The following is a 57,671-nucleotide window of genomic DNA, read 5'->3' as shown; positions in this document are numbered from 1 at the left end:
TCCAGGCGGTCCGCGCGCACGGCACGCGCGGGCTCAACCGGGTGCTCCGCCAGTTCACCGAAGACTCGCCAGAAGCGGTCTTCGCGCCGTACCGAGCGCGCCGCCGGACACGCGCGTAGAGCCGACGCAGAGCGGCGGTCACCCGGCCGACTCCCTTGCTTTCTGAGCGCCAGGCCGGCACGCGATGAGCCCGAGCCCCTCCTGCGCGATCGTCGCGCCAGCCAGCGCCGTGATCTCACCCACGTCGTACGCGGGCGCGACCTCCACGACGTCCATGCCGACGAGCGCGATGCCCTGGAGCCCCCGCAGGATCTCCAGCGCGACCGCGGTGGACATCCCCCCGCAGACCGGCGTGCCGGTGCCGGGCGCGAAGCTCGGGTCGAGGAAATCGATGTCGAACGTCAGGTAAACCTCGTGGTCCCCGACGATGTTGCGAACGTGCTCGATCACCGCCCTCGCGCCATGGCGATGAACCCAGGGCGCGTCGAGCACCTGGAAGCCGAGCGTATCGGCGTTGTAGGTGCGGAGCCCGATCTGCGCCGAGCGGCTGGGCTCCACGAGGCCCTCCCGCGCCGCGTGGAAGAACATGGTGCCGTGATCGACCCGACCCGAACCGACCTCGTCGCTCCACGTGTCGGAGTGAGCGTCGAAATGGATCAGCGAGAGCTTCCCGCGGCGCTTGGACACGGCGCGCAGGATCGGGTAGCTCACGAAGTGATCCCCCCCGATCGAGAGGGGCGTCACCCCGGCGTCGAGGATCCGGCCGATGTGCTCCTCGATGGCGACAGGGCTCTCCTCCGGACGCCCGTAATCCCAGACGCAGTCGCCATAGTCCACCACGGCGAGCCGGTCGAGCGGATCGAACTCGTAGCCGTAAGGGCGGCTCCACGCGAGGTGCGCCGAGGCCTCCCGCACCGCGCGCGGGCCGAAGCGCGTCCCTGGGCGGTTGCTGGTCGCCGTGTCGAGCGGGATGCCGGTGACCGCCACATCGACGCCGGTCAGGTCGCGCGTGTACTTGCGGCGCAGGAAGGAGAGCGCGCCGCTGTAGGTCGGCTCGCGCCGGACGCCATAGAGGCCATCGGCCGTGAACGCGTTGTCTACGACCATGCCTCTCGCGCGAGACGTGGTCTTGGAGCGATGATCTTCCATAGAGGTCCTTACGTTCAGATCGACGCCCTCCACCTCGTCGCGTCGGGCGCCCTGGGCGCGATGCGCTCCGGTGGCAGCGAGCTACGCCGCGCGCCAGCCGGGCTCGTCGCGCGCGCGTCGGGGACGCGCCGGCGAGACGAGCGCCGCGCCAGAATGACAGGTCGGTGGCAACGAAGCATTCGGTCTTGCCAGCGGCTCCACGCAGCGGCCCGGACTCCAGCTCGGGCGCGCGCTCGACACCGGCGCGTCCCGCAGGATCGGCATCGGCGAGATCGGAGGCTGAGCCCCTCGTCGGCGCCATCGCCTCGAGGTCAGTTCGATTTCACGGCCGCCCAGACCTCGTCGTAGAGCTTGGCCGACTCGCCGAGATCACGATGGGCCTCCAGGCGGGTCGCCAGATCGCCCGTCGGGTAGATGAGCTGGTTCGTGCGGTCTTCGGCCGGCAGCTTCGCCTGCGCGGCGCTGTTCGGGGTCGCGTACTTCGTCATCATCGAGAGCTGCGCGCCGCCGTCGGGGGTCAGCATGTAATTGATGAACTTGTGAGCCAGCTCGGGGTGGGGCGACTTGGTCGGCACGGTCATCACGTCGACCCAGATCACGGAGCCCTCCTTCGGAATGACGAGGGCGAGGCGATCCTTGTCCTCCCAGACCACCTTCTGCGCGTCCCCGTTCCAGACGACCGCCATGTCGACGGAGCCGCCCTTCACGTCCTGCGTCGCGCCGATGCCGCCCTTGAAGCCGAGGCACTTCGGGTTGCTCTTGGCCTCCTTGAGGATGCGCCCGGCCTCCCGGATCTCTTCAGGCTTCGACGTGTTGCTGGAAAATCCCTTGTACTTCAGCGCCGCGCCGACCATGTCCCGCATCTCGTCGATCAGCACGAACGTGCCCGGCGTCTTCTGGGCGTCGAAGAGCACGCCCCACGTCGGATCCATGTTGGGGATCTTCTTCTTGTTGTAGATGATCGCGACGGTGCCCCACTGATAAGGGATAGAATACTTGTTGCCCTCGTCGAAGTTCGGGCCCGAGAACCGCGACTCGAGGTTCTTCAGGTTGGGGAGCTGGGCGTGATCCAGGGGGCGGATGAGCCCGCGGCGCGCGAGCCGCCCGCTGGCGTGGGCCGCCATCACGACGACGTCGTACTGCGCGTCGGCGCCCGCATAGGCGAGCTTGCTCTCCATCTCCTCGGTGGAGTCGTAGATCGTGAGCCGCAGACGGGCGTTGTTCTGCGTCTCGAAGTCCTTGATGCTCTTGTCGTCCAGGTAGTTCGGGAAGATGAGGACGCTGAGCTCGGAGGGCTGAGCCGCAGCTGCCTTGGTGCCCGACTCTGCACGTGCTTCAGAAGGAGCCTTATCTTTGCCGCAGGCGGCGACCGATAGGACACCCAACAGAATGGCTAGTACCATCAGGGGTCGACGTTGAGTCTTCATAAGTTGTCCTTTCTCCAGCTGCTCAAGGCGGACAGGCCTGCGGGTGTTCGCTGGCGCGATGCTGGCCTCTGGGATCTCCGGAAGCGAGAACCAGCGGAGCGCGTCTGCGGACCGAGGCCCCCATCGGCCGGTAGGACGCGCGGGATGCCGGGCAGCCCCGGCCGCAACCCTATGGACCGTGGATTGCAAGCGCGCGTCCCCTTGTCAAGGAAAATGTGGTGCGCGGTGAGCAGCACAACTGGCCTTCTCATTCGGAGCGAAACCACGACTGTTCGCAAGCTTAGGCGAATCGTACATTCCGTGGCTCTGAATCCGAAAGGGATCGTCGAAATTGCATTCAAATGTGTGTTCGCCACGCATCCACGCGCATCCGGGATAGCGTCTACACGAGATTGTTCTCCCCCGGGTGAAACGGCGCGCGGCGCGGCAATGCGTGTTTCGACGTTGCCGGAACACAGGACCGCAATGCTCGCGGGCTGCGCTCGTTCGTCGTGCGCGTCGTGCGCGTCGTGCGCGTCGTGCGCGATCGGATCTGCGGGAGCCGGGTGCTCACGCGTGCGGAATTGAAGAGCGGACACGCCGGCTCCCTGGCGCGCGGCGCGCACCGGCGGGATGGGTACTGCCGTCGCACCATGCTGCAAGCGAGTCTCCACGGGAACGCGACGCTCCAGGCCGAGCCGATCGAGTCTAGTTGAACAGCGATTTCACGGGCCCCGTCGAGTGCACGATCCTCCGGGCCAGCAGCGTGACCACGAAGTGATGGAAGGCCGCGGCCAGCTCGGGCGCCTCCTCCGTCATTCGATGCAGCGCCTCCTCCGTGAGCCGGTAGAGCGTGGACTGCCGGCTGGCGGTGACCGTCGCCGACCGCTTCTCGCCCATGTAGAGCCCGGACTCACCGACGACCGACCCCGGCCCCATCGTGCGGAGCCGCTTCACCTTCTTCCCGTCGATCTCGAGCCAGGCCGTGAGCTCTCCGCTCTCGATGAGGTAGAGGTCCTTCGAGACATCTCCGGCCCGGAACAGATCGAACCCATCCGGGAGCTCCACGCGCTCGAGGTAGTCCTTGAAACGTAGCATTCCCTGGCGACCTCCGAATACATCCTGGAGATCGTAGAACAGCATCGGAGGCGGCAGCATGCTGGGCGGCGCATCTGCGATGATCTCCTTCTCACACGCCTCGAGGCCTCGATCCAGATCCGGGTAGATCCGGCAGACCTCGTCGTCATCGCCGACGAAGACCTCGCCCCGCTCGAGGTGATTGCGGATGTCCACGCGCACCTCCGTGAAGATGAGCTTGACGCCGTGCGCCTTGGCGAGCCTGCGGAGCCGGAGGAAGCTCGCGATGGCGGACGAGTCGATGCCGTTCACGTGGCGGAAGTCGAGCAGCAGATAGCGCACCTCACCTTCTTCGCTCTGGATGCGCTGCTGGGCGGTCGAGAGGAGATTGTACGCCGTCCCGAAGAAGATATAGCCTTGGAGCTGGAGCACGTTGAGCTGCTTGGCGCGCTCCGTCAGGGTCATCTCCTCGCCGTCGCTGCGAGCGACGTTGCTGCGCAGGTAGACCCCGGAGATGGCGTTGCGCACCACCTCGATGCGGCTGTAGCTCAGCGCGAAGAGGATGAACGAGACGCCGAGCCCCACGCCGATGCCGACAAGGAAGCCCCGGACGGCGACGACAAGGAGGATCACCACGATGACGAAGTACTCGATGCGCCGCAGCCGGAACCAGCCCTCGTAGAGCGTGTTGATGAGGAAGTGGAATCCGAGATAGGCGATCAGGCCCCCGAGGACGGGGCGCGGGAAGTACAGGATGGCGTCGGCGCCGACGAAGAGCACGACGCAGCTGATCGCCGCCGCGACCAGCCCCGAGATGCGGCTGTTCGAGCCGGCCTTGTAGCTCATCGACGACTCGGCCAGCGACAGGTAGCCGACCATGCCGCCGAAGAGGCCCGTGACGATGTTGGCGACGCCCGTGGCCCGCAGCTCGCGGTCGAGATCGATCTCCTGCTCCGTCGCGAGCTCGACGCCTGACGCGCTGAGCAGCACGGTGATGGCGGCCATGATCGTGACGGCGGCCATGTTGCCCGCGCTGCCGAACAGGACCGACCAGTCCACCTTCCCGAAATCCGAAGCGCCGATCGGCGGCCAGAGCGACGCGGTCGGGAACGGACCGAGGAGCCAGCCGCTGTCGAGCACCTGCTGCACGCTGACGCCGGCGAGGCCCAGCGAGACGTAGAACACCACGATCGAGCCGCCGAGCAGCACGGGGAGGAGCAGGAGCGACGAGAACCGCCGCAGCACCAGGAGGAGCAGGACGCCGAACACGAGGCCCGGGAGGACCCGCTTCAGGAGCTCCGGATCCATCACGACGCTCGGGAAAATGTCGAGCGTCGATGGCTGGCCGGACATCACCGAGATCGAGCCCTGGAGAAGGAGCCAGCCGGCGCCGGCGATGAAGCCGCCGGCGACGGGGTACGGGATGAAGCGGACCAGGATGCCGAGCCGTAAGAGGCCGAGCAGCAGGAAGAAGCCGCCTGCGACCACGGAGGTGATCGCGATGGCGGCCACGACCGTCGGGAACGGGCTCGCCGTCGGGTCCTTCTGCGCGATGCCCGTCGTGATCGCCGCCGCCATCGAGGCGAGAATGACGGCGGCGTCCTCCTGCGGCGCGGCGATCACCGGCTTGTAGGAGCTGAGGAGCGACACGATCACGCCGACGATGACGGAGCTGATCAGGATGATGCCGATCCCTCTCGAGAGGTAACCGGCGAGCCCGTGGTTGAAGATCAGCGCGCCAAGTGAAATATCGAACGAGACGACCAGCGTCCCCGAGACCATTCCGGCGATCACGGCGGGCATGAGCTTGGAAGGCTTCGCCTTCTCAAGGAGCTCCTCGTTCAACAGCGCAGGTGACTCCTTTGTTGCCTGTCGTGTCATGCTCTTGGGAGACCTCGTGATCGATTGTCAGCGGAATTCGCAGGGCGGCGAGGGCCGGGGCGCGCCGGCGCCGCGCGGGCCGGCGGGGCCTCTGCGCCGCGATCTAGGGAACGCGCGACGACGTCGGACGACGGGGTCGCTTTCGCGCGGGCGGAGGGCACGGCAGCCTCCCCCACCGGCTCAAGAGGCCCCCAGCTCACGCTCGATGGCAGCGGCCTGCTCCTGCAGGGCCTCCGCCTCACCGAGGTGGCCGCTCAGCCGGTGCAGCTTCGCGAACTCCCCGAGGAGCCTCGCCTCCTCGCGCCGGTTCCCGATCTGCCGCTCGACCGTGATCGCGCGCGAGTAGAGCGTCCGGGCGGCGTCGTACCGGCCCTGGACGGCGTAGGCCATCCCGAGGCTCGCGAGCGTGAGCCCCTCGGCCGGCAGGTTGCCCGCCTCGCGCGCGGCGCGCAGCCCCTCCTCCCAGTAGGTGCGCGCGTCGTCCGGCTGCTGCATCGCCCAGTGCGTGCGGCCCAGGCCGAGGAAGCCGAGCGACTCGGACCCGCGATCGCCGAGCTTCTGGGCGTCGGTGAGCACGCGGATGTGCTCCTGCCGCGCCTCCTGGTACCGCCCCCTCGCCTCGAGGACGTCGCGGGCGAACTCGTAGCGCACGACGACGCTCTCGGGCGTCGGCTCCGGCGAGAGCTTGAAGTAGACGCGGTAGAGGCGGGTCGCCTCCTCGTGGGCGTAGCGCGCCGCCGCCTTGCGGGCGCCCGCGAGGAAGTAGCGGCGCGCGTGGTCCACCTTGCCCGCGCGGCGCCAGTGGCGGCCGAGCGCGACGAGCTGGTCCTCGAGGTCGTCGCCGTAGAGGCTCTCGATCGCCTCGGCCGCGAGCCGGTGGAGCTCCTGGAGCCGCGCGCGGGACTGCATCTCGTAGGCCGCGTTGCGGAGGAGCGCGTTGCTGAACTGGAAGCGCCGCTCCGTCATCTGCGACCAGATGCACTGCGCCTCGCCGATGCGCACGTGCTCCTCGAGCACGGAGGCGTCGGGGAGCATCAGCGCGAGCACGCGCAGGTCGAACTCGCGCCCGAGGACGGCCGCGGCGACGATCGTCTGCTTCACCTTCGCGTCGAGCCGGTCGAGGCGCGAGATGAGCAGGCTGTTCACGTTCTTCGGCGGCATGAACGTGTTCGAGATCGAGATGGAGCTCGAGCTCGAGCCGTAGCGCCCGTCCTCGAGCCAGTAGGCGAGGATCTCCTGCGCGAAGAACGGGTTGCCGCCGGCCGTCTCGCAGAGGAGCGTCGCGAGCATGTCCGGCATCGGGCCGCCGAAGAACGGGACCGCGAGCGCGAGGAGCTGCTCGCGCGGCAGCGGCTTCAGCTCGATCACGTTCTCCTTGATGCCCGGGTCGAGCGGGATGCGGACGGGGGTGCCGTCGTCCTTGCGCCGCGTCGTACAGATGATCGCGATGGGCAGCCCCCGGCACGCGCGCGCGATCACGCGCACCGCCTCGAGCGAGTCCTCGTCGGCCCAGTGCGCGTCCTCGAGGTGCAGGATCACCGGCTGGAGCGACGCCTCGGCGAGGAAGACGAAGCTCAGCGCCGAGAGCGTGCTCGTGTACCGGAGCTTCGGGTGCAGGCGCTCGTACGGCGAGTCCTCCCACCGGATGCCGATGAGCGCCGCGAACACCGAGCGCGCGCGATCGAGCTCGCGCTTCAGCGCGGCCTGGCTCTCGGGCAGGCGCTCGAGGAGGTACTCGAACGCGTCGTCGAAGTTCGTGAGCTTCTCTTCCTTGCCGAGCGCGGAGGACTCCCAGAAGTACTCCTTCAGCGCGAACTCGAACGCGTTCAGCGAGCTCTGGAGCGTCTGGTCGCAGCGCGCGTCGATCCACAGGAAGGGCCGGTCGCTCTGGTGCTCCTCGCACCGGTGGCGGAAGCGCTGCACGAGGTAGCTCTTCCCGAGCCCCGGCTCGCCGTCGATGTACGTGATCCCGGCCGGCTTGCCCTCGAAGATCGGCCCGACGTAGCGCACGAGCTGCTCGATCTCCGCCTCGCGACCGATGAGGCCGAGGTCGTAGAACTCCTTCTGGACCGAGATGCGGCGGCGCTCCAGCGAGTAGACGAGGATGGGCAGATCGAAGCCCTTGAACCGGAAGATGTTCTCCGTCGTCCACTGGTAGCTCGTCTCGCCGGCGCGGAAGACCTGCTCGTCGGCCCAGATCGCCGACCAGGGGGCCTTCGCGACGAGGCGCGCGGCGAGGTTCGTCGCGCGGCCGATGCACGCGAACTCGTGGCGCTCGGTGCCGCCGTTGAAGCCGGCGTACCGGACGTCGCGCGTGATCCCCGCGCGGAGGCGCATCTGCCGGAGGCCGCGCTTCTTCAGCTCCAGCGCGAAGTCGAGCGCGCGATCGTTGTCGTTCTCGTGGGTGATCGGGGCGCCGAAGTGGATCAGCGCGGCGATGCCGAGATCGCCCGCGTCGATGCCCGTGAAGGTGCCGCCGTAGAGCTCGGAGAGCTCGTGCAGGAGGCGCGTGAGCTCCGCGAAGCTCGGGATCTGCTCGAACGAGAGGAAGACGCTCGTGACGTTGCGGAACTCGCCCTCCGGGGGCATGTCCGCGACGCCCCTCGCCACGAACGCGGTCCCCTCGCCGCGCGGCGGGTTCCTGGGGACCTGCGGCATCCTGGGCGCCGGCACGTCGCCGAGCTTGTAGACGCCCTCGCCGTGGTACTTCGCGCTCGCGGGCGGGATGCGATCGCAGAGCGCGCGGTCGAGGAGGATGTCGCCCTTCAGCGCTTGGCGCTCGATCGCGACGCACGCGGCGAGCGCCTGCCCGTGGAAGTGGTAGTACGCGCGCTCCGGGGAGATGCGGACGATGCCCCACTCGACCGAGCCCCACGCGAGCCCCATCCGGAACGAGAACGGGAAGCTGCCGAAGGGCGTGTCGCGCTCGGGGTGCTCCGCGAACAGGTCGCGCATCGCGAGCGCCGCGCCGAGCACGTACTCGGCGACCTTGCGGTCCGGCGTGTCCTGGAACAGCGCCGTGAACGCATCACCCGCGAAGTTCGTGATGAAGCCCCCGGCGTGGTGGACCGCGGCGATGAGCGGGTCGAAGTAGTACCGGAGCGTGCCGGCGAGCGTCTCCGCGCCCGCGCGGCCGTGCTGCATCAGCTTCTCCGTGAGCTCGGTGAAGCCGGGGATGTCGATCATCAGCACCGCCCCCGTGAAGCTGCCCTCGGTGTTGCCGAGAGCGTCTTGCTGGATGATGAAGTCGGGGACGAGCGGGTTCATTTCCTTGCTCCTCAGCAACGGATCCCGCTTGGAATCGGCCTGGGAAGCGCGTCTGCGGGACGCAGAGCCTGGAGTCTACTGCCGGCGGGAACGGATGAATACCGGGATCTTCGATCGATCGTTCGGGCGGTCTGCACAGGCCGGGTTCGCCGCTGGATTTGACGCTCCTCGCGCTGCGCGGACCGGCGAGCGTGCGCGTGTTCCTGCGCGTGTTCCTGCGCGTGTTCCTGCGCGTGTTCGCGCGCGCGTTCGTGCGCGTACATTTGCCCATGTTCCGGAGAATGCGGCACATCGTCTCCTTCGCCGTCGCCGTGCGCACCGCGCGCGGGGTGCCCGCCGACGGAAAGCCTGGAACAAGGTGCCTCCACGCCGGCGAGGACATCCGCCCAGAGCGGCCGCGCGGTGAAGACAGACGGGGAGACGACGATGTGGTGTGTGGGGCGCTGGAGGGTCATCGTTCGATCTGGATATCCAGCGGCCGGGGAGAAGGAGGCGGGGGCGGCGTGTCGGGGGCGGGCGCGGGCCTGGCGGCCGGCCGGCCGGCGTACGGGCGAGGCGCCGGGGCGGCCGGGGGCGGCGTCGGCGCGGCAGGCGCGCTCGTCGGCGCCGCGGCCTGCTTCGTGAGCGTGGCGACCAGGCGCACGGACTGATCGGAGGGGCCCTGGACGATCGAGTACGGCTCGTACCCCTCGTGGCGCACGGTCAGCCGGCGCGGGTTGGCGCGCACGGAGCTGTTCAACAGCGACAGCTGGAGCGGCGTGTTCCCGAGCGGCTTGCCGTCTTCGAGCACCTCGGCGCCGGACGGCATGGACTCGACCATCAGCACGAACGACCCGACGTCGGCGGGCGGCGGCGCGACCTGCGGCTTCTCCGGTTGCGCGGCGACCGGCGCCGGCGGCGGCTCGCTGGAGCGCATCTGCGACATCGCGACCCCGATGCCCGCGACGGCGAGGACGCCCACCGCGACGAGCACGATGCCCTTGCGGCCCTGCGGCGCGGCGTCGGCCGGGCGCGAGGCGGCGCCGAGCGAGGCGTCGTCCACCTGCGAGGTCGTGCCGCCGGACGTCGACGAGGGCGACGACGAGCTGGCGGGGATCGCCGTCATCACGCGCACGGGCGGCATCGGCGTCGGCATCCTGCCGGTGCCGGTGGAGTCCATGGTCACGAGGCCCGTCGAGCCGAACGCCGGGGACAGGCCCATCGCCTGCGCGCACTCACCGAGCCCGCGGATGAGGGCCTCCATGTTGGCCGGCCGGCCGTCCGGATCCTTCGACAGGCAGCGCAGCACGAACGCCTCGAGCGGCTCGGGCACGTCGGCCTCGGGGTTGCGCTCCTTCATCCGCGGGACGGGCTGCTGCAGGTGGGCGATCAGGATCTGGACCGAGTTCTGCGCCTCGAACGGGACCTTCCCGCAGAGCATCTGGTAGAGGATCACGCCCAGCGAGTACACGTCCGTCCGCAGGTCGACCTTGCCGTGCGAGATCTGCTCCGGCGACATGAAGCGCGGGGAGCCGAGGAACGAGCCCTGCTGCGTGAGCTCCTCCGAGTCGTCCGCGAGCACCTTCACGAGGCCGAAGTCGAGGATCTTGACGAGCTCTCCGGTGTCCTCGCCGGGGACGAGCATGACGTTCGACGGCTTCAGATCGCGGTGCACCACGCCGTGCTTGTGCGCCTCGCGCAGCCCGCGGGCGATCTGTCGGGCGACGCCCATCGAGTCGGGCGCCGAGAGGCGGCCGGCCTTGCGCAGCCGCCGGAAGAGCGTCTCGCCCTCGAGGAACTCCATGGCCATGAAGTACCGCTCGGGCTCCATGTTCTCGACTCGGCCGTAGTCGAAGACCGTGACGATGTTCGGGTGCTGGAGCCTGGCGAGGATGCTCGCCTCGAGGAAGAAGCGCTTATGAAAGTTGGGGTCGATCTGATTCGATGAGTTCGTGGGCGTCAGGACCTTGATGGCGACCTGGCGCTCGAGAGCGATCTGCTCGCCGCGATAGATGACGCCCATGCCGCCCGTCGCGAGGAGGGAGTGGATCTTGAACTTCTGATTCAAGACCTTTCCCAGCAGCGGATCGGACTCACCGCTGGCCGAGGCACCGTCCGAAAGCTTCTCCGCCGTGCTCATGGCCTCTGTCTCTTTCCCCTTCCCATCCCGCTGGCCCCCACTGCTGGCAGTCGGGGAAAGCGTACCCCGAGCCCATCACGCACTGCCCAACGCTCGACTTACGTTCGACTTACATACTGGTTTACGTACTGGCTTACGTGCTGGTCAACGTTCAGGTCGACGTGCCGCCTCACGTTCCTGCTTACGTTTCGTCTTACGTTTCGTCTTACGTTCGGATGCAAATTCTGGTACCCGCCCCGCCGCGGTACCTCTCGCGCTCGTCGGGTTGGCTTTCGGACCGGCTGCGGCACGTTTGAGCTCAGCCTACCGTAAGCCGCGAGCCGATCCAACCCAGCTGCTGAAGATGACATGGGTTGGCTACCCAACCACACGCTGTGGGCGTGCCTCCCCAGCCGGGGCGCTCGCTCCCTGAACGAGCTTGCTGCATGGGCGGATGTACCCGTACTCTGACCGGGTCCCCGATGCCGCCGCAGCACTTCATCCGATGCCAGGCGTGCGGGTTGCCGCACCCGTCGGACACCGAGAGGTGCCCGGTGCACGGCACGGCGCTCACGCCGAGCGTCGCCCCGCCCTCCTCGACGCGGGTACCGCCGACGAGCAGGGGCGAGTCGGGGTGGCCGATGGACGGGCCGCTGCCGCCCGATATCGATCCCGATCAGCCGCGGCCGACCAAGGAAGCGCCGCTCGTCGGCCGCCTGCTGCACGACCGTTACCGCATCCTCGGCGTCATCGCCAAGGGCGGGATGGGGATGGTCTACGACGCGATCCACATCGGCCTGCGGCGCCGGGTCGCGATCAAGACGCTCCGCGGCCAGTACGCTCAGAGCAAGACGGCCATCGCGCGCTTCCACAACGAGGCCGCCGTCGCCGGCCGCTTCGGCCATCCGAACATCGTCGAGGTCTACGATCTGGGCGTGCTCGACGACGGCACGCCCTACCTCGTCATGGAGCGGCTCGAGGGCGAGACCATCACCGAGCGGCTCGCGCGCGAGCGCCCCATGCCCATTCCCGTCGTGCTGGACGTGGCCGTCCAGGTGCTCAGCGCGCTCGTCGTCACGCACACCGAGGGCATCCTCCACCGCGATCTCAAGCCGGACAACATCTGCCTCGTCGGCGGCGACCGCGGCCCGCTCACCGTGAAGGTGCTCGATTTCGGCGTCGCCGAGGCGTTCAACACGGGGACGGCGCCGTCGATCCTCGTCTCGATGGCCGCCGCGGGGAGCCACGCGATCGCCGGCACGCCCGCGTTCATGGCGCCGGAGCAGGCGCAGGGCGTCCGCGATCTCGACGCGCGCGCGGACCTCTACTCGGTGGGCATGCTGCTCTACGTGATGCTCACCGGGCAGCTGCCGTTCAAGGCGCCGACGGCCGCCGCCCTGCTCGCGGAGATCCAGCGCGTGAAGCCGATCCGCCCGCGCATGCTGCGGCCCGAGGTGCCCCACTCGCTCGACGTCGCGACGATGCGCGCGCTCGCGCTCGATCGCGAGGAGCGCTTCCCGAGCGCGGCCTCGATGATGGACGCCCTCGAGCAGGTGCAGATCGAGGCGGCGATCGGCGGCAACGCGCCGGCCGAGCCGGAGAAGGAGCCGGCCGATCCGGACTCCGAGAAGGTGGAATACTTCTACCGGAAGAGCGTGCTCCCGCCGCCCATGGAAGAGTGAACGGGGCGTGAGCGGTACATCGAAGATGCGCGCCGTCGTCATCCGCGAGCCGGGCGGGCCGGAGGTCCTCGAGGTGCGCGAGGTCGATGCGCCCGAGGTGCCCGACGGGCACGTGCGCGTCGCCGTCCGCTTCGCCGGGGTGAACCGCGCCGATCTGCTCCAGCGGCAGGGCTTTTACCCGGCGCCGCCCGGCGCGCCCCAGGACGTGCCGGGGCTCGAGTACGCCGGCGTGGTCGAGGCCACGGGGAAGGGCGCGCGCCGCTTCGCGCCGGGCGATCGCGTCTTCGGCCTCCTCGCGGGCGGCGCCTACGCCGAGCGGGTCGTCGCGCACGAGCGCGAGGTCGCGCCGGTGCCGGACGGGCTCACGGACGAGGAGGCGGCGGCGGTCCCCGAGGCGTTCGTCACCGCCTACGACGCGCTCGTGACGCGCGCCCGGCTCGCGCCCGGCGAGCGGGCGCTGGTGCACGCGGTCGGCAGCGGCGTGGGCACGGCCGGCCTCCAGATCGCCCGCGCGCTCGGCTGCTTCGTCGTCGGGACGTCGCGCACGCAGGACAAGCTGGATCGCTGCCGCGAGCTCGGGCTGCACGCCGGGATCGCGACGTCGGGCGCGGCGTTCGCGGACGAGGTGCTGAAGGCGACCGGAGGCGCGGGGGTCGACGTGGTCCTCGAGCTCGTCGGAGGCGCGTACGTCGGCGAGGACATCAAGGCGTGCGCGCTGAGGGCCCGGATCGCGCTGGTCGGGCTGACGGCCGGCGCGTCCGCGGAGCTCGACCTGCGCGAGGTCCTGCGGAAGCGCGTCGAGCTCTTCGGCACCGTGCTCCGCTCGCGCCCGATCGAGGAGAAGATCGCGGCGGCGCAGGTGCTCGAGCGCAACATCTCTCCCTGGCTCGCGAGCCGCGCGGTGCGGCCGGTCGTGGACCGGGTCTTCCCGATCGGCGATGCAGCCGCGGCGCATATTTACATCGCCAGCAACGCGTCGTTCGGGAAGGTGCTGCTCCAGCTCGGCGGGTGAGCGAGCGCCGCGATCAGGCGCCGCGGCCGGTGAGCCGCGCGAGCGCGCCGGCCTCCGCGTCGTGCGCCTCGGCCTCTTCGGACGGCGTCGGCGTCCACGACATGTCGACCTCGAGGCGGTACGAGCCCTCGAACGCGTGCGGCGGCGAGCCGCCCCACTCCTCCGGCGAGAGCATCGAGAGGTAAGGGACGCCGTCGCCGCGCCGGTACAGGTGGTAGACGTGGCCGGGCCGCTTCTTGAAGTTGCACGCCGCCCGGTGGAGCTCGCCGTCGCGCTGCGCCGCCTCGAGGACCCGCCGCGCCTCCTCCTGGAGCGACCGGATCTGCCGCGCGATCTGCGCGAGCTTGCCGCCGGTGACCGCGCCGAGCAGCGCGTCCGCCTGCTGGATCTCCCGCGCCACGTCGACGAGCTCGTGCGGCGCGGAGAGCCGGCTCAGGGGATACGGAGAGGTGCGGGAGGGCCCCTCGTGGCGGCCGCCGCCGTGCTTCGTGTAGCCGTCGTCGCTCATGCGGTCCACGTCGTCATGGATCGTCCACGGCCCGGCGTCACGGGTCAGGGCACCCGTCTTCATCCGCGACGCCGTCCTCGTCTTCCTTCTGCGTGGGGCAGCGGTCCTCGTCGTCGAAGACGCCGTCTTCGTCGTTGTCCCCTTCGGGGCACCCGTCGTCGTCCTGGAAGCCGTCGCGGTCCTCCGCGAGCTCGCGGCACTGATCGACGTCGTCCGGCACGCCGTCGTCGTCGGCGTCGTGGACGCGCGGGGTCCAGGCCACCGAGAGGACGGCGCGCAGCGGCGTGGTGCCGACGCCGCCGGCCAGCGCCGTCTCGACGCCGGCCAGGAACGAGACGTCGCCCAGCGCGTAGCGCGCGGCGAGGCCGAGCTCGAGCGCGGCCGCCTCCTGGCTCGCGAACGGCGCGATCGGCGAGAGCGGGAGGTGCCCGTGCGCCTCGAGGAAGAACGTGGCGCGCCCTTCCGGGTCGATGCCCAGGATCTGCGGCCGGAACGAGAGGCCGAGGCCGAAGGGGAGCTCGTGGCCGAACACCGTGGGGCACGGGTCGCCGCCCGCGGCGGAGGCCGGGGTCGCCTGGCACCCGAAGCGGGCCTCGCCGGCGCGGAGCTTGACCCCCGCCGCGAGGTGCGCGCCGAACGCGATCAGGCGGTACTCGGCGAGGAGCCTGAGCTCGCTCGTGACGCCCCCCTCGCCCACGAACGACGCCTCGTCGCCCGTGGGCAGCGTGAAGCGCTCGTGCAGCGCGAGCGCGAGCCCGCCGAGATCGCCGCCGGTGGGCTGCACGAGCGTCAGCTTGCCGACGAGGCCGAGATCGCCGAGCGCCTGCGCCGGGAGCCACGTGTCGCCGAGCACCCGCGTGGCGTCGGACATGGGCGCGTCGCCCGTCTGGTGGAGGACCACGGGCAGCGTGAGCCCGACGAGCAAGCGCCGCGCGATGCCCACGCCGGCCGCGAAATCCGCGCTGACCTGGTGGCGGATGACGTCGAAGCGGACCTCGCCCGAGGCGGGATCGCGGAGCACGATGGGGCGGTAGGCGTACGAGGCCCAGAGGCTCGCGCTCCACTCGCCCGTGTCCGGGGTCGCGGCGGGCTCGAGGTAGACGCCGGCCCCGGGGTCGATCGAGGCGCGGAACCCGCGGAGATCGGCCGACGGCTGCGCGGCTGCGAGCGGGGCCACAGACGCGGCGAGCAGCGAGGACAGGGCGATGGCGCTCGGTCGCATGGCCGGTCGAGACTAGACGAGCGCACGGGAAGCGCACGGGAAAGTCGGCCCCGTCGCGATCGCGGCCGGCGCGCCCCGCGCGGCGCGCCGGCGGCGATCGCGACGGCCGGCGCCGAGCGCGGGGCGAAGCACGGCGCGCGGCGCGCGGGCGGGCCCCGAAACATCGCGTTCCGCCGCGGGTTGTGCGATAGCGGGGGCATGGACTCCATCCGGATCCGGGGCGGGAAGCCGCTCTCCGGCAAGATCCGCATCAGCGGCGCGAAGAACGCCGCGCTGCCGATCCTCTGCGCGACGCTGCTCTCCGACGGGGAGAGCTTGCTCCGCAACGTGCCCGCGCTGCGCGACATCGAGACGACCTCGGCGCTGCTCCGGTTCCTCGGGCGCAACGTCGAGACCGCGCCGCCGCTCGTGAAGGTCGGCGCCGGCGGCAACGTGCGGCCCGAGGCGCCTTACGAGCTCGTCAAGCAGATGCGCGCGAGCGTCATGGTCCTCGGCCCGCTGCTGGCGCGCTTCGGCCGCGCCAAGGTGTCGCTCCCCGGCGGCTGCCAGATCGGGACGCGCCCGGTGGATCAGCACCTCAAGGGCCTCGAGGCGCTCGGCGCGACGATCCGGCTGTCGCGCGGCTACATCGTCGCGGAGTGCAAGCGGCTGCGCGGCGCCGAGGTCGTGTTCGATCTGCCGACGGTGACCGGCACCGAGAACCTGATGATGGCCGCGGCGCTCGCGAAGGGGCGGACCACGCTCGTCAACTGCGCGCGCGAGCCCGAGGTCGAGGAGCTCGGCCGGGTGCTCAACAAGATGGGCGCGCGCGTGAGCGGCGCCGGCACGGACGTCATCCACATCGAGGGCGCGGACGAGCTGGAGCCGTTCGACCACGCGATCATCTCCGATCGGATCGAGGCCGGCACGTACATGGTCGCGGCGGCCGCGGCCGGCGGCGACGTGCTGATCGAGAACGCGCCGCTCGAGGACCTCGAGGCGGTCGCGGCCAAGCTCCGCCAGGCGGGCGTCGAGGTGGGCCGCGAGGGCGACTGCGTGCGCGTCCGCCGCGAGGGGCGGCCGCTGCGCGCCGTCGACGTCACGACGGCGCCGCACCCGGGCTTCCCGACCGACATGCAGGCGCAGTTCATGGTCCTGATGTGCCTCGCGCAGGGCACGTCGCGCATCGTCGAGACCATCTTCGAGAACCGCTTCATGCACGTCCCCGAGCTCGCGCGGATGGGGGCGCACATCGACGTGGACGGCCACACGGCGCACGTGCACGGCGGCGCGCCGCTGTCGGGCGCGACCGTGATGGCCACCGATCTGCGCGCGAGCGCGTCGCTCGTCATCGCCGGGCTCGTGGCGACCGAGGGCGAGACCGAGGTGCTGCGCGTCTACCACCTGGATCGCGGCTACGAGTTCATGGAGCGCAAGCTCGCGCAGCTCGGCGCCGACACGGCGCGCGTCGAGGGGCGGGCCGGATGACGAAGCCCCTCACCATCGCCGTCCCCAAGGGGCGGATCCTGAAGGACCTCATCCCGCTCGTGCGGCGCGCGGGCCTCGACAGCACGCCCCTCGAGGAGAACGATCGCCGCCTGGTCCGGCCGACGGCGGACGGCGCGTTCCGGTACGTGTTCCTGAAGCCGGACGACGTCCCGACCTACGTCGAGTACGGCGCCGCCGATCTCGGGGTCTCCGGCCGTGACACGCTCCTCGAGCGCCGCCACGATCTCTACACGCCGCTCGATCTCGGCATCGGCCGCTGCCGCCTCGTCGTGGCCGGGCCGGAGGACACGGAGGTGCCCGATCTGCCGCGCGTCGCCACGAAGTACCCGCGGATCGCCGGGGATCACTTCGCGAGCAAGGGCGTGGTGGCCGAGATCATCCCCGTCCACGGCTCGGTGGAGCTCGCGCCGCTCGTCGGGCTCTCCCACCTGATCGTCGATATCGTCGAGACGGGCTCGACGCTGCGCGAGAACCGCCTCGAGGTGCTCGAGACGGTCACCGAGGTGAGCACCCAGCTCATCGCGAACCGCGCGTCGTACAAGCTGCGGAGCGACGTCATCCGGCCGCTGGTCGAGCGCCTGCGGGCCGCGACGGCCGGCGCGGGGCGGTGATCGCCGCGGGGGCGCTCGTCGCCGCTCACTGATCGAGGACATCCGCCGTCCGGAGACCCAGAGAGAGAGAGGAGGCCCAGCTGCTACCGCACCTCGCCGCGCTCCCGGCCGACATCGACACCTGGGTGGGAGGGGGGACCAGCGTCGTCGTGGGCGTGCACCGCGAGCAGCCCGCGGCCCTCCGCTTCGACGCGCTCGCGCAGGCCGAGGTCGGGCTCCGGCTCGCGAGCGGCTCGCTGTACTTCCGGCTCGATCTCGACGTGCAGGCGACCACGGCGCCGCTCGGCCTGCCGGCGTTCGGGCTGCCTGCGTTCGTCTACCCCGCGTGGTCCTTGCCGACGCCGGGGATCAAGATCGGCCCGCCCGAGTGGGCGATGCTCCAGATTGGCCGCGAGGATCACCACCTCCGGCTGGGCATCATCACGCACCCGATTGGCATCGAGGACTGGGACGGCTGGAGCAACTATTTCCCGACAACCTCGACCATGATCAGCACCGTCCCGGGCCGGATGCTCGGCGTCGAGCCCGGGCTCGTCCTCGGCGAGGGATACGAGATCAACCTCTTCGGCGGCTTCGATCTCGACGTCGACGCGCCGACGTTCGGCGCCGGTCTCACCACGATGCAGCCGCTCTGGTCGACCTGGTCGGGCGTCGCGCTGTATCCGTCGATCGATTTCTACTCGGCGGTCGTCGCCCTGGAGCTCTACCCGGCCGAGGCGCTGTCCGTGTCGATCGACGGCAGCGCCGGGCTGGTCGGCGCGGCGGACGAGGCGGGAGCGATCGCGCTGAATCCCTGGGTGGGAGGCGAGATCATCGCCAATGTCCTCCCGAAGGTGGCAATCCATCCGGTCTTTCGAATCCAGGCTCTCCACGAGCCGGAAGGCGCCCTCTCTGCCTCTCTGTTCGCGCCTCAGCCGAGCGTCTCCGCGAGCGCCGGGCTCACCTGCACGCCGTTCGATGAGCTCAAGATCAGCCTCGAAGGCAAGGTCTCCAGGGTCGAGGACGACCTCCTGCCCGGCCTGTTCGCCCTCGTGGCGCTCCGCCGGCCTGAGCCGCCGCCCTACGCCGCCAAGTGAGGCGACGGAAGCGGCGCTGGGACGCCCCGCGCCGCCCGCGCCAGGGCGCAGCGCCGCGGCCTGAACGCGACGGAGGCCGACGACGTCGTGCACCACCGAGGCAGACGACGTCGAGCGCTGCGCCGCCGCACTTTTCCATGGATGGGTGAACCGGCGCGAAACACTCGAAACGTAACGTGCCGGAGCGTAACCAAACGTAACACGTAACTCACACGTCGCACGCGCCCGCGCCCGCACTGACGTCCGTCGACCCTGTTTTTCGAGTCTCGCGCTGGCGCGGCCTTGTGATAGGGTGGCGGCCCCTCTCATGAAAATCCACGAGTATCAAGGCAAGCAGCTCTTCGCTCGCTACGGAGTGCCGGTACCGAAAGGGGAGCCCGCTTTCCAGGCCAGTGAGGTGGCGCCGATCGCCGATCGGCTGATCGCCCAGACAGGCAACCCGGTCGTCGTCGTGAAGGCGCAGATCCACGCGGGCGGCCGCGGCAAGGGCGGCGGCGTCAAGGTCGCGAAGGGTGGCAGCGCGGAGGCGACCGCCCTCGCCGAGAAGATCCTCGGCATGCAGCTCGTCACCAAGCAGACGGGCCCCGAGGGGCAGAAGGTCCGGCGGCTCTACATCGAGCAGGGCCTCGACATCGCGCGCGAGCTCTACTTCGCGATGCTCGTCGATCGCGAGCGCCGCCGCGTCGCGGTGATCGCCTCGACCGAGGGCGGCATGGACATCGAGGAGGTGGCCCACAGCACGCCGGAGAAGATCTACAAGCTCTTCATCGATCCGGTGCTCGGCCTCGCCCCGTACCAGGGGCGGCAGCTCGCGATCGCGCTCGGGCTCACCGCGAAGGAGACGCAGCGCCAGTTCCTGAAGCTCGTGGCCTCGCTCTACGCGTGCTTCACCGCGGAGGACTGCTCGCTGCTCGAGATCAACCCGCTCGTCGTGACCGGCGCCGGCGACGTCTTCGCGCTCGACGCGAAGGTGAGCTTCGACGACAACGCCGAGTTCCGGCACGCCGAGTGGAACGGGATGCGCGACGTCGACGAGGAGGATCCGGTCGAGCTCCAGGCGAAGCGGGCCGGGCTGTCCTACGTGTCGCTCGACGGCGACATCGGCTGCCTCGTGAACGGCGCCGGGCTCGCGATGGCGACGATGGATATCATCCTCCATTACGGCGGAAAGCCGGCGAACTTCCTGGACGTCGGCGGCGGCGCCTCGCAGGAACAGGTGAAGACCGCGTTCCAGATCATCCTCCGGAGCGAGCGGGTCCGCGGCATCTTCGTGAACATCTTCGGCGGCATCATGCGCTGCGACGTCGTCGCGGCCGGGGTCATCGCCGCGGCGAAGGAGCTCGGGCTCAAGGTGCCTCTCGTGGTGCGCCTCGAGGGGACGAACGTCGAGGCCGGCCGCAAGCTGCTCGACGAGAGCGGCCTGACCATCCAGTCGGCGAGCTCCATGGCCGACGGCGCGCAGAAGATCGTGGCCGCCACGCGCGGCGGCAAGGCCGGCGCCTAGGGCGCCCGCGAGCACCGAGCCTCGAACCCAGTTGAGCAGCGAGCCAGCGGCGGTGGCCGAGCTCCTGTCCACGTTGAAGGTAGAGTAATCAAGCGATGAGCATCCTCGTCAACAAGGACACGCGGGTCGTCTTCCAGGGCATCACGGGCGCCTACGGGTCGCAGCACGCCCGCGCCTGCATCGAGTACGGGACGAAGGTCGTCGCCGGCGTGACGCCGGGCCGCGGCGGCCAGCGATTCGAAGACAAGGTGCCGATCTTCGACACGGTCGAGCAGGCCGTGCGCAACGAGGGCGCCGACGTCTCGTGCATCTTCGTGCCGCCGGTCGGCGCTGCCGACGCGATCACCGAGGCCATCGATGCGGGCTGCAAGCTCGTCATCTGCATCACCGACGGCGTGCCGGTGCTCGACATGATCCGCGTCCGTCGCTTCCTCGAGGGGAAGCCGGCGCGCCTCATCGGGCCGAACTGTCCCGGCGTGATCACCCCGGGAGAGTGCAAGATCGGGATCATGCCGGGCCACATCCACAAGAAGGGCCACATCGGCGTCCTCTCCCGCTCGGGCACGCTGACCTACGAGGCGGTCGGCCAGCTGAGCGCCCTCGGCATCGGGCAGTCGAGCTGCGTGGGCATCGGCGGCGATCCGGTCGGCGGCATGGACTTCATCGACGTGCTGGAGCTCTTCAACCAGGATCCCGACACCCACGGCGTGGTGCTGATCGGCGAGATCGGCGGGACGGCCGAGCAGCGCGCGGCGGCGTGGATCAAGAAGAACATGAAGAAGCCGGTGGCCGCGTTCATCGCCGGCCGCGCGGCGCCTCCGGGCAAGCGCATGGGCCACGCTGGCGCGATCATCGCGGGCGGCGAGGGCACGGCGGCCGAGAAGATCGCGGCGCTCGAGGCGGCGGGGGCCAAGGTGGCCGCCACGCCGGCGGAGATGGGCATCGCGATGCAGGCCGCGATGGCAGCGGCGCGCTGATCTTCTGGCCCGAGAGGGCGACGAGCGTGCGGCGGCCTTGCTGTGCGCGATCTTCCGAATTGCCCGGCCTGGGGCGAGGGGGCTCGTTGGGCGGGGTGGGGGCCCCGCCGAACTCGCCCGAGGCATCTCCCCTCCAGCTTCGCTGGAGGAGAGATGCCTCGGGCTCAGACATCGGCCCATCCCCCACCCCGCCCAACGAGCCCCCTCGCCCCAGGCCTACCGCTGTCCCTTGTTAGCCCACATCGGACATCGGCCCATCCCCCCGCCCGATAAGCACCCTCGGTACGAGGCGACGGAGGTCGCGTGAACATGCGCCCTTCAACGGCTTCTCAATGCAAGCAGCGGTTTTGCTGCGCAGCGTCGATCACGCCCCCAGCGATATCGTCCGCCGCTCGGCGGCGCTCTTCATCGCGGCCTCGATGACGCGGATCACGTCGCGCGCCTCCCCGGCGCGCACCGGCGGCGGGGCGCCGTCGAGGATCGACGCCGCGATGCCCTCGTAATAGGCCTCGTAGGCGCCGGGCAGGCTCTCGATGACGCGGCGCTCGCCGCTCGCCGCGACGAGCGTGCCGAACCAGCGCGGGTCCTCCCGCCCCCACTCCGGTACACCCGGGCGCGCGCCTGCCTTGAGGGCGTCCTCCTGGCCGTCGATCCCGTGCTTGAGGAAGCTCCCGCCATCGCCATGGACCGCGAAGCGCGGCCCCGGCTCGGGCACCAGCGTCGAGGAGCGCACGATCACCCGGCGCTTGCCGTAGTCGAGCGTCACGTGGAAATAGTCCACCGTGCGCGCCCCGGGCCGCTGCGCGAGGACGTCGGCGGTCACCGCGCGCGGCAGGCCGAAGAGCACGAGCGCCTGGTCGATCAGGTGCGCGCCGAGGTCATACAGGATCCCCGATCCCGGCGCCTCCTGCTCTCGCCACCCCTGCTTGATGGCGGGGCGGAAGCGATCGAAGTGCGCCTCGTACGAGGCCACCTCGCCGAGCAGGCCCTGCTCGATGCAGCTGCGCACGGTGCGGAAGTCCGCGTCCCAGCGGCGGTTCTGAAAGACCGAGAGGAGCCGGCCCCGGCGCGCAGCCAGCGCGATGAGCTCGTCCGCCTCGGCGCTCGTGATCGTGAACGGCTTGTCGACGACGACGTGCTTGCCCGCCTCCAGCGCGGCGCGCGCGAGCGGGAAGTGGGTCTCGTTGGGCGAGGCGATGACCACGAGGTCGATCCCCGGCTCGGCGATCAGCACCTCGGGCGTCGGATGCACGGCGACGCCCGAGTGGTCGGCCATGACCGGGCCCTCCCGGCGGGTCGCAATGGCGGCGAGGCGCAGCCGTGGGACAGACCGGATCAGCGGGGCGTGGAAAACGGCACCGGCGAGGCCGTAGCCGACGAGGCCGACATAGACGCGCTGGGACATGGCAGGACCGGCTCGTCGGGGACGCTAGCCCGAAGAAGCGCTGGGGGGAAGGCCTGGTCGCTCAACCTCCCGCGCGAGAGCGTCACCTCGCCGTTCAGAAATTCGTCGTACCACGACTGGCGTTGCTCGAGGATGCCGTCGTCGTCCTGCAAACGCAGCTTCTTCAGCGTGAAGCGAGCACGATCGCGCTGCTCGGCTGGAATGCGCTCCTCCACCATCACGAGCTCGAGCGACGGCAGGAGGATCTCGAACCACCCGTCCTCGATCTCGAAGGGGTCGAGCACGCGGTCGTTCCACGTCCCCTTCCTGCTGTTCATCTCCCCGGACGCGAACCGATAATTGTCCCACTCATACGTCCTCTCGGGGTGCGTGGAGCGGCTCAGGTCGTGATCGACCGTGCCTCGGGGGGTCCACATCGCCGAGTAGCCGCAGCGGTTCTTGAACCCGTCGGCGAGGCGCTGCATCATCGAACGCCAGAGCGCCGGCATGGCCTCCGGCGGCGCGTCCTGGAGCGGCGAGGCTCTTCCCCACGCATGAGCGCGCTCGCATCGTCGATCGCCTGCTCCGCTTCGATCGAGCGCGCGCGATGGAGGTTGAACGCAGGCGACGTGAGCCAGCGGGAAGCATCACCGAAGCGCGCCCAGGGCACCTCTCGGAGCGCGACGGTACGCTCCTCGAGGGAGAACACGAAGAGCTTGTCCTGCTCTGGATCGAAGTGGGGCTCGAGTGAGGCGAGGACCATCGGCGCGTGCGTTGTGAGGTGCGCCTGGACGCGCATCGATGGCGCGAGGGCCTCGAGCACCCCGAGCAGCGCCGGAGCGATACGGCGCTGCCACTCCGGGTGGAGGTGGCTCTCGATCTCGTCCACGAGAAAGACGAGCTCGCTCACGGGCTCCTGCTTCAGCAGACGGCTCGCCTCCACGTGCTCGTGCCACGCCCAGACGATCAGGTACGCGAGGCTGATGATGCGTCGCATCCCAGCGGAGGCGTGGATCACTGGCACCTCTCCGTAGCCGGTATCGATGGTGGGGAATTCGCGCGTGTCGTCCAAGAAGAGGCGGACGGGTTTGCCCGCGAGGATCGTCTCGGCGCCCCCCTGCGGGTTGGGGGAGAGCTGCTCGAGAGCCTCACAAAGATGCCGAAATGCTCGTCCCCCCTGTGTCTCGGGCTTCTTCTCCTGCCAGCTCACCCAGTCGCGGATGAGACCATTGCAGACGGTCTTCCCCTGATGCACTTTACCGTCCAAGATTTCATCAGCATCGAAGAGGTACGCTGGCGGGCGTCGCGTGGTACCTGAGCCAGCGAACAGAGAGGTCTGCTTCGCCCCGCGTGGTCGCTTGTAATCCTCCGGTTCGAGGTTGCGAGCTGGGTCCCACAAGGCGAAGGAGCCATCCGCCCGCGCATACAACACGAGCGCGCCAGCCCGCGTACCGGCTTCGCTCCACCCCTGGGACTTGAACTGGAACCAGGACGCGTTGCCGGTACCGTCATCCATTTCATAGGATATTTTGGGCTCTTTTTCTCCGCCCAGCGGCCATGCAGGGCTCCCTGCCCAGGTCCCCGACAGCGCCCACCAGATCACGTCCAGTACGAAGCTCTTTCCCAGACCGTTGTCCCCCGTCATCACGTTGAGCCGCCGGCCGAGCTCCATGTGCAGTTCGGGGGCTGGTCCGACGTCCACGAGTTCCAGGGTGCGCAGCATGACCGTCCTCCTGTACAAGAAGGTCCGGGCCGCGCCCAACGTGTAGGCGGGAAGCGTACCGGAGCCCGCAGACCCGCGCCCCGCTGCCGTGAGCCGAGTGACGGCGAGCACCGCGGCCATGCGCTTCGCACCCGCAGCAGGGCCTGGCGCGCCGACATCGGCGGCGCACACGACCGGGGCCGCCCCCGAAGACGCGGGACGGCGGCTGGCGGGCCGCCGGAGGCATCCGCAACGCGCGCGATCGGGCCTGGCGAGCCGCCAGGGCCGCCCGCAACGCGCGCGATCGGGCCTGGCGAGCCGCCAGGGCCGCCCGCAACGCTCGCCATCGCGCCTGGCGAGCCGCCAGGGCCGCCCGCAACGCTCGCCATCGCGCCCGGCGAGCCGCCACGGCCGCCCGCGACGCTCGCCATCGCGCCTGACGACCCCTCACGAGCCTTCACAGCCCTCGTCACCGCATCCGGCTCCCGGCGAAAGGCCCGTTCGATTCACACGATATCGCCGCGGAGGCACGTGCGAGCGACGATCACGGGCGAAGTGGTCACCGCGGATCCAATGTCGTCGCTCATGACCCCCTTCGCCGCAACACGAGGCGGTTCGTGCAGACGCGGCGCGGCGGTTGCGATACCCTCCTGCGCTTGGAGGCTTTGATGCAAGCCAAGAGCATCCTTTCCGTGGTGGCCCTGACCACCTTGATCGCCGGCAGCCCCTTCGCGGCAGGGTGCAAGACCACCGCCGAGGCCAGCGTGACCGAGGAGTCGGTCCAGGCGGTCCCCGTGGCCATCGAAGATCCGCTGACCGAGGAGCACGACGGCGGCTCGGTCGGGTGGGATTTCGCGCCCGACGGCACCGTGAGGGCGATCGTGAAGGCGCCTGACGGCAAACCCATCGACAAGGACGTGAGCGGCACGCTCACCTGGAAAGGGCCGAACGGCGACGCGCAGGCCCCGCTCGCGCTCGACGCGAAGACAGGGCTCCTCGTCGCGACCGGGCCCAAGCTCGAGGCCGATCTCACCGAGGTGAAGTACGACATCATCGTCTCCGGGAAGCCGTGGAATGGCACGCTCCACGTGCCCTCAGGGGGCACGAAGGTCATCGTCGAGGGCGCGAGAAAGGCCGAGAAGAGGCCCATCCCCCCCGGCAAGACGGGCCCGAACGGCGGGGTGATCCAGGTGGTCGGCGACGACACGATCGAGGTCGTCGCAGACAAGGCCTCCGGTCAGGTCAGGGTCTACGTCCTCGACGCGGACCTGAAGCCGGTCCCCGTCGGCGACCGCAAGATCAAGCTCGGCTTCGTGGGACAGGGCTCCGAGCTCGTCGTGCTCACCCCCGGCCCGGGCGGCCTCTACTGCGTCGGCAAGGTCGCGGCGAAGGTCAACCCGGTGAAGCTCACGGTCGTCGTGGCGCGCCCGACGCACGCCGACGTGGTGCTCGTCGGCTACCGCCCCGGCGTGCACGTCATCGTCGGCCCGAGCGCGCCGGCCGTGAACGTCGTGGTGGCGACGTCGTGGAACGTGGATGTGAAGGTCAGGACGGCTCCAGGCGTGGTGGTGGTCCACGATGACGACGATGACGACGGCCGGCCGGTCCACATCCACGTTCACGGCAAGCACAAGCACAAGCACAAGCACCACCCCCACCATCACCACGACCACTAGGAGCCCCCTCGCGCGGCGCTGGGCGGCCTACCTCACCGCCGAGGTCGACGCCGCCTCGCTCGCCGTCTTCCGCGCCGGCTATGGCGCCCTGATCGCGTGGGAGGTCGTCCGGTACGCCCTCCACGACCGGATCTACCGCTATTACATCGAGCCAGGCTTCTTCTTCAGCTTCGTCCCCTTCGTCCGCCCGTGGGGCGGGACGGGGATGTACTGGCACTTCGGCGCCCTCTTCGTCCTCGCGCTGCTCTGCGCCGTCGGGCTCTTCTACCGGGTGAGCGCCGCGCTCCTCTGCGCCGCGCTCACCTATGTCTTCCTCCTCGACAAGGCGCAATACCTCAACCACCTCTATCTCCTCTGCCTCCTCGGGCTGCTGCTCGCCGCCGCCCCGGCGCACCGCGCGCTCTCGCTGGATCGCCTCCGCGCGCGGCGCGCCTCGCCCGCCGGGGCGGCCCCCGGCGCGCCGGCGGAGACCGTGCCGCGCTTCTATCTCTTCGCGCTGAAGGCCCAGATCGCCATCGTCTACTTCTACGGCGGCGTCGCGAAGCTGAACGGCGACTGGCTCCGGGGGCAGCCGCTCACCATGTGGCTCGCCGCGCACGGCGACGCGCCGCTCGTCGGGCCGCTCCTTGCCTCACAGGCAGCGGGGCTCGCGCTCTCGTATGCAGGGCTCTTCATCGACCTCTCGATGGGCTTCCTGCTCTTCTCCCGGCGCACCTTCCCCTTCGGCGCGGCGCTCGCCGTGGCGTTCAACCTCGCCAACGCCCTCCTGTTCACTATCGGTATCTTCCCCTACGCGATGATCGCCGCGCTCGCGCTGTTCGGCGATCCCTCGTGGCCGAGGCGGCGCCTGCCCTTCCTGTTCAAGGGCGCGGACTCCCCCAACGATGTCGCCCGCGTCCCCTCGCCCGCCGCGTCGCGCCGGAGCGCGCTGCCGCTCGCGCTGCTCCACGGATATCTCCTGTTCCACCTCGTGGTGCCGCTCCGCCACTGGGTCTATCCGGGCGACGTCGCCTGGAACGAGGCCGGACACCGCTTCTCGTGGCGCATGAAGCTGCGCGACAAGAGCGTGAGCGAGCTCGGGATTCACGTGCTGGATCCGAGGACCGGCGTGCGCGAGCCGCTCGACGTCGAGGCGTGGCTCACGAGCCGCCAGCTCGGGGAGATGTGCGCGCGGCCCGACATGCTCGTCGACTTCGCGCACCACGTGGCCGATCGCTTTCAGGCGAACTTCGGGGTGCGCCCCATCATCACGGCCAAGGTCGTCGCGTCGCTGAACGGAGGGCCCTTCCAAGACCTCGTCGATCCGACGCTCGATCTCGCGTCGCAGCCGAGCGGGCTCCTCGCGGTCGTGCAGCCACCCCAGTACTAGTTCCGCGTGTCAGAAATCCAGCCAGGGATCTGTCGCGCGAACGAAGAGAGATTTTGACGCAAAGACGCCAAAGGCGCAAAGACGCAGAAATACAATTGAATCTGCTCTTTTTTGCGATTTTGCGACTTTGCGTTAAAATCTCTCTCCGGATCCCTGGCCGGACCTCTGACGGGCGGAACTAGCCACCGGCACCGCGTCGCCCGCGTGGAATCACCTCGAGTTTCGGTCAGGCGACCGGAGCGCCTCGCCGCGGGCGACTGGCCGTGAGCTCAACCGGCAATCTGGCGCTGGCGCGCCCTCAGCCAGTCCGTTATCAGCGACAGCACCGCGGGATCCAGCGGGTCGCCGATGCGCTTGTGCGCACCGAACAACGACGGAGGGCCGGGGTCGCTCCGCAAGATGTGCGTCAGGTTGGCGATCACGTGCCGCTCGACCTCGCCGCGCGCGACCTCCGCGATCCGCTCGACGGCGCCCGGGTCACACTGCACGTCCTTCTCGCCGCCGATGAGCAGCATCGGACACGCGACACGAGAGAAGATCTCGCGCGGCTCGATGGCCATCAGCTCGCGCAGCCATTTCGCCGGGAAGCGCTGGAGACCTAAGCGGATCGTCGCCGAGTCCGACGCCTTGATGCGCTGGATCAGCCGCTTCTGCCGCTCGATCGGACTGCCGCCGAGCCCGAACAGGAAGCGCTGGGCCGCGCCCCAGACCCCCCGCACCTCGGCGAGGTCCTGCTCGATCTGCCGGGCCTGTTGCAGCAGGCTAAGCTCGGCATTGTCGATGAAGGGACACAACAGCAAAAGCCCCGCGACCGCCGGTCGCTCGATCGCGAGCAGCGGCGCGAACACGCACCCCTCGCTGTGCGCGAGCAAGAACCTCCGTGATGGATCGCAGAAATCGTACCCCGGCAGCGCGTCGAAGAACGCGCCCGCATCGTGCACGAGCTCGCCGCAACCCGCGAGGTGGTAGTCGCCGGTGCTCTTGCCGCAGCCGCGCTTGTCGTAGCGCACGCTCGCGATGCCGGCAGCCGCGAGGTGACGCGCGATGGCGTTGAACACGTCGAGGCGCTGCCCCGGCATGTTCTCATCGCGGTCGAGCGGCCCGCTGCCGTGGATCATCAGCACCGTGGGGAAACGTCCCGCGCCCGAAGGCACGCAGGCGGTGCCGGCGAGTCGGATCCCGGCGGTCGAAAGCTCCACGTTTCGTTCGCGCACGGTTGCCTCCCTCACGCACCGCCGACCGTAACACCGGCCGCGCGAGCCCTCCAAGAAGGCTGCGCCGCGCCGCGCGCCCGCGCTCCGCGCCACCCACGACGACACCCAACATGACGTGGAAGCGTGACACAGCACACATCGAGCCACCCTCCTTTGCATTCCACGAGTCAACCCGCAGAGGCCATCCTATACTGGTCCTCCCCGGACGTAATCGGCCGCACGCTACGCGCGGGCGAGGCGATCACGAGGTGGAGCGCAAGGACGTATGACCGCCACAGCACCGTTCGATCTGCCAGGACACGTCGTCGAGCAGCTGATCCATGAGGGCGGCAAGACCCACGTTTACCGCGGGCGCCGCGCCGCGGATCAGCGGCCGGTCGTCATCAAGACGCTGAAGGGGGAGCACCCGAGCGTCCGCGATCTCGCCCTGCTGCGGCACGAGTTCAGCCTCCTGCGCGATCTGGATCTCGAGTCCGTGGTGAGGGTGTGCTCGCTCGAGAGGACGCGCGGCGGCCTCGCCCTCGTCACGGAGGCGGTCGAGGGCACGACCCTGAGGGCGATCCTCGACGATCGCCGGCTGGATCTCCGCGCGGCGCTGGCGCTCTCGGCGGCGATCGCCGACGCCATCGGCGCCGTGCACCGCTGTCACGTCACCCACAAGGACATCAATCCCAGCAACATCATCGTCAGCTCGGACCTGCGCCGCGCCACGCTCATCGACTTCGGCGCCTCGTCGCGGCTCAAGCAGGAGTTCCAGCAGTCGACCTCGGCGTCCACCCTGCAAGGCACGCTCGCGTACATGTCGCCCGAGCAGACAGGGCGCATGAACAGGGGCATCGATTACCGCGCCGACCTCTACTCGTTCGGTGTCACGCTGTATGAAATGCTGACCGGAGCCCTGCCGTTCCCGGACGGCGATCCGCTAGACGTCCTCTACAGCCACATCGCGCGGCAGCCCGCCCCGCCGCACGAGCTCCGCGGGGATGTCCCCCGGCCGGTCTCCGAGATCGTCATGAAGCTCCTCGCCAAGGCGCCCGAGGACCGCTACCAGAGCGCGTACGGCGTCAAGGCAGACCTCGCGGAGTGCCTCCGCTCCCTCGAGCAGACAGGCCGGGTCCACCCCTTCCCCGTCGGTCAGCGCGATCGCAGCCACGAGCTGCGCGTCCCGCAGAAGATCTACGGCCGGGACGCGGAGCGGGACCGGCTCCTGGCCGCCTTCGAGCGGGCCCGCGCGGGCGCCGCGGAGCTCGTGCTCGTCTCCGGCTACTCCGGCGTCGGCAAGAGCGCGCTGGTCCACGAGACCTACAAGGCCATCGCCAGGGTCGGCGGCCACTTCGCCCACGGCAAGTTCGATCAGCTGAACCGCGGCGTGCCCTGCGCCTCGGTCGTCCAGGCGTTCAGGGGGCTCGTGCAGCAGCTCCTCTCCGAGCGGACAGACGCGCTGGCCCGCTGGAGAGCGGAGCTCGGCGCGGCGCTCGGCCCGAACGCCGGGCTCCTCGTCGACCTCATCCCCGAGCTCGCGCTCATCGTCGGCGAGGCGCCCGCCGTCGCGGCGCTCGGCCCCTCCGAGTCGCAGAACCGCTTCGACATGGTGTTCCGGAGCTTCCTTGGCGTGTTCGCCGCGCCGTCGCACCCGCTGGTCCTGTTCCTCGACGACCTCCAGTGGGCGGACCCGGCGTCGCTCAGGCTGCTCAGGCTCCTGCTCACCGACGCCGACACACGCCATCTCCTGGTCGTCGGGGCCTACCGCGACAACGAGGTGAGCCCGGCGCACCCGCTCGTCATCACCCTCGACGCCGTCCGCGCCGCGAGCGCGGCCGTGACCGACATCCCCCTCGCTCCGCTCTCGCAGGGCGACGTGACGGCGCTCGCCTCGGACGCCCTCGGCCGCGCGGCGCAGGACGTCGCCCAGCTCTCCGAGCTCATCCACGACAAGACGCTGGGCAACCCGTTCTTCATGGGGCAGTTCCTGCGCATGCTGGGCGACGACGGGCTCCTCCTCTGCGATCCGGAGACCGGCAGATGGACATGGGATCTCGCAGCCATCGAGTCGCGGGCCGTGACGGACAACGTCGTCGACTTCATGATCGCCAAGCTGCAGAGGCTCGCGCCGCCCACCCAGCGCGCCCTGACGCTCGCCGCGTGCATCGGGCACCGGTTCGACCTGCGCACGCTCGCGACGATCTCCGAGCAGCCGGCCGCGCAGGCGGCGCAGGATCTCTGGGCGGCCATGCAGGAAGGGGTCTTGCTCCCCATCGACGCCGACTACCGGCTCGTGCACGCGGAAGACCCCTCCCAGGGCGAGCCCGCGACCGGCGCGTCGCTCGCCGTCTCCTACCAGTTCTTGCACGATCGCGTCCAGCAGGCGGCCTATGCCCTCATCGCGGAAGAGCACAGATGCGCCGCCCACCTGCGCGTCGGCCGTCTGATGCTGGCCAGCCAGCGCGACGAGCCGCAGGAAGAGCAGCTCTTCGACACGGTAAACCATCTTAACTATGGTGCCGCCCTCATCGCCGATCCCGGCGAGCGCGATCTGCTCGCGCGCCTGAACCTGCGCGCCGGGAGGAAGGCCAAGGGCTCGACCGCCTACGGGACCGCGGCGGAGTACTTCAGCGCCGGGCGGAGCGCGCTCGGGGACGACGGCGCCGCGGGGGATCACGCGCTGCGCTGGGCGCTCACGCTCGAGGCGGCCGAGTGCGAGTACCTGTGCGGCCGCTTCACCGAGGCCGAGGCGCTGTTCCAGCGGCTGCTCGAGGTGGCGGCGTCGGACCTCGATCGGGCGCGGGTCCAGAGCCTGCGGATGAAGCTCTATCAGGTCGCCGGCCGCTACGACGAGGGCGTCACCGTCGGACAGGAGGCGCTGCGCCTGTTCGGCGTCGAGATCCCGGGGGCGAGCGAGGAGATCGGCGCCGCCGTCTCCGCCGAGGTCGCGCAGATCCCGGAGAGCATGGCGGGCAGGAGCATCGAGGACATCCTGCACGCGCCGCGGCTCGCCGACGAGCAGATCCGCGCGGTCATCAACCTGCTCGCCGACTGCGCTCCCTGCGCGTACATCGGGCGGCCGGGCGTGTTCCCGCTCATCGCGCTGAAGATGCTGAACCTGTCGCTGCGGCACGGCAACACCGAGGCGTCGTGCTTCGCCTACAGCGTTTACGGGTTCATGCTTGTCGCGGCGTTCGGCGATATCCCGTCGGGATTCCGCTTCTCGGAGATGTCGATCCGGCTGAACGAGAAGCTCGGGGACGTCTCGCTGCGGGGGACGCTGCTGCACCTCCACGGCGATCACATCAACTTCTGGGTCCAGCACATCCGGAACGATCTCCCCATCCTGGAGCGGGCGTTCCTCGCGTGCATCGAGGCCGGGGACCTGGTGTACGCGAGCTACCTGGCCTTCGAGACCGTCTGGCAGGTCTACGAGAAGGGCGATCCGCTGGCGGAGGTCGACCGCGTCGCCGAGCGCTTCGCGTCGTTCGCGCGCAAGACAGGCAATCACGCCGTCCTCGAGACGATCCGGCTGGAGCAGCAGTTCCTGCGCAGCCTGAAGGGGCTCACGGCGGCCGACGCCTCGCTGAACGAGGAGGGCCTTGCCGAATTCTCGGAAGAAGCGTGCCTGGCCGCGCTCACCCGGGCGAGCTTCGGGTGCGGGATCGCCTTTTATCACATCATCCGGCTCATCCTCCTCTATTCCCACGGCCGCCCCGAGGAGGCGCTCGCCGCCGCGGAGGCGGCGCGCCCGGTGCTCGGGGCCGTCATGGCGATGCCGATCGAGGCGACCTACCACCTCTATCTCGCGCTCACGCTGGTCGCGCTCGGCGAGCGCGACGAGCGCGAGCGCGAGCGGCACGCCGCGGCGCTCTCCGCGTCGCTCGAGAAGCTCGAGCTCTGGGCCCGCCATTGCCCCGACAACTTCCGCGTGAAACTCGTCCTGGTCCTGGCCGAGGCGGCGCGCGCCGCCGGCCGCGACGTCGAGGCGATGGGGCACTACGACGACGCCATCGACGCCGCCCGCCAGAGCGAGTTCGTGCAGTACGAGGCGCTCGCGTCGGAGCTGGCCGGCCTGTACTACGCTCGCAAGGGCCGGCGGCGCATCGCCACGCTCTACCTGGACGCCGCGATGCACGCCTACCGGCAGTGGGGGGCAGAGCGAAAGGCCACGGAGCTGATCCGGCAGCACGGGCTCGACCCGCTCCCCATCGCTCGGGGGCCCGCGGCGGAGCACGAGAAGGCCGCCGCGAGGACGAGCTCGATGTCGGTGAGCCACCCGCTCCTCCACAAGCTCGCCGACGTCGCGGCGGTGCTGCAGACGACGCACGCGATCTCCAGCGAGCTCGTGCTCGGCAAGGCGCTCGACCGCGTGATGCGCGCCGTCCTCGCGAGCGCCGGCGGCCAGCGCGGCTTCCTGGTGCTCGCGCGCGAAGAGCGGTTGTTCATCGAGGCGTCCGTCACCATCGATCCGGAGTCGATCGAGGTGGACCTCCGGCGTCCTCTGGAGGAGTCGTCGGCCCTGCCGGTCAGCGTGGTCCACTACGTGGCGCGCACGCGAGAGCTGCTCACCCTGGACGACGCCGCGGCGAGCCCTCGCTTCGCGGCGGATCCCTACCTCGCCGCGCGCCGGCCCAAGTCGGTGATGGGCCTCCCGCTCGTCCACCAGAACCGGCTCACGGGCGTGCTGTACGTGGAGAACACGCTCGCGAGCGGCGCCTTCACCCCGGAGCAGACCGAGCTGCTCCGCCTCCTGGGCGCGCAGGTCGCGGCGGCGCTCGAGAACGCGCAGCTCTACGGCCGGCTGCAGGAGGTGTCCGACAGGCACCGCGACATGAACGATCGGCTCGAGAGCGAGGTGCAGCGGCGCACCGAGGAGCTGTTCTCGGTCAACGAGCGCCTGTCGCAGAAGGCAGACGAGGTGAACCGGGCCAACGAGCTCTTGCTCGAGGAGCTCCGCGAGCGCGAGCGCGCCGAGCAGGCCCGGGCAGCGCTCCAGGAGGAGATCATCGGCGTGCAGCGGCTGCGCCTCTCGGAGATGGCGACGCCCATCATCCCGATCACCGATCGCGTCCTGGTCCTGCCGCTCATCGGGACGATGGACGCGGCGCGCGCCGCGCAGGTGCTGGAGGCGACCCTCGCCGGGGTGGAGCGCCACAACCCGTCCACCGTGATCATCGACATCACGGGCCTGAAGCGCGTCGACGCCGGGGTCGCCGACTCGCTGATCCGCACCGCCTCGGCGCTGCGGCTGCTCGGCGCGCAGGCGATCTTGACCGGGATGCAGCCGGAGGTCGCCCGCGCGCTCACGCAGGGCGGGATCGATCTCCGAGGCCTCGTCACCCGCTCGACGCTCCAGAGCGCCATCGCCCACGCGATCACGCCGGCCCCTGGCGCACGCCCCCGCTGAGCGCGCGGCGCGCTCCGCCGCCGCCCCCGCCCGTCGGTGAGGTCTGCGCGGGCCGCGCGCGCGCGCGGCCACCTTTCGGGCGCTAGGGCGACGCCTGCTTGTTGTCCTCGCAGCGGCCCAGCACGAAGATCCCGCAGACGCGCTCGTTCACCAGGCACTGCTGCCCTTCCGGGCACTGCGACGGATCGAGCACGGCCGGGTCGCACGGCCTCGCGCAGAACGGGGGCGGGCCGCGCGGGGCGTCGTAGACGCCGTTGCCGTCGCGATCCAGGAAGATGGGGTTCGTGACCGCGTAGGGCGCCACCGGGTACCAGTCGGGGACCGGGGGCGACGCCGTGAAGAACCGGGAGAGCGCCTTGACCTGCGTGAACGCGAGGCTCGCGACCCGGGGCAGCTGGAGCTCGCCGAACGACACAGGCAGCGCGACCGGCGTGAGGAGGTTCTCGTCGCGCAGGCCCATCGCCACCACCACGACCCAGCCGTCCGACGGCGGCGCCGGCAACACGAGCCGCTCGTCGACGTCCACGATCGCCGACGGCCCCGAGGGCGGCTCGAGCACCCGGACCAGGCGGCCGCTCACGTAGACCTCGACGCGATCCACGCCGAACCAGCTCGCCGTCTCGATCCGCAGATCGAGCGGCACCGTGTCGCCCTCGACGCGCGCCACGCCGCCGAACGTCGCGCCGCCCACGCTCGCGCGGACGAACGGCCCGTAGGTAGCGAACGCGCTGCCCGCGCGGAGCGACGCCGTCGCCTCGGCGAGATCGAGCGCCGCCGGCTGGTCGGTCCGCGAGCGGAAATAGGTGCGCGGGAAGCCCGGCTCCAGCGAGGCGCCGTGGCTGTCGCTGCTCCCCACCTGCGTCGGCGAGAAGCCGTGGTCGAGGTAGCGGAACAGGTCGTCGACCTGGCCCGCGTGGAAGGTGCACGGCCGATCCGCGTCCTCCGGCGGGACCGCGCCGCCCTCGCCTCCCAGACAGAGCGCCTCCCCGTCGGCCGCGGTCCTGTCGAAGTCCCAGACGGCGTCCTGCTCCTCGGGCGTCCTCGTCAGGATCCGCTTGGTCACGCTCCAGGCGAGCGCCGAGCGGGCGCGCTGCTGGCACGCCGCGTACCGCTCGCCGGGCTTGCACGCCGGCAGGCCGAAAGGAAGCTCGGCGCACGCCGCGCGGAGCGACGCCTCGTCCGTCGCGGCGTCGATCCGGGACAGGCACCGGTTGAAATCGACGACCTCCTGCACGGTGGGGGTCCGGAGCAGATCGAGCCGCTTCCCGTTGAAGACCTCCATCGCGTCGAAATCGCAGCTGCCCGCCTGGAACAGCGGGTTGCTCGCCTCGAGCGTCGGGATCGACCGGCGCAGCGTGAAGGGGTCGACGCCGAGCTGGTCGATGTACCCGATGAACCCGTCGCGCGGGTGAGCGACGATCACGAGCGCGTCCTCGCCCTCCGCCGCCGTGCCGCGCACCCCGTCGATCACGTCCCCGCCCGCGCGGCACACCCAGTCGAAGACGCCGTGATCCGGCACGTCGAGCTCGTCGTAGCGGAGCGGGAAGCCGATGAAGTGCCCGAGCTCGAGCGTCGAGACCTCGGCGCCGACCGCCGTCTTCAGGTGCGGCTCGAGCCCCAGCTGCCTCACCGCGGGCGCGAGATCCGTGTGCACGTCGTGGTCGGTGGTCACCGCGACGTCGAGCCCCTCGACGACCGCCGAGGTCACCCGCTCCTCGAGCGGCAGGCCGCTGTCGAAGCTCGGGCGCTGGTGCAGGTGCATGTCGATCGACATCCAGCCCGTCGAGTCGACCTCGCGCGGAACGACCGCCTCGATCCGCCGGACCTCCCCGGCGCGCACCTCGAGGTCGGGGACCTCGAACCGGCCGAACTCGGGCCCGCGCGTGGCGAGGACGCGGTAGCGCCCGGGCTCGATCTCGACAGCGCCCTCGCCCGTCGCCGATCGCTCGATCTGCCGGACGCCGCTGCCGAGGCGGCCGTGGCCCAGGTAGACCCGCCTCGTCCCGTCGCCCTCGAGCGGCCGCCCCGCGGCGTCGAGCGCGACGAACGTCAGCTTGGCGGGCGCGAGCCGGCCGCCCTCGTCGACCACCCGGTACGCGAGCCGCGCGGGGCTCGGCAGCTCCGCCGCCACCGAGACCGTGGCCCCGGCGCCGAGCGCCACGCGGATCGGCGCCGACACGGCGGTGCCCTCGGGGTTCTCGGCGACGAGCAGGTAGCCGCCGGGCGGGAGCCGCGCGTGGAAGTCGCCGTCCTCCACCGGATCGAGCCCGAGGTCGGCGTCGATGGAGCTGAGCAGCCCCACGTCCCCCGAGCGCGCGAGGTTCGCCTCGACAAGCGCGTCGACGCTCGCGAAGGCGGCGCCCGGGTCGGGGTCGCGGAAGACGTGGACGCGCGCGTTCGGCACGGGCGCGCCCGTCGACCGCCACCGCACGGCGCCCTCGAGCGCTCCTGTCGGCGTGCCCCGGGCGCCGTACACCACCTCGGCGACGCTCGCGACGTCGCCCTCGCCCACGGCGAAGTAGCGCTCGTAGGTGAACGACCGCTTCCGGTCGCACGCCTCGTCGTCGGAGCCCGCCGCGAGGCAGCTCCGGCCGGCGCTCAGGAAGGCCGTCGCCGCGCTCGTGAAGACGGGGACGTTGACCGTGGAGGGCGGGCCGCCCTCCGGCGCCTTCGTGAAATAGCCGTAGCTGACGTCGCCGCCCGCCGCGGCGACGAAGTCGAAGCTGAGCGGCTGCTGGAACGTGTCCCGGCCGGCGAAGAGGGCGTCGAACACCGCCTTCTCCTCGTCGAAGCCCATGCCGGGGCCGAAGATGTCGTTCTGGTTGCCGAAGAAGACGAAATCGCCGGCGACGATCCCGCCCTTCCGCTCGGGAGCTCCGTTCCGCTCGTCGCCAAGGATGCCCCTGAAGATGTCCGAGGGGCCCGCGTAGTTGTCGAGCGAGAGCGGCTCCCCGCAGGCGCACGCGGGGCAGCCGTCGTCGCCCGCCGCGAGGCCGTCCTCGCACTCGAGCGCGCACGAGGCGACGCTCGGGCACCCGAGCACCTCGTCCGGCAGGAGGAGCGTCGTGCGGATCGTGACGAACCGCTCGCCCGGGCGCAGGACGTAGTCGGTGCGGAAGCGCATCGCCGGCTTGAGGCCGTCGAACAGGAGGCCGAGCAGGTCCTCCTGGGTCTCCAGCACGCCGAGCGCGTGGAAGAGGAAGCCGCCGTCGCCCTCGACCCGGACGATCGCCTCCTGCCCATCGGAGCCGTCGTCGACCACGAAGACCTCGGTGGCGCCCGGATCGGGCACGAGCAGGTTGGCGACCGGGAACGACTCGGCGAAGCGGTCGCGGCCCGACGCGCTCGCGAAGCGCGGATCGGGGCGGCGCAGGTCGGCGTCGACCAGCGAGCCGCCGTAGACGCCCGGCCCCGGCGAGTGGCGCGGGCCGAGGATCGCGACCCGGATCTCGTCGTTTTCCAGCAGGAAATCGCCGACATCGGCCATCGCCACCGGGCCGCCGACCAGCTCGAACCGGTTCTCGATCGGCTTGGCGCGCAGGAGGTTCGGATCGTCGCAACCGACCAGGCCGACGAGGCCGACCAGGCCGGCGAGGCCGACGAGGCCGGCGAGGCCGAGGGCGCCGCGCGGCGCGGGCAGGGCGAGGGCGGAGCGGCGTCTTCGCATGGCGGGCCGCTAGAGGTTGAGCTGCAGCTGCAGCGCCACGGCGTCGTTGTCGAGCGGGACGCCGTGGCGCTCCTGCCGGTGGGTGAAGTCGGCCTGCGCCTTGAGCGTGTTGTCGATGAAGTGGTAGCTCGCGCCGGCGGTGAGGGCCCAGCTGTCCGTCTCGTCCAGGAGGTCGAGGTTGGGATCGAGCCACTCGAACCGCGCGCTCACCCCGAGCTTGATGCGCCTCACGAAATAGCCCACCTCGCCGACGAGCCCTATCGACGTGACCGGGGCGAGCTGGCCGAGCGGCTGCGTCGGGGTGCTCTCGGGGTCGCTCTGGTTCCAGAGGAGCTCGGCCAGCGCGTGCGCGCCCGCGGCCTGGACCAGGACGTCGGCGCCGATGCCGTGGATGTCGCGCGTCCCGCCGTCGCTGAAGAAGTAGCTCGCGCCTGCGCCGACGCGGAGGCGCGAGACGGCGAGGTCCTGCACCGAGCGAGGGAGGGGGCCGAGCGGCTCGGTGGCGAGCCGCGCGACGTAGGCGATGTGGTCGAAGCGGTTGCCGAAGCTCGCCGCGTTCTCGACATAGCCGGCGAAGAACTGATCCGAGCGCTGGAAGCCGTTGAACATGCCGGCGAAGTAGCTGAACGCCCTGCCCCGGAAGTGCCCCTCGACGTGGAGCCCGACCTGGCGGGAGGGCGCCATGGCGCGCACGGCGAGGGGCCGCTCGATGAGCGCGCCCTCGCCGGCGCCGGCCATCGCGGAGCGGCTGAACGGCACGTCGTGCGCGCCGAAATAGAGGTTCGCGAACGGGAAGTGGGCGTAGCCGATCCACGCCTCGGAGAGCCGCGCCGAGCCGTCCGCGCCCCCGGCGAGCTCGCCCGAGATCGCGAACGGCACGTACCCGGCGAGCCTCCCCGCGAAGCCGACGCGGGCGCGCCGCAAGCGGAACCCCTGCCCCTCGGCGACGTCCCCCGCCTGGAGGAAGGCGTCCTCGCCCACGTAGGGGACGGCCTGCGCCTGCACGAGCACGAGGGGAGAGAGCGCGAGGCGGCCGATCGCGACCTGGAACGGCGGCTCATCCGCGGACGGCGCGGCGGCCGCCCCGGCAGGTGACGGCGCGGCCGCGATCGCGGCGGGCGGCGCGGCGCTGGACGGCGCGGCGCCTGCCGGCGACGCGCTTTCGGCGGGTGCTCCGGGTGCGGCGACAGCGGACGGCGCGACAGCGGCAGGCGGTGCGTCCGGCGTGGCCGCGGGGGTGCCGGGGGTGACCCCGGCAGGTGGCGTGGCCGGCGCGCCGCTCGGCGGCGCAGTTCCGGCAGGCGGCGTGGCCGGCGCGCCGCCGGGGGGAGCCGCGCCGGGCGGCGGCGCGACCGGGATGGCTGGCGCGACCGGGATGGTCGGCGCCGCGGGCGGGGGAACCGGGAGCGCGTCGGCGGCCGGAGGCTGGGCTGGCAGCCGCTGGGCGGGCTGCGCGCTGGCCTGCGGACACCAGAGCGCCACCGCTGCCAGGAGGATCGGGGCGAACGCAGCGCCGTCCGGCGCCGTTCTGCCCCCGCGGCGCCGCGGCCGGGCACATCGAGGATCCGCACCGCGACGAGTCCATGCGCAAGGTGTCATTGGCGTCCGTGCTGGCCGGCGGGCGAGAGGAATCGCGACGAACTCGGCAACAGCACCGCCGGCAGGCGCCTTCGTCTATCGCACGTGTCGACAGGGTGTCAACGCGCCGCCTCGCACCCGCGCGCACCAGGCGTGTTGCCCTTTCCGGGCAGCTGCGATGGGCGTACACTGATTGCTCCCGAACCCCGCGGCGCTCGACGTCGATCGCCGCCCGTTCCCGGAGGCGGGCTCGCCCCGCCGCCGCGCGGAAGGCCGGAGTAGCCGGCGCTCCGCGCGGTCGACCTCTCGCTGGATGTCCGTCAGCCGCGCGAAGGCGCGCAAAGGAGGTGGTGAATGAGGGTGTGCAGGAAAGCGCACGGCGCGGCCGTGGCGCTGCTTGCGGTGCTGGCTGCGCCTGGCCTGGCGCAGGCGCAGGAGGTCGGGCCGCCGCCCCGGTCGCCCGCAGAGCGGACTGCGACGGTGCTGTCCGACGCACAGTTCAAGGCGCGGTTGGAGGCGCTCGCAGCGGAGCTTCCGTCCGCGCAGATGGGACGTAACTGGAAGCGTGTGGTCGACGAGGCGCTACAGCGGGTGACCGATCTGCCGCAGGTGAGCGCGCCGGCGCTTCCGTCCTCCGACATTCTTGAGGATCCCGAGGCGCTGGTGGCGCTCGACGACCCGACGCAGGGGTTTCCGGAGGCGGGCGCGACATTCGAGCTGGGCCGCTATGAGGTGACGCTCGCGCCGGTGGTGCTGCCCGTGTCACCGGTGGTCTGGAACCTGCCTGGCGAGCAGGGGATCCTTCCCGGCGCACGGGTACGGCTGCCGTGGGCCGTTCCTTAGTCCAGCCTCCCGGTTGAGAAGAATCTCCGACCGGAGGCTCTCGACATGGTGGTGGAGCAATTTGAACATGAAGGCGGGAAGGCGGGAAGAAAAGATCAATAATCCTCCCGTTTTCCCGCCCTCATGTGAATCACTCCGGGGCAAATTAGGCCACCACCCGGGCTTGACGTTCCCCAGGTATCCGAATCTCCTGTCCTGGCGCCTCGGCGCAGCTCCTCCATGCACCATCGCTCTGCCATCCTGCTTGTCATCGCGCTCGCGGCCGCCGCGTGCAATCAGGCGTGCCAGCCGACACCTTCGCCGGTCATCGCGCAACCGCCGAAGCCGGCCGACACGATCGTGGCTGCACCGGTCGGCGCCCCCTCGCCGGACACACCCGAGTCGACGGCGACCGAGGGGGCCGACGCAGGGCACGGCGCGGCGCCGGAGCCGGCGGCCGTGTTGCTCTCCACCGCGGGCGACATCGACGGCGTGCCCGGCGACGAGCAGATCACGCTGCGCGCCGGCGGAGTGTTGTCGGCCGGCGCCACATCGATCCATGTCGAGATCGAGCCGAGCCCCGAGGTGTACTGGAAGCAGCAGGCCCGGCTCGAGATCGTCGATCTGGGCGGCAAGCGACGGGGCGTCTCGTTCGCCGCGCCCACGGCCGACCTCGAGGATCCGCCGGATCGCTACCGCGTCTACGTGCTGCACAAGGGTTCGCTCGTGCCCGTGCTCGATGAGGTGATCGGCGCGTATGGCATCAACGAGCTCCAGTTCCCCGGCGATGGGACCGCCCGCTACATCGAGGACGGGTGGACGGCGTGCGACCGCGTCGCAGGGGCGAAGAGGGTCGCGAGGGAGCAGGTCACGTTTCGGCTCGACGCCGCCGGGACCAAGATGGTCGAGAGCGGCCGCAAGCCGACGCGCCATGTGCAGGTGTGCGACGAGCTCGCGGCGTGCCCCTACGTCGACGTGCTCGACGCCGGCAGGTCACGCAGGCTCGGCGAGATCCTCCGCGACGTGCGCGGCGCGCGCGCGGCGACGGTGCAGTCGCTCGATCTGGGGGACCACGGCGCCGGGCCGATCACGATCCGGATCTCCGAGGAGAAGGCCGAGGTGACGTTCCTCGACGAGGTGTTCGTCGAGGCAGGCGGCGCGCGGATCCACCCCCGCAGCTGCGACGTCACGCCGAGCCCTGCGTACTGCGCCGCGGGCGGGCGTCCTCACGTCCTGCGCCAGGGCGATGCGCTCGATCTGGTGTTCGACGCGGGAGGACACGTCGTGTTGTTCGCCCGCGGCTACTACGTCCCGACGCCCACGGCGGCAACACGCGAGGTGCGCTGAGCGACCGGATCGTCGCGGGTCTCCGCCGAGCCACGGGGCGCTGCTCGCGCCGCGGCTCAGCACGTCGAGGGAGCTGTGCAGCCCGCGGATGTGGTTCCCGCCGTCGACCGCGCGACCGCCTTCATGAAGAGAAAAGGGCCCTTCATGTCCGTCCCGCTCACGGACGTGCCAGACGGCGCTGCCGCCCTTCTCCTGCTGGACGCCACCGACGGGACGGGCAGGAGAAGGATCTTCGATTTTTGCATTCACGAAGCTCAGGTCTTCAATACCGCTCAGCTCTTTCAGGAACGACAAGGACGCATGATTGGCTCTCCAAAACTCAAACACGCTCTTGCTCCCATACCTGGCTTTGATAACTGCCTCCTCCAATGAGGTAAATTTATCCTCGACGACAACCTTACCTTTCACGAGCCTCACATTTTTTGACATGGATATTACGCCCAACGGCCAGCCTACCGGCTTTTGAGCCGCTCCGGGCGCGCTCCGGGCCACGACCCGAGGAGGGTCACCCGGCGGCCCTCGGGCCGGGAAGCCCGGCGCTACCCCTTCTTCGCCCCGGCCCCGCCCGCCCCCTCCGCCGAGGGCCCGATCATCCTCTCCGGCCGCACGATCGCATCGAACGCCTCGCCATCGAGGACCCCCAGCGCGAGCGCCGCGTCGCGCAGCGTGGTGCCCTCGGCGTGCGCCTTCTTGGCGATCTTCGCTGCGTTGTCGTACCCCACGTGCGGGTTCAGCGCGGTCACCAGCATCAGGCTGTCGCGCAGGTTCCGCTCGATGCGCTCGCGGTTCGGCTCGATGCCCCGCGCGCAGTGCTCCTCGAACGACGCGCAGCCGTCGGCCAGCAGCCGGATCGACTGCAGCACGTTGTGCACGATGAGCGGCTTGTACACGTTGAGCTCGAAGTTGCCGCTCGCCCCGCCGATGCCGACCGCGACGTCGTTGCCGAGCACCTGCGCACACAGCATCGTCATCGCCTCGGCCTGGGTGGGGTTCACCTTCCCTGGCATGATCGAGCTGCCCGGCTCGTTCTCCGGGATCGTGATCTCGCCGATCCCGCAGCGCGGCCCGCTCGCGAGCCAGCGGACGTCGTTCGCTATCTTGGTCAGGCCGCACGCCAGCGCCTTCAGGGCGCCGTGCGCCGCGACGAGGGCGTCGTGCGACGCGAGCGCCTGGAACTTGTTCGGCGCGGTGACGAAGGGCGCCCCCGTGAGCTCGGCGATCTTGGCGGCGACCTTCACCGGAAACTCCGGGTGGGCGTTGAGCCCCGTCCCGACCGCCGTGCCCCCGAGCGCCAGCTCGTGGAGCGGCGGGAGCGCGCGCTCTACCGCGGCGATGCCGGCGTCGAGCTGCGCCACGTAGCCGGAGAACTCCTGCCCGAGCGTGAGCGGCGTCGCGTCCTGCAGGTGGGTGCGGCCGATCTTGACGATGTCCGCGAACGCCGCGCTCTTCTGCGCCAGGGTCTCGCGCAGCCGGCGGACCTCCGGGAGCAGGCGGCGCTCGATCTGGAGCGCGGCGACGACGTGCATGGCCGTCGGGAACACGTCGTTCGAGCTCTGCGACCTGTTCACGTCGTCGTTCGGATGGACCGGCGATTTCGAGCCCATCACGCCGCCGCTCATCTCGATCGCGCGGTTCCCGATGACCTCGTTCACGTTCATGTTGGTCTGGGTGCCGCTGCCCGTCTGCCAGACGACGAGCGGGAAGTGGTCGTCGAGCTTGCCCTCGATCACCTCGTCGGCCGCCGCGACGATGAGCGCGCACCTGTCCGCCGGCAGGAGCCCCAGATCGCGGTTCACGAGCGCCGCCGCCTTCTTCACGGTGGCGAGCGCGGCGATCATCTCCCGCGGGAAGCGCTCGCCCCCGATCCGGAAGTTCTCGAGGGAACGCTGCGTCTGCGCCCCCCAGTAGCGGTCGTCCTGCACCGCGATCGGCCCGAAGCTGTCCTTCTCGATGCGCGTCCCCATGGCCGCGTCTTAGCGGCGGCGAACGCGCCCCTCAAGCGGCGCGAAGCCCTGTCGCCGGCGCCCGCGCAGGCGCGTAGGCGCATTCGCGCCGCGGGGGCAAAAAGCGGGCGTGCTCTTGTTTTCCCGCCTGTTTTTTGCGAAGTTCCGGGCCGCGCACGCGCGAGAAACACGGAGATCAGCATGGCCGGCATGGACACAGTACCGCGGGAGCTGCTGCAGGCTGCCTACAGGCGCAACCCGATTCACCTGCTCAAGATCCCGCTTCATTTCGGCATCTGGGCCGCGGTCACGTGGGTGCTGTACGCGACGCAGCACCACCCGCTCGCCATCCCGATCGGGGTCGCCTGCTCGTGGTTGATCGCCAACCTCGTCCGCGGCCTCGGCGCCGTGGCGCACGACGCCGTCCACGGCAGCTGCTCGCGCTCGAAGCTCACCTCGTACCTCATCGCCCTGCTCTGCTGGGCGCCGACCGGCATGAGCGTGACGCTGTACACGAACTACCACCTTCATCATCACAAGATCGCGAACACGTACCCTGACGTCGACAACTTCGTCGTCACGGATTACACGCGGAACCCCGTCCTCGCGAGGCTCCTGCTCCTCGCCGTCTACACGTTCGCCTATCCGCTCTACTTCCTCGGCTGCATGGCGCGGTACGTGAAGCGGCTGTCGCCGCTCCAGCGCGTCAAGATGAACGTGGAGCTCCTCGGCTTCTACGGGCTCATGGCCTTCTTCTACTGGGTCATGCCGCTCCAGGTGTTCTTCTTCTTCTATGTCCTGCCGTTCGTCTTCGGCGCCATCCTCGCCAGCGTGACCTCGATGATCGAGCACTACGAGATGCTCCCGGGGGAGGACGCCTACAGCTCTCGCACCTACGGGACGAGCGCGCGCGTCACGAACTTCCTCTGGAACAACGTGACGTACCACAACGAGCACCACAAGTTCCCGGGCATCCCGTTCTACAACCTGCGCAGCTTCCACGAGGCGGCGTACCCCTACTACGATGAGCGGGTGAAGTCCGCCTGCCACCCGTCGATCGTCGGTATCGCCCTCTCGCTGTACGGCCGTATCCTGAAGCTCGATATTTCGAAGCTCGACGAGCGGTACCGCGGCCTCAACAAGGACGACGAGCGGCGGAAGATGATGGCGCTGAACGGCATCCAGCCCGGCGCCACCGCCTGAGCTGGACGAAGGGCTCAATCCGCGGCGAAGCAGTAGATACGGCCCGCGCCGCCCACCGCCACGAGCTGCTGCTGGCTGCAACCGGCGGGAGCGTGCACCGAGTTCCACGAGTTGTAGGGGGCGCTGCCGTTCATGCCCGGACCGAGGCCGTCGGAGTGCCCCACCTGCGGCCCAGGCGTGGCGGTGGACGACGTCCAGTCGTTGCACGTGGCGGCCAGGGCCGTGCCGTCCGCCGCCGAGCCCGTGAGGATGTCGTGCTCGTTCGGCGTGGGAGAGCCCTGCCACTGGCCGTTGATGGGGTTGCCTTTGTGATCGACGAAGAGCTCCGGGTTGCCCCCGGGCAGGGCGTGCAGCGCCTCGACACTGGCGGCCACCGTGACGCCCTTGGCGTTGACCCAGGGCCCCTTGCCGATGCGATCGCGGGCGTTCTCCGTGCTCGTGCTCAGGTACGCGCGCCACGTGCGACCGCCGGCGCCCACCTCGGCCGCCAGCGCCTGGCAGGTCGCGTCCGCGCCGGCGATCCCGCCGAGATCGCCGCCGCTGTCGCTCGGGGTGGACACGAAGAAACCCAGCGATGACGTGCCCGGGTCCCCGCCGGCCCCGGTAGCGGGCCCGCCTGCGGTCCCCGCGCCGCCCTCGCCTGCGCCGCCCTCGCCTGCGCCGCCCGAGCCGCTCGTCGCGCCCGCCCCACCAGCGCCGCCTCCTCCGACGCCCGAGCTCCCCGACCCGCCGCTGCCTCCGGTACCGCCGCTCGAGGCGCTGCTGGTCGAAGTGCTGCTGCTGGTCTGATCATTACTCGTACCGCTGGAATCGGATTCATCCGAGCAGGCCGTAGAGGTGACGAGGAATGTTGCGGAAAGGACGATGTAGATCTTGTGCACGGCAGAGCTCCTGAAGGGGCGAATGGCGCGCACGATACCGACAGCTCGCCCCTTGCCGCAACTCTCATCCTGACAATGCCCTCCTCGACGCCTCCGTTCGCTGGCACGTGACCCGCGCGATGACGACATTCCCGCCCCGGATCCCCGCCCCCGCGCCCGTCGAGCGCGCCTTCCGCTGCGCCTGGCGCGAAGCGTCGCGCACCAAGCTCGACACCGAGGAGCACACCGCGCTAGCCGCGCTCGGCCGGTGGCTCGACGAGCCGGACCTGCCCTATGCGATCTTGCACGGCCCGCGCCCGAGCCGACGCGCGGTCGTGGCCGCCCACATCGTCCGTGCGCAGCAGCAAGGCACCGCCTACGCCGCGCAGCTCGTGCCGATCGGGCCTGATCTCAGGCTCGAGCGCGACCTGGTCGCGCTGCTCACCTCGCGGCTGCGCGCCGATTATGTGGGCGGCCCACCTCGGCTATTGCGCACGCGGATCGCGGAAGAGCATCTGCGCGTGGGGCCGACAGAGGGCGAGCCGTCGCTGCTGCTCGCGATCACCGACGTCGAGGAGGCGGAACCGCTCGTCTCCTGGCCAGCGCTGTTCTCCGCCGTGGGTCCCCGCGTCAAGGTGCTCGCCACCGTCGAGGGCGACGACGCCACAGCCCGCGCGTGGATCTCGCGCCTCGGCTTCGATCCGGCGCGCACGCGGATCCATCCGCTGCCGGTGCGGCCCTGGCCTGTGCCGGGCGATCCCGCGGAGTTCCTCGAGACCGCAGGCGCCACATCAGCCAAGCTCCTCGGCCTGCTCTCGGTCGCCTACGGCCGACTTCGCGACGACGAGATCACGACCGCCCTCGGGGCCCCCATCGAGGGTGCCTTCGCCGGGATCGAGCCGCTTGTCACGGTCATCAAGGGCACGTACGCGTTCCGCTCGAACGCGGCCCGCCGCGACGTAGAGGCGCACCTCGACCGCGACACGCGGGACGCGTCACGCCGCCGTCTCCTATCGCTCCCGCCGGCCGGCTATCCGTGCGCCTACGCGCGCGCCCACCTGGAACAGGCCGCCGCGCCGCTCCAGGCATTCGCCGCGCTGGTCACCGAGGAGCACCTCGCCCGCTGGATGGCCCGGCCCGAGGCCTACCTCGGCTTCGTCGCCGACCTCGAGCGCGTGCGCCGCCACGCCATCGAGCCGCTTCCAATGAGTCACGAGGCAACGGCCCTCGCGGTGCGCGCGGCCCTTGTCGAGGCGAGCGTGAACCAGTGCGCCCGCCGCAAAGACCACGGTGCCCCGGTGGGCGTCGAGCCGTTCGCTCGGAAGGCGCCGATCGCGGACGAGCGAGATCAGGCCAGGGCGCTCACGGCGCTCGGCGCGGCGATGGCGGCCGGCCCGGCGCGCGCCGAGGTGCTCGCATGGGCCACGGACGCCGCACGGCGCACCCCGCAGGTCGAGTTCCGCGGGGCAGGCCTCCTGAGCCTCGCCGACGTCGTCGGGGGCGAGGCGGGATACGCGTTCGCGCGGGAAGCGCTCGCCGCGTATCGGACCACGGAGAACGCGGAGGAGCGAGCGCGCCAGATGCTCTTCGTGGCGAAGTGGTTGCCTCCAGAGGAAGGGATCGCCGTCGTGCGCGAGGCGCTCGCCGTCCTCCGTGACAGCGGCGGAGATCCTGGCGATCTCGACCTGTTCGCCGACCGCTACCCGCGTGCGGTCGCCGAGGCGCTCTGGCCCGACGCGGAGGCGCTGCCTGGGCCCGCGCGGGCGCGAGCGCTCGCCGCGCTCGCGCGCGGCCTCGGCGATCCCGAGCGCGTACGCGCCGCCTTCGCCGCGGTGGAGCAGCACGTCAACCCGTACGACCTGCTGATGCAACGGACTCTCGCGGAGCTCGTGCCGTTCCTCGACGCCCCGGAGGCCCGCCGCGCCGCAGCGCTCGCGCCCCAATTCGGCGAACAAGCGGCCGAGCTCATCGAGAGCCTGGTCCCGCGCCTCCGGGCGCTGGGCGATCCCGCCGAGGACCTGCTCGAGACGCTGCCGGAAGCGGCACGCGTGCGGGCGCTGGCCCGCAGCCTCCCCTTCGCAGCGGAGCCGGCGCCGCTGCGGGCGCGGATCGACGAGGCCATCCAGCAGGCCAAGCCGCGCGAGCGCGGCTGGATGCTCTTCGACGTCTGCCCCTGGTTCGCGGCGACGGGCCACAGCGACGCGGTGCTCGCCGCGGTCGCGCCGCTCAGCGAGGGTGCCCGCCTGACCGCCCTTGGCATCCTGGCGCGCCACGATCCCGCGCGCGCGCCCGAGCTCACGCGTCAGGCCCTTCCGCTGGCTCTGCACTTCGGCGCCGACGAGCCGAGCCGCCTTCTCGACCTGGTCCCGCTGGCCCGCCATTTCCCGCCCGAGGGCGCCGCCGCGGCGCTCGGCATCCTGCTCGACGCGGTCGCCGACGAATACCGCGGTGCCGCGCTCGCGGGCGACGGCGTGACCCTCGTGAAGCTCGCGCCGCTCATCGCCGCGCTCGCGGGCGACGAGGGCCTGGCCGGCGCGGCGCGCGAGGTGGTGCAGGTCGCAGCGTGGTTCCCATGAGCGCTGCTGTAAACGCGGGCGGCCGAACGCCCCCCTGCCCTGGTGGCGCGGCCGTGGCGCCCTCGGAGCGTTCCGCTACGGGCCGTGCTCGGCGCTCGTCGAGTCGTGGGACGACGCGCTCGGCCGGTGGATTGAGGGGCCGGAGCTACCGTGTGCGATCCGGCACGGCCCGCGCCCAAGCCGGCGCTCGACCGTGGTGCGGCGCGGAGGTCTCGTCGCAAGGTCCGGTCGCCGGTCACACCGTACGCTGGTTCGATGATTGCGGAGGTCGACAGCCGACATCCCTAGGCACGCCCGATGAGGGCCGGCGGCAGCGTGCGGGCACGGAAGCGCCGGTCGACCGCGGCGAGCTCCCCAAGATCGCGCTGTAGCCGCGGGGAATCGCGATTCTCCTGCGGCAACTCGCGTTCCGAACCGTTCGGCGAGGCATGTGCCACGGGCACAGCCCGTCCGGAGCGCTCGGAAGCCGATGCGCCGCGGGAAAGCCGCCTTCCGGGCCGCTCCAGGCCCGCCTCACCGCCGGATCCTCGGCCTCCGACCGGCTCCAGGCCCGCCTCACCGCCGGATCCTCGGCCTCCGACCGGCTCCAGCCGCCCAAGCCGCAAGGGATACTCCTCTCGGGTCGAGCTGCTCGGCCCCCTCGGCTCGCGGTTCGTGCGCCGCTACAGCACGGGCGCCTGCGAGCGCGACATCGGCCGACGGCTCGACCTACCGCCTCTCTGAGGTGCGCGACGCCCATGGCAACACGACGCGGCTCGCCTGCCGCGACGGGCGCATCGTGAAGCGCACGTTCGAGCGAGCGCCCGACGGGCAGCGGCGCGAGCTGTCGAGCGTGCGCTTCGTGTGGGACGGACCAGCTACCGCTTCTTCGTCGCCATCGCCTTCACGACCGCGTCGACCGCCGTGACCAGCGAGCGCCTGAAGGCGTGCAGCCGCTGCTCCGCCGCCGATCCCTTCGCGACCGGCTGGTTTGGCGCGAAGCTGAACCAGGACATCGACAGCCCGAGGAGGAGGACGAACAGGTCCTCGGCGCACGGCTTCGGCGTCGCCCCGAGGTCGTAGGCCGCGGCGAGCTCCTGCACCTTGGCGGTCGCGACGTCGTGCTGCGCCTCGTCGGGGAGCTCGAGCTGCCTCCACATCATCATCCGCACGCTCTTCGGATTCTCGACCAGGTGATCGAAGACGCCCGCGACGAAGGCCGGCAGGTCCGACGCGTCGAAGGGCACGGCGTCGAACGCGATCTGGCACCGCTCCTCGAGCACGCTGCGGAACAGGCCCTCCTTGGAGCCGAAATAGGCGTAGATGGCCTGCTTGTTCGCCGAGGCCCGCTCCGCGATGCGGTCGACGCGCGCGCCGGCCAGCCCTCGCTCGGCGAACTCGTCGAGCGCAGCGTCGAGGAGCCTCTTCTTGGTCGCCGCCGAGTCGTAGCGCATGGGTGGATCCTTCATGGAGCACACGCCGTGGCGCGCGGCAAGGAGAGCGCGCCGCCGCCTCGCCCAGTTGACACGGCGAAGGCCGCTCCCTAGATTTAAACCATCCAGTTGGTTTAACGCCGATGCGCGCGCCGTCGATGACGATGACGAGGGCGCCGCGCGGTGTCGAGATTGCAGAATTGCAGACGGCGGCGTTGCCGGAGCGCCAGGGCGCTGCCGGCCGCGGCGCGGTGGCGACAACGGCGCGCAGAGAACAGATCTTTCCACAGGAGCCACGGAGTAACGCATGAAGATTGCCATTGTCGGCGCCGGTAGGATTGGAAGCACCTTTGCCTTTCAGCTCGCGCGCGCGGGGCACGAGGTGACGGTGGTCGCCCGTGGAGCGCGGCTGGAGCAGCTGCGGCGGGACGAGGCGATCGTGAGCGCCTCGGGCGAGCGCGCGGCGGTGCGCGTGAGCGCCGCGCTCGACGCGACGACGCCCTGGGATCTGGTGCTCGTGACGGTGCTCGCCTTCCAGGTCGACGCCGTGCTCCCTGCGCTGGCCGAGAGCGCGGCGAGGTCCGTGATGTTCATGTTCAACACCTTCGAGCCGCTGGGCCGCCTCCGAGAGGCGGTGGGCCCGGCGCGCTTCGCCTTCGGCTTCCCCGCGATCCTGGCGACCCTCGAGGACGGCAAGCTGACGTCGAAGGTCGTCACCCGGGGCATGGTCACCACGGTGACGGACGCGGCGTGGGCGAAGGTCTTCACGGACGCCGGCATTCCCGCCGTCGTGCACGCCGACATGGAGAGCTGGCTGCGCACGCACGCGGCGCTCGTCGCGCCGGCGATGGTGGCTATCGTCACGGCGCACGCGCGGAACGCAGGCGTGTCGTGGGCAGAGGCGATGCGCCTCGCGCGCGCCATGGAGGAAGGCCTCCACGTGGTGCGCCGCCTCGGAAACACCATCACGCCGGAGCCGATTGTGACGCTGAGCCGCCTGCCCACGCCGGCGGCGGCCGCGCTCCTGTGGGGGCTCAGCAGGGTCGACGCCGTCCGCAAGACGGGCGCCGTCGGGCCCGGCGAGCCGCGCGCGCTGATCGACGCCATGGCCGCCGCGGCGCCGGGTCAAACGCCGACGCTGCTCGCCATCCGCCCCTGAACCCCTGAAGGAGAAGGCAGCGAGCCCATCTGGACTGCTCGCTCTCGAGCTTCAAGCGGCGCCTCCGGCAGTCGGACCTGCGTGCTCTCTCAGCCGGCGTGGAGGATCCGAAAGCGATCGGGCTCCGCCGGATCTCGATCGACGACCTGGACTGGCGGCCAAGCCCACTGCCAAACGCTGATGCCTGGCGCGCGGGAGAACCGGATCTGCCCGCGGGTGCCTTCGACCGCGACGCGCGCCCAGGATTCGGCGGTGCGCGCCCGGTCCGCGCCGTGAGAACGCAGCACACCGGTGAGCACGGCGACCGTGTCGTAGCCCTCGAAGGCGACGAAGGAGGGCGCTTCGGCCAGCCGCTCGCGCAGCGCCGTCTCGACTCGGGCGCCGAGCGGGCTGAGGCGCTCGGGCAGGTAGCGCAAGAACGGGATCGCGGCGCTGTCGCCGCCCAGCAACGTCGCCCATTCGGCGAACTCCGGTTGCCCGGCCGGAGCACCGATCATGATCTCGGCGAGGCGCTGGTCGCGGCGGACAGACCTGACGATCGACACCGCCGGCTCCGGGTAGCCGACCAGAAGAAGGAGGGCTGTCGCGCGATTGCCGGCGAGCTCGTCGCACACGGCCGCCGGGGCGAGCGCGCGCATGTCGAGCTCGATGACGGTGCCGCCGCGTGGAGCGAGGTGGTCCCGCAGAAGGCGGGCCCCGGACGCCCAGTAGACGCTCGAGTCGGCGGCTACGGCGATGCGCCTGTGGCCCGCGCCGAGGAGGAAGTCCGCGTAGATCCGCCAGCCGTGGGACTGCGCCGGGGCGAGGCGCGCGACCCATTCCGCTGGCTGTTCGGTGAGCGCGTCGAGGACCGCTGACGAGCAGAGGAACGGCAGGCCGAGGGCGTCGGCCCTGGCGGCAGCGGCGCGGGCGACGACGCTGTGATACTCCCCCGCCAAGGCAGCCACGCCCAGGCGAGCCAGCTCATCGACGGCCGCCGCGGCCCTCTGTGGATCGGCCGCGGTGTCTCGGACCACCAGCTCGAGTGGTCTTCCGACGATCCCGCCGGCGTCATTGACCTCGCGAACGGCCAGCTCGAGTCCAGCGAGCAAGTGCCGGCCTGCCTCGACCCAGCCGGGCCGAGTTAGCGGAACGAGAGCGCCGATCAGGACGGATGATCCGTCGGTCCGCACCGCTCCAGGTGGCGACAGTGGCGTATTCATGCGTTGGCGTCACCCGTGGAACGATTCGTTACACCATGCCTGCAACGCAGAGTAGCAAGGCCCGATAGCACGGGTCCATCCATTTCGCCGTGGCGGGCGCACCTGGGTGACCATGCCGGACATTGCATCCGCCCACCATCTCCAGCGGTGGACCACGCCAGACGCCGTGTCCACGAGGGTAGGCCAGCACATCTTGGGGCTCGATCCGCACGGGGCCTACCGAGCGAGGCTCGCGAGAGCGCGCCGTCCTGGCCTCGCGCGGCCGGCGTGGGGGTGATTCGGCGCCCGCCTCGCGACGCGAGGAGCGCTGGCCGATCCGCGCGCTCGCTCCTACAAGCGCTCGATGATGACGCTCCGGGTCTGGTCGTCGAAGCTCTGGGCGGCGAGGTTCGCGTCTGTCGTGAGGACGCGCGACCCGGTCGAGTATTGCAAGAACCAGTCGTAGAGCGTCACCTGGAAGCCGGGGGGGACGCGGACGGAGCTGACCCTCTGGTCCCAGTTGGCCCAGGGGCCGCCGAAAAAGACGGCGGAGCCGACGCCGTACAGGAACGATTCGCCCGAGAAGTTGGCGTGCTCGTAGAAGGTGACGACGTCCAGCTGCGGGTCCGAGGCGTTCGAGACGACGATGCCCGAGAGCACGTCGTTGAAGCCCGCGGCCACGAGATCCGTGTCCGAGGTGAAGATGCGCACCTCGCCCCCGAAGTCGTGGTGGATGAAGGCCGTGACCCGGAGCCCGGCGGGGACCTTGATGGCGCTCGCGCGGTTGTCGCCGATGATCGTCGTGTTCAGGAGGTTGTGGTGGCCGATCCCGAAGCCCTGCGAGATGCCGGAGAAGTTCGAGAGATCGTGGAGCACGACCTGGTTGCTGGGGTGGACGGTGGGGCCGGCGGCGATCGTGGCGTCGATCCACGCCCGGTGGCGCGCCACGTCGACGCCGGTGACCGTCGCGTGCAGGTTCGTGCCGTCCTGTCCGCTCGTGGCCGAGAACACGGCGACCTGGCGCCCGTCGACGAACCACGGGCCGCCGGAGTCGCCGCTCCAGCCCGCGCCCGTCACGCCCGTCGCCAGGAGCTCCTCGACGGAGTACCAGCCGTCGATGTGGAGGGTCGCCTTCTTGAGCGACGGCGCCATCACCAGCGGCGTGCCCTCGCTCCCCCAGCCGTAGGCCGTCGCGTCCCTGTCGATCCAGGTCGACGTCGCCTCGGCGAGCTGGACGAACGGTCCATCGGCGTCCTCGGTCAGGTGGAGCAGCGCGATGTCGGCCACGGCCGAGGGCACCTCGACGGCGTCGACCGCGATGCGCTGGCCCGCGAGGTACGTGTTGCTGCCGACGCGCACCGCCGAGGTCTCGCCCTCGTCCGCGATGCAGTGCTGCGCGGTGAGCACCCAGCGCGCCGCGACGAGGGTGCCTGTGCACTGGTAGAAGTCGCCCGTGCTCCGCACGTCGAAGACCTGCACGGCCCAGGGGCTCGCCTCGGCGAGCTCGCCGCCGATGATCGCGGACGAATGCGACCCCAATGCATCGAGCGTCTCGTCGGACGCGCCTTCAATCGAGCAGCCCGCGGAGAGGCCGAGCGCGGCGCCCGCGCACACCGCGAGACCAAGCTGATGACCAAGTTCTCTCTTCTTCATTCTGCCTCCACATCATGATTCTGTTCAGACGATCGTTGGCGCCGACGGAGTCCGCCTCCGCCAGGAGCCAGTGCTCGTCAGCAAGCCGAAGCAAGCCGAGTGACGGGGCCTGTGATTGCGTCGTGCCGGGCTCGGCGACGGCATCTCCAAGCAGACCCATGGGGGCACCAGGCTGAAACCGGTGAAGGGACAGCCGGAGCGGCAGGCCCGGAGGCGGGCGTACGAAATTCGCCCGCGACGGCTCAAGAATCGCGCCCAGAGCATGCTGCGCTACCCGGAGCGGCGCCAGGCGGCGATCTGGAACGGCCGCGTTCGAGGCGTGGAACGAGGCGGCATCCCGCCGCACCTCGCCCGCGCCGGCAGCCTCCAGCGACACGTTGACCCCCTCGGACGTCACCTCCGGCGGACGCGATCGATCAACACGTGGGGCAGTGCATGCCGACAGGATACGGGCGATTTCCCGCGGAGCGAACAGCAGGAAGGCGCGATCTCACGCCACCAGGATCTCCACGGCCACGAGCCGGTCCTCGCGTGTCCCGTCACCGGCCTGCTCGTGCGGGTTCCAGCCCCAGAACCACGCCGTCAGTCGCGGCTGGCTGAATGAGACGCCAAGATATGTGCTATCCTGATGTCTCGTCATGGACGTTATCTTTCGACGCACCGGCGAGCGGCGGTACGCCGTCGTCGTGGAGGTCGCCGGCAAACAGCCCCAGGTGATGGATCCGGCGCCTGGGTTCGACGACCACATTCCGCACGACCTCGTCCACTACGTCGTGGAGGCCGAGCTCGGCTTGACGTCGGGCGTCTTCGGTCGTGCCGCGAGCGGCGGCGGCACCTTTATCTCGGCCGCGCTGGGCGGCAGCAGCCCGCGCGAACGGGCGCGCGAGCGGCGGAAGCAGCTGCGCCGGGAGACATCGCTTCGCAACGCGGACGAGGGCAGGCAGCACGACATGGTCACGTCGGAGCGCCTCGCCGGCGTCTGCGACCTGATCTGGAGGCGCCGCCAGGGGCAGCGCCCGGATGCCTCGCGGCCCGCGCCGCGCGAGTCGCTCTCGGGCGAAGATGCCCGGCGAGTCGATCGCGTCGTCGTCCGGCTCGAAGAGCTGGCGCCTTTGTGGAACCAGCTGCCGGTGGGCGGTGAGCTCGCCTTCACATGGCCGAGCGTCGTGCCGAGGGCTCCAGGCCGGCAAGACGAGCGCCGCGTCGTGTGATGTCGGCTCCGCGGGAGAGCTTCTCACTGACCCGGGCTTGTCGCTCTACGCGGCTGCTGAGGTGACGGCGGGGTGTTCCTCGGCGCGAGCGAGGTGTAGGATGCCCCCTTGAATCAGCCCACACCATCCGGCCCCGATCTGCTCGACGTCCTCGAGGCGCGGTTCGGCTTCCGCGAGCTCCGCCCAGGCCAGCGCGCGGTCATGGATGCCTTGCTTTCGGGCCACAGCGCGCTCGCGGTCTTCCCGACGGGCGGCGGCAAATCGCTCTGCTACCAGCTCCCCGCGCTCCTGCTCGACGGGGTCACGATCGTCATCTCTCCGCTGATCGCGCTGATGAAGGATCAGATCGATTTCCTCAGCGCGCGCGGCATCGCCGCGGTCCGGCTCGACTCGTCGCTGTCAGCCGACGACGCGGCGGAGGCGCACAGGGATCTGCGCTCGGGCAAGACGAAGCTGCTCTATGTCGCCCCCGAGCGGTTCGTGAGCGAGCGGTTCATGGCGCTGCTGAAAGAGCTCAAGATCGCCCTCTTCGCGGTGGACGAGGCCCACTGCATCTCCGAGTGGGGACACAACTTCCGCCCCGACTACCTGAGGCTCGCGGACACCGCCCGGGCGCTCGGCGTGCCGCGCGTGCTCGCGTTGACGGCCACCGCGACGCCCGGGGTCGTGCGCGACGTCTGCGCCACGTTCGGCATCCGCGAGGAGCACACGGTCATCACCGGCTTCTACCGACCGAACCTCGAGCTCCGCGCGACGGCGGTGAGCGCGCCCGCGCGCGACCGGGTCCTGATCGAGCGCCTGCGCTCCCGGCCGCCCGGCTCCAGCATCGTCTATGTCACGCTCCAGAAGACCGCCGAGCACGTGGCCGAGAAGCTCGCTTCTGCGGGGCTGCCGGCGCGCGCGTACCACGCCGGGATGGACGCGGCGGAGCGGGCGCGGGTGCAGGACGACTGGATGCAGAGCGACCGCGGCATCGTGGTCGCCACCATTGCGTTCGGGATGGGGATCGACAAGCCCGACGTGCGTTATGTCGATCATTACAATCTTCCGAAGAGCCTCGAGAGTTATAGCCAGGAGATCGGCCGCGCCGGCAGGGATCAGGCGCACTCGGTGGTCGAGGTCTTCGTGTGCGGCGACGATCTGCCGGTCCTCGAGAACTTCGCCTACGGCGATACGCCGACCGAGGACGCGCTCCGCGGGGTGGTCGGCGCGGTGCTCGCCGCGCCCCAGGTGGAGCTCGGCCTGCACGCGCTGGGGACGCGCCACGACGTCCGGCCGCTCGTGCTCCGCACCGCGCTGACCTACCTCGAGCTGATGGGCGCGGTCCGGCAGCTCACGCCGTACTACGCCGGCTACGAGGTGCGGCTCCACCGCAAGCTCGAGGAGGTCATCGCGTCGGTGAAGGGCGAGCCGGCGCGGTTCCTCGAGGCGCTCTTCGGCCATGCGAAGAAGGGGCGGGTCCTGTACGCGGTCGACCCGGCCGCCGCCGCCGCCGCGCTGGAGCAGCCGCGCGAGCGGGTGGTGCGCGCGCTCGAGTACCTCGAGCGGCAGGGGCTCGCGGAGCTCAAGGCGTCGGACATCCGGCACCGCTTCGTGCGCGTCGCCTCGGCGGACGACGCGGGCGCCCTCGTCGGCGAGCTCCTCGCGCGCTTCGCGAAGCGCGAGGACGCCGAGATCGGGCGCGTGCGGCAGGTGATCGAGCTGCTCACCTCGGAGCGCTGTCACGCCGCCGCGCTCGCCGCGTACTTCGGCGAGCGCCTCGACGCCGCGTGCGGGCGCTGCACCTTCTGCCGCACCGGCGTCGCCGTGACGCTGCCAGAGCCGGCGCACGCGCCGCCGATGCCGGTGGGGCTCGACGTCGCCGCGTTCACGGCGTTGCGCGCGGCGCACGCGGGCGCCCTGGGCCATCCTCGCCAGGCGGCGCGTTTCCTCTGCGGCCTCTCGAGCCCGGCGACCACGCAGGCCAAGCTCGCGCGCGATCCGCTCTTCGGCGCCCTCATCACACGCCGGTTCGCCGAGGTGCTCGACTGGTGCGCCGGGCTTCCCCGCCTCGCCGGCGCCGCAGCGGCGACCTGACCAAGGCCGGCGCCGCTCCCCTCCCGCAGCGCCGCCCTTCGGTCCAATGGTAGGTGCTCTAGGTGAATCTACCCATGGTGCTGGGCAGCATCGGGGCCTCGCAGCGCAGGACGCATGTTGGGCGGAGAGGAAGAAGGAAAAATTCACAGGGAGGCGGGGAGGCGGGGAGGCGAGAGATGGGGAGCAGTCGTTCGAACCATCAGGCTCGACGCCGACGGTTTCGGGCGGCATCGATGCGGGGCAGCTGGAGCCCGGAACCGAGGTGTCGGTGTGCACCTCGACGCAGGACCTCCCTGTGGACTCTCTCTTGCTCTGCCTCCCGTCCAACAGCCGCTGGTGCCGACCGTGCTTCGCGCGGCGGCACACCGGCAAGACAATCTGCTCGCGCACAACTGGCTCCGGTTACCGGGACGCTGCCAGCTGCTCGCGCACCACCGGATCCGGTTACCGGGAGGCTGCCGGCTGCCTCCGGACGACCGGATCCGGTTGCCGGGAGGCTGCCGGCTGCCTCCGGACGACCGGATCCGGTCGCCAGGAGGCTGCCAGCCGCCTTGGCGGCTGCCGTGGCGAGAGCCGGCCCGTGGCGCGGGACCTCGGCGCTCCCTACTGCCCGCCGGGGACGCAGATCGCCGTCGCCGAGCCCGCGCCCATGCACGAGAAGCCCGCCGCGCAGTCGGTGTTCGCCGCGCAGGGGAAGGCGCACTTGCCCACGGCCATGTTGCACTTGTGCGTGCCGCAGACCACGTCGCTCGTACACGGGAGCGCGAGCGGGCCCGGCTGCCCCGTCGTCGCCGGAGCGGTCGTGCCCGGCTGCTGGTACTGGCCGGGCTGCTGATACCCCGGCTGCTGGTACTGCCCCGGTTGCTGGTACTGCCCAGGCTGCTGGTACTGGCCGGGCTGCTGGTACCCCGGCTGCTGGTACTGCCCCGGCTGCTGGTACCCCGGCTGCTGGTTGTAGGCGTTGTACTGCGGATCCGACGGATCCTCGGCGTCTCGGCCCCGGCTGCACGCGGAGGTCAGGAGCCCGAGGCCTCCGAGGGCAAGGACGACCGAGGCGGCCGAGGGCGCGCAGGTGAACCACATGGATCGCTTCATCAAGGTCTCCTCGAGGTGCGGGCTCTCCCCGCGTGAGCGACGGGCCGGTGACGGCCCGCCGCTGAGATCTGAGCCCCGGCCCCCGGAGGAGGAACCGCAGACCCTTCGCCGGCGAGCGCCGCGCCGCGGGCCCGCTGGACACGAGCGTACCCCCGGTCGGCGGCCGCGCGCCCCTCAAAAAGGACGCGCCACC

The 57,671-nt window shown here is 70.7% G+C and carries 40 protein-coding genes (1 of these 40 running past the window's edge); 20 read left to right on the top strand and 20 right to left on the bottom strand.

Features of this window, described 5'->3' with window-relative positions:
* Window positions 1–119: the 3' portion of a carbon-nitrogen hydrolase family protein gene (locus WMF27_RS46135; RefSeq protein ID WP_437762509.1), read on the top strand. It extends 733 nt beyond the left edge of the window; 119 of the gene's 852 nt are visible here — the last part of the coding sequence; its start codon lies off the left edge, out of view; it ends in the stop codon at window positions 117–119.
* A 19-nt stretch (window positions 120–138) separates the two neighbouring features.
* Here WMF27_RS46135 and speB read toward each other — a convergent pair whose 3' ends face one another.
* The 5 genes from speB to WMF27_RS46110 all read right to left on the bottom strand — a co-directional run bounded on the left by speB (window position 139) and on the right by WMF27_RS46110 (window position 10,899).
* On the bottom strand, window positions 139–1,107 hold the full coding sequence (gene speB / locus WMF27_RS46130) for an agmatinase (RefSeq protein WP_437762510.1): 969 nt from the start codon (window positions 1,105–1,107) through the stop codon (window positions 139–141).
* 353 nt (window positions 1,108–1,460) lie between these two features.
* A complete protein-coding gene (locus tag WMF27_RS46125; RefSeq protein WP_437943688.1) occupies window positions 1,461–2,576 on the bottom strand; it encodes a polyamine ABC transporter substrate-binding protein in 1,116 nt (371 codons plus the stop codon).
* A gap of 687 nt (window positions 2,577–3,263) precedes the next feature.
* Window positions 3,264–5,477 (bottom strand): SulP family inorganic anion transporter, encoded by a 2,214-nt coding sequence (locus WMF27_RS46120; protein ID WP_437762512.1) that lies wholly within the window; start codon window positions 5,475–5,477, stop codon window positions 3,264–3,266.
* Between the two features lie 216 nt (window positions 5,478–5,693).
* The gene (locus WMF27_RS46115; RefSeq protein WP_437762513.1) at window positions 5,694–8,780 is read right to left on the bottom strand and encodes an AAA family ATPase; all 3,087 of its coding nucleotides are present in this window, start codon (window positions 8,778–8,780) and stop codon (window positions 5,694–5,696) included.
* Window positions 8,781–9,231: 451 nt separating this feature from the next.
* Entirely contained in the window at window positions 9,232–10,899 is a 1,668-nt protein-coding gene (locus WMF27_RS46110) for a protein kinase domain-containing protein (RefSeq protein WP_437762514.1), read from the bottom strand.
* A gap of 533 nt (window positions 10,900–11,432) precedes the next feature.
* On the opposite strand from WMF27_RS46110, the gene WMF27_RS46105 reads away from it, so the two are divergent.
* The gene (locus WMF27_RS46105) at window positions 11,433–12,560 is read left to right on the top strand and encodes a serine/threonine-protein kinase (protein WP_437762515.1); all 1,128 of its coding nucleotides are present in this window, start codon (window positions 11,433–11,435) and stop codon (window positions 12,558–12,560) included.
* Window positions 12,561–12,585: 25 nt separating this feature from the next.
* Entirely contained in the window at window positions 12,586–13,572 is a 987-nt protein-coding gene (locus tag WMF27_RS46100) for an NAD(P)H-quinone oxidoreductase (RefSeq protein WP_437769921.1), read from the top strand.
* A 13-nt stretch (window positions 13,573–13,585) separates the two neighbouring features.
* On the opposite strand, the gene WMF27_RS46095 is transcribed toward WMF27_RS46100, so the two are convergent.
* Window positions 13,586–14,143, bottom strand: a complete 558-nt coding sequence (locus tag WMF27_RS46095) for a DUF2452 domain-containing protein (RefSeq protein WP_437762516.1) — start codon at window positions 14,141–14,143, stop codon at window positions 13,586–13,588.
* Window positions 14,118–15,302, bottom strand: coding sequence for a hypothetical protein (locus tag WMF27_RS46090; protein WP_437762517.1), 1,185 nt, complete (start codon window positions 15,300–15,302; stop codon window positions 14,118–14,120). Before WMF27_RS46090 ends, WMF27_RS46095 begins: the two co-directional genes overlap by 26 nt.
* A gap of 198 nt (window positions 15,303–15,500) precedes the next feature.
* Between WMF27_RS46090 and murA the strand changes: the two genes are divergently transcribed.
* From murA to sucD, 5 genes are all read left to right on the top strand, one after another.
* A complete protein-coding gene (gene murA, locus WMF27_RS46085) occupies window positions 15,501–16,769 on the top strand; it encodes a UDP-N-acetylglucosamine 1-carboxyvinyltransferase (RefSeq protein ID WP_437762518.1) in 1,269 nt (422 codons plus the stop codon).
* Window positions 16,766–17,401, top strand: coding sequence for an ATP phosphoribosyltransferase (gene hisG / locus WMF27_RS46080; RefSeq protein WP_012241753.1), 636 nt, complete (start codon window positions 16,766–16,768; stop codon window positions 17,399–17,401). The genes murA and hisG overlap by 4 nt, the downstream gene beginning before the upstream one ends.
* 125 nt (window positions 17,402–17,526) lie before the next feature.
* Window positions 17,527–18,477, top strand: a complete 951-nt coding sequence (locus tag WMF27_RS46075) for a hypothetical protein (protein WP_437762519.1) — start codon at window positions 17,527–17,529, stop codon at window positions 18,475–18,477.
* Window positions 18,478–18,784: 307 nt separating this feature from the next.
* Window positions 18,785–19,981: an ADP-forming succinate--CoA ligase subunit beta gene (sucC, locus tag WMF27_RS46070; protein WP_437762520.1), complete on the top strand. Its 1,197-nt coding sequence runs from the start codon at window positions 18,785–18,787 to the stop codon at window positions 19,979–19,981.
* A gap of 95 nt (window positions 19,982–20,076) precedes the next feature.
* Entirely contained in the window at window positions 20,077–20,958 is an 882-nt protein-coding gene (gene sucD, locus WMF27_RS46065; RefSeq protein ID WP_437548122.1) for a succinate--CoA ligase subunit alpha, read from the top strand.
* A gap of 364 nt (window positions 20,959–21,322) precedes the next feature.
* Here the strand turns inward: sucD and WMF27_RS46060 are convergent, their stop codons facing one another.
* The 3 genes from WMF27_RS46060 to WMF27_RS46050 are packed head-to-tail and all read right to left on the bottom strand — an operon-like array spanning window position 21,323 to window position 24,065.
* The gene (locus tag WMF27_RS46060) at window positions 21,323–22,363 is read right to left on the bottom strand and encodes an oxidoreductase (RefSeq protein WP_437762521.1); all 1,041 of its coding nucleotides are present in this window, start codon (window positions 22,361–22,363) and stop codon (window positions 21,323–21,325) included.
* On the bottom strand, window positions 22,294–22,830 hold the full coding sequence (locus tag WMF27_RS46055) for a hypothetical protein (protein ID WP_437762522.1): 537 nt from the start codon (window positions 22,828–22,830) through the stop codon (window positions 22,294–22,296). The genes WMF27_RS46060 and WMF27_RS46055 overlap by 70 nt, the downstream gene beginning before the upstream one ends.
* Entirely contained in the window at window positions 22,827–24,065 is a 1,239-nt protein-coding gene (locus tag WMF27_RS46050; RefSeq protein ID WP_437762523.1) for an AAA family ATPase, read from the bottom strand. The genes WMF27_RS46055 and WMF27_RS46050 overlap by 4 nt, the downstream gene beginning before the upstream one ends.
* A 647-nt stretch (window positions 24,066–24,712) precedes the next feature.
* Between WMF27_RS46050 and WMF27_RS46045 the strand changes: the two genes are divergently transcribed.
* Both WMF27_RS46045 and WMF27_RS46040 read left to right on the top strand, forming a co-directional pair.
* Window positions 24,713–25,720 (top strand): hypothetical protein, encoded by a 1,008-nt coding sequence (locus WMF27_RS46045; protein WP_437762524.1) that lies wholly within the window; start codon window positions 24,713–24,715, stop codon window positions 25,718–25,720.
* Complete coding sequence (locus WMF27_RS46040) at window positions 25,623–27,089, top strand: HTTM domain-containing protein (protein ID WP_437943687.1); 1,467 nt, start codon at window positions 25,623–25,625, stop codon at window positions 27,087–27,089. The genes WMF27_RS46045 and WMF27_RS46040 overlap by 98 nt, the downstream gene beginning before the upstream one ends.
* A 269-nt stretch (window positions 27,090–27,358) precedes the next feature.
* Here the strand turns inward: WMF27_RS46040 and WMF27_RS46035 are convergent, their stop codons facing one another.
* Window positions 27,359–28,303 (bottom strand): alpha/beta hydrolase, encoded by a 945-nt coding sequence (locus tag WMF27_RS46035; RefSeq protein ID WP_437762525.1) that lies wholly within the window; start codon window positions 28,301–28,303, stop codon window positions 27,359–27,361.
* Window positions 28,304–28,568: 265 nt separating this feature from the next.
* On the opposite strand from WMF27_RS46035, the gene WMF27_RS46030 reads away from it, so the two are divergent.
* On the top strand, window positions 28,569–33,695 hold the full coding sequence (locus WMF27_RS46030; protein WP_437943686.1) for an AAA family ATPase: 5,127 nt from the start codon (window positions 28,569–28,571) through the stop codon (window positions 33,693–33,695).
* An 82-nt stretch (window positions 33,696–33,777) separates the two neighbouring features.
* Here WMF27_RS46030 and WMF27_RS46025 read toward each other — a convergent pair whose 3' ends face one another.
* Window positions 33,778–37,362 carry a PHP domain-containing protein gene (locus WMF27_RS46025; protein WP_437943685.1) on the bottom strand — a complete coding sequence of 1,195 codons (3,585 nt, stop codon included), beginning with the start codon at window positions 37,360–37,362 and terminating at the stop codon, window positions 33,778–33,780.
* Between the two features lie 9 nt (window positions 37,363–37,371).
* On the bottom strand, window positions 37,372–38,844 hold the full coding sequence (locus tag WMF27_RS46020; RefSeq protein WP_437762528.1) for a porin: 1,473 nt from the start codon (window positions 38,842–38,844) through the stop codon (window positions 37,372–37,374).
* Between the two features lie 450 nt (window positions 38,845–39,294).
* On the opposite strand from WMF27_RS46020, the gene WMF27_RS46015 reads away from it, so the two are divergent.
* From WMF27_RS46015 to WMF27_RS46005, 3 genes are all read left to right on the top strand, one after another.
* Complete coding sequence (locus WMF27_RS46015; RefSeq protein ID WP_437762529.1) at window positions 39,295–39,783, top strand: hypothetical protein; 489 nt, start codon at window positions 39,295–39,297, stop codon at window positions 39,781–39,783.
* A gap of 219 nt (window positions 39,784–40,002) precedes the next feature.
* A complete protein-coding gene (locus WMF27_RS46010; protein WP_437762530.1) occupies window positions 40,003–41,109 on the top strand; it encodes a hypothetical protein in 1,107 nt (368 codons plus the stop codon).
* A gap of 144 nt (window positions 41,110–41,253) precedes the next feature.
* A complete protein-coding gene (locus WMF27_RS46005; RefSeq protein ID WP_437762531.1) occupies window positions 41,254–41,481 on the top strand; it encodes a hypothetical protein in 228 nt (75 codons plus the stop codon).
* Window positions 41,482–41,648: 167 nt separating this feature from the next.
* On the opposite strand, the gene fumC is transcribed toward WMF27_RS46005, so the two are convergent.
* Window positions 41,649–43,073: a class II fumarate hydratase gene (fumC, locus tag WMF27_RS46000; RefSeq protein ID WP_437762532.1), complete on the bottom strand. Its 1,425-nt coding sequence runs from the start codon at window positions 43,071–43,073 to the stop codon at window positions 41,649–41,651.
* 189 nt (window positions 43,074–43,262) lie between these two features.
* Here fumC and WMF27_RS45995 point away from each other — a divergent pair, with 189 nt between their 5' ends.
* Window positions 43,263–44,255, top strand: a complete 993-nt coding sequence (locus WMF27_RS45995; protein WP_437762533.1) for a fatty acid desaturase family protein — start codon at window positions 43,263–43,265, stop codon at window positions 44,253–44,255.
* Between the two features lie 14 nt (window positions 44,256–44,269).
* Here the strand turns inward: WMF27_RS45995 and WMF27_RS45990 are convergent, their stop codons facing one another.
* Window positions 44,270–44,815, bottom strand: a complete 546-nt coding sequence (locus tag WMF27_RS45990; protein WP_437762534.1) for a hypothetical protein — start codon at window positions 44,813–44,815, stop codon at window positions 44,270–44,272.
* On the opposite strand from WMF27_RS45990, the gene WMF27_RS45985 reads away from it, so the two are divergent.
* Together WMF27_RS45985 and WMF27_RS45980 are read left to right on the top strand one after the other, a co-directional pair.
* Entirely contained in the window at window positions 44,808–45,044 is a 237-nt protein-coding gene (locus WMF27_RS45985) for a hypothetical protein (RefSeq protein WP_437762535.1), read from the top strand. The genes WMF27_RS45990 and WMF27_RS45985 overlap by 8 nt on opposite strands.
* A 211-nt stretch (window positions 45,045–45,255) precedes the next feature.
* Window positions 45,256–47,691 (top strand): hypothetical protein, encoded by a 2,436-nt coding sequence (locus tag WMF27_RS45980; RefSeq protein WP_437762536.1) that lies wholly within the window; start codon window positions 45,256–45,258, stop codon window positions 47,689–47,691.
* 857 nt (window positions 47,692–48,548) lie between these two features.
* On the opposite strand, the gene WMF27_RS45975 is transcribed toward WMF27_RS45980, so the two are convergent.
* Entirely contained in the window at window positions 48,549–49,124 is a 576-nt protein-coding gene (locus tag WMF27_RS45975; RefSeq protein ID WP_437762537.1) for a TetR family transcriptional regulator, read from the bottom strand.
* Between the two features lie 286 nt (window positions 49,125–49,410).
* Here WMF27_RS45975 and WMF27_RS45970 point away from each other — a divergent pair, with 286 nt between their 5' ends.
* Window positions 49,411–50,262: a ketopantoate reductase family protein gene (locus WMF27_RS45970; RefSeq protein WP_437762538.1), complete on the top strand. Its 852-nt coding sequence runs from the start codon at window positions 49,411–49,413 to the stop codon at window positions 50,260–50,262.
* An 89-nt stretch (window positions 50,263–50,351) separates the two neighbouring features.
* On the opposite strand, the gene WMF27_RS45965 is transcribed toward WMF27_RS45970, so the two are convergent.
* The 3 genes from WMF27_RS45965 to WMF27_RS45955 all read right to left on the bottom strand — a co-directional run bounded on the left by WMF27_RS45965 (window position 50,352) and on the right by WMF27_RS45955 (window position 53,736).
* On the bottom strand, window positions 50,352–51,464 hold the full coding sequence (locus WMF27_RS45965; protein ID WP_437762539.1) for an ABC transporter substrate-binding protein: 1,113 nt from the start codon (window positions 51,462–51,464) through the stop codon (window positions 50,352–50,354).
* Between the two features lie 330 nt (window positions 51,465–51,794).
* On the bottom strand, window positions 51,795–53,096 hold the full coding sequence (locus tag WMF27_RS45960; protein WP_437762540.1) for a trypsin-like serine protease: 1,302 nt from the start codon (window positions 53,094–53,096) through the stop codon (window positions 51,795–51,797).
* Window positions 53,097–53,586: 490 nt separating this feature from the next.
* The gene (locus WMF27_RS45955) at window positions 53,587–53,736 is read right to left on the bottom strand and encodes a hypothetical protein (protein ID WP_437762541.1); all 150 of its coding nucleotides are present in this window, start codon (window positions 53,734–53,736) and stop codon (window positions 53,587–53,589) included.
* Here WMF27_RS45955 and WMF27_RS45950 point away from each other — a divergent pair.
* On the top strand, window positions 53,735–54,307 hold the full coding sequence (locus WMF27_RS45950) for a hypothetical protein (protein ID WP_437762542.1): 573 nt from the start codon (window positions 53,735–53,737) through the stop codon (window positions 54,305–54,307). The genes WMF27_RS45955 and WMF27_RS45950 overlap by 2 nt on opposite strands.
* A 108-nt stretch (window positions 54,308–54,415) precedes the next feature.
* Entirely contained in the window at window positions 54,416–56,383 is a 1,968-nt protein-coding gene (locus WMF27_RS45945; RefSeq protein ID WP_437762543.1) for a RecQ family ATP-dependent DNA helicase, read from the top strand.
* 603 nt (window positions 56,384–56,986) lie between these two features.
* On the opposite strand, the gene WMF27_RS45940 is transcribed toward WMF27_RS45945, so the two are convergent.
* Window positions 56,987–57,478 (bottom strand): hypothetical protein, encoded by a 492-nt coding sequence (locus WMF27_RS45940; RefSeq protein WP_437762544.1) that lies wholly within the window; start codon window positions 57,476–57,478, stop codon window positions 56,987–56,989.
* Window positions 57,479–57,671: the final 193 nt, after the last annotated feature.

This window comes from Sorangium sp. So ce281 (genome assembly GCF_051527395.1).
Classification (GTDB): domain Bacteria; phylum Myxococcota_A; class Polyangia; order Polyangiales; family Polyangiaceae; genus Sorangium; species Sorangium cellulosum_B.
Note: the sequence above shows the minus strand (reverse complement) of the source record. Positions and strands in the feature narration are given on the sequence as shown.

What these genes read in the sequence shown, in the direction of transcription:
- speB (WP_437762510.1), bottom strand. Translation starts at nt 1,107, where the DNA reads ATGGTCGTAGACAACGCGTTCACGGCCGATGGCCTCTATGGCGTCCGG.
- WMF27_RS46125 (WP_437943688.1), bottom strand. Translation starts at nt 2,576, where the DNA reads ATGAAGACTCAACGTCGACCCCTGATGGTACTAGCCATTCTGTTGGGT.
- WMF27_RS46115 (WP_437762513.1), bottom strand. Translation starts at nt 8,780, where the DNA reads ATGAACCCGCTCGTCCCCGACTTCATCATCCAGCAAGACGCTCTCGGC.
- WMF27_RS46110 (WP_437762514.1), bottom strand. Translation starts at nt 10,899, where the DNA reads ATGAGCACGGCGGAGAAGCTTTCGGACGGTGCCTCGGCCAGCGGTGAG.
- WMF27_RS46100 (WP_437769921.1), top strand. Translation starts at nt 12,586, where the DNA reads ATGCGCGCCGTCGTCATCCGCGAGCCGGGCGGGCCGGAGGTCCTCGAG.
- WMF27_RS46095 (WP_437762516.1), bottom strand. Translation starts at nt 14,143, where the DNA reads ATGAAGACGGGTGCCCTGACCCGTGACGCCGGGCCGTGGACGATCCAT.
- WMF27_RS46090 (WP_437762517.1), bottom strand. Translation starts at nt 15,302, where the DNA reads ATGCGACCGAGCGCCATCGCCCTGTCCTCGCTGCTCGCCGCGTCTGTG.
- murA (WP_437762518.1), top strand. Translation starts at nt 15,501, where the DNA reads ATGGACTCCATCCGGATCCGGGGCGGGAAGCCGCTCTCCGGCAAGATC.
- hisG (WP_012241753.1), top strand. Translation starts at nt 16,766, where the DNA reads ATGACGAAGCCCCTCACCATCGCCGTCCCCAAGGGGCGGATCCTGAAG.
- sucC (WP_437762520.1), top strand. Translation starts at nt 18,785, where the DNA reads ATGAAAATCCACGAGTATCAAGGCAAGCAGCTCTTCGCTCGCTACGGA.
- sucD (WP_437548122.1), top strand. Translation starts at nt 20,077, where the DNA reads ATGAGCATCCTCGTCAACAAGGACACGCGGGTCGTCTTCCAGGGCATC.
- WMF27_RS46060 (WP_437762521.1), bottom strand. Translation starts at nt 22,363, where the DNA reads ATGTCCCAGCGCGTCTATGTCGGCCTCGTCGGCTACGGCCTCGCCGGT.
- WMF27_RS46055 (WP_437762522.1), bottom strand. Translation starts at nt 22,830, where the DNA reads ATGATGCAGCGCCTCGCCGACGGGTTCAAGAACCGCTGCGGCTACTCG.
- WMF27_RS46050 (WP_437762523.1), bottom strand. Translation starts at nt 24,065, where the DNA reads ATGCTGCGCACCCTGGAACTCGTGGACGTCGGACCAGCCCCCGAACTG.
- WMF27_RS46045 (WP_437762524.1), top strand. Translation starts at nt 24,713, where the DNA reads ATGCAAGCCAAGAGCATCCTTTCCGTGGTGGCCCTGACCACCTTGATC.
- WMF27_RS46040 (WP_437943687.1), top strand. Translation starts at nt 25,623, where the DNA reads ATGACGACGATGACGACGGCCGGCCGGTCCACATCCACGTTCACGGCA.
- WMF27_RS46030 (WP_437943686.1), top strand. Translation starts at nt 28,569, where the DNA reads ATGACCGCCACAGCACCGTTCGATCTGCCAGGACACGTCGTCGAGCAG.
- WMF27_RS46025 (WP_437943685.1), bottom strand. Translation starts at nt 37,362, where the DNA reads ATGCGAAGACGCCGCTCCGCCCTCGCCCTGCCCGCGCCGCGCGGCGCC.
- WMF27_RS46015 (WP_437762529.1), top strand. Translation starts at nt 39,295, where the DNA reads ATGAGGGTGTGCAGGAAAGCGCACGGCGCGGCCGTGGCGCTGCTTGCG.
- WMF27_RS46010 (WP_437762530.1), top strand. Translation starts at nt 40,003, where the DNA reads ATGCACCATCGCTCTGCCATCCTGCTTGTCATCGCGCTCGCGGCCGCC.
- WMF27_RS46005 (WP_437762531.1), top strand. Translation starts at nt 41,254, where the DNA reads ATGTCCGTCCCGCTCACGGACGTGCCAGACGGCGCTGCCGCCCTTCTC.
- fumC (WP_437762532.1), bottom strand. Translation starts at nt 43,073, where the DNA reads ATGGGGACGCGCATCGAGAAGGACAGCTTCGGGCCGATCGCGGTGCAG.
- WMF27_RS45995 (WP_437762533.1), top strand. Translation starts at nt 43,263, where the DNA reads ATGGACACAGTACCGCGGGAGCTGCTGCAGGCTGCCTACAGGCGCAAC.
- WMF27_RS45980 (WP_437762536.1), top strand. Translation starts at nt 45,256, where the DNA reads ATGACGACATTCCCGCCCCGGATCCCCGCCCCCGCGCCCGTCGAGCGC.
- WMF27_RS45975 (WP_437762537.1), bottom strand. Translation starts at nt 49,124, where the DNA reads ATGCGCTACGACTCGGCGGCGACCAAGAAGAGGCTCCTCGACGCTGCG.
- WMF27_RS45970 (WP_437762538.1), top strand. Translation starts at nt 49,411, where the DNA reads ATGAAGATTGCCATTGTCGGCGCCGGTAGGATTGGAAGCACCTTTGCC.
- WMF27_RS45965 (WP_437762539.1), bottom strand. Translation starts at nt 51,464, where the DNA reads ATGAATACGCCACTGTCGCCACCTGGAGCGGTGCGGACCGACGGATCA.
- WMF27_RS45960 (WP_437762540.1), bottom strand. Translation starts at nt 53,096, where the DNA reads ATGAAGAAGAGAGAACTTGGTCATCAGCTTGGTCTCGCGGTGTGCGCG.
- WMF27_RS45950 (WP_437762542.1), top strand. Translation starts at nt 53,735, where the DNA reads ATGGACGTTATCTTTCGACGCACCGGCGAGCGGCGGTACGCCGTCGTC.
- WMF27_RS45955 (WP_437762541.1), bottom strand. Translation starts at nt 53,736, where the DNA reads ATGACGAGACATCAGGATAGCACATATCTTGGCGTCTCATTCAGCCAG.
- WMF27_RS45940 (WP_437762544.1), bottom strand. Translation starts at nt 57,478, where the DNA reads ATGAAGCGATCCATGTGGTTCACCTGCGCGCCCTCGGCCGCCTCGGTC.